The following is a 57,671-nucleotide window of genomic DNA, read 5'->3' as shown; positions in this document are numbered from 1 at the left end:
CAGAAGCGCGCGCCGTAGCGATGCAGCAGCAGGTTGCTGGGCATCTCGAACAGGAAATAGCCCCAGAAGAAGATGCTGGCGCCGAGCGCATAGACGCCGTCGCTCAGGCTCAGGTCGTCGAGCATCTGCAGCTTCGCGAAGCCCACGTTGACGCGGTCCAGATACGCGACGACGTAGCACAGCAGCAGCAAGGGCAGGATGCGCCGCATCACCCTGCGATAGACGGCGTCTTCGGACAAGTCGGCCGCGGCCGGCGCAGCCGCGGTCTGTGTGATGGTTGGCATCCGTTCGTCTCCTGATTGTGTAGGTCTTCTTCGCATCGGCACGCTCGCCGGGCCGGCGATGTTACCGATAACATCCTGCGGCAAAAAAATCCGCCGACGGGGCGACGGATGCCACCGGCGCTCTGATACCGGTAACGCCCAGCAACGTAGCACGCCGGGACGGGCCAGTTCAAGCGCCGGCCGCCGAGTGGTTTCCCTAGTACGCGCGCGGCGGCAACGGGCGCGCGGGCGCCGCTCGGCACGCGATCCGGCACCGGTATGATGTAGCCTTCGCATGCTTCTTTTGACAGCAATTCCGATGCCCAGTCCCACCGCCGTCCGGCCCGCCGGGCCGCCCCGCATGTCCGACGTAGCGCGCCTGGCCGGCGTATCGAAGATGACCGTGTCGCGCGTGCTCGCCGGCCACAGCGTGGCCGCCGACACGCGCGAACGGGTGTGCCGCGCCATCGACCAGCTCGGCTACGTCGCCGATGCCGCGGCCGGCGCGCTATCGTCGGGCCGTTCGGAATTCGTCGCGGTGCTGGTACCGTCGCTGTCGAGCTCCAACTTCTCGGACACCGTGCGCGGCCTCACCGATGCGCTCGAACCGCACGGGCTGCAACTGCTGCTCGGCGATACCGACTACGACCTCGAACGCGAAGAACGGCTGGTGCGCTCGATGCTGCGCCACCAGCCGCGCTGCGTCGCGCTGACCGGCGCGCAGCACACCGACGCGACGCGCAAGCTGCTGGCGCGCTCGGCTATTCCGGTGGTCGAGATGTGGGATCTGCCCACGCGCCCGATCGACACCGCGGTCGGGTTCTCGAACGTGCGCGCGGCGCGCGCGATGGTGCGGCATCTGGCCGAGCGTGGCTATCGGCGCATCGGCTTTCTCGGCGGCGCGAGCGAACTGGACCGCCGCGGCCTGGACCGGCTCAAGGGCTATCAGGCCGAAATCAAGGCGCTCGCACTGGGCGAACCGCGCGTCGTGCGGCTCGGCGATTCGCCGATCACGATGAGCCACGGCGGCCCCGCGATGGCCGCGCTGCTGGACAAATGGCCGGACACCGATGCGGTGATGTGCGTGAGCGACATGTCGGCGTTCGGCGCGATCATGGAGTGTCACCGGCGCGGGCTGGCCGTGCCGGCCGACATCGCCGTGGCCGGCTTCGGCAACTTCGAAGTGGCGACCTGCTGCCATCCGACCATCACGACGGTGTCGGTCGATGCGTACGGCATCGGCCTGCACACGGGCGAGGCGCTGCTGGCCGCGCTGCACGCGCGCGACGGCGGCGAGCCGCTCGAATCGCGCAGCATCCGGATCGACTACACGATCGTCGCGCGCGAAAGCGCGTGACGCGCTGACCGCCGCGGCGCGCCGGCAGCCCGCCGCCCGGCCGCCGTCGGTCGACACGAGCGCGCCGCCGGCCCGCTCCGCCGCGCGCGAACGCGCGACGCCCTGCCACGAACGCCCCGCCGCCTTCCGCGCAAATTCCCTTCCGCAACGCAAAACCACCGTGCTAACATCCGCTCGATGTTACCGGTAACTATCCGGCACGCACAACGCACGACTGTCCCGCACGACAGTCCTATTCGGAGACAGCCTCGCCATGGCAAACACCCCACGCCGCCTGCGCAGCCAGGAGTGGTTCGACGATCCCGCGCATGCGGACATGACGGCGCTCTATGTCGAGCGCTTCATGAACTACGGGTTGACGCGCGACGAGCTGCAGTCGGGTCGCCCGATCATCGGCATCGCGCAGACCGGCAGCGACCTCGCACCGTGCAACCGCCACCATCTCGAACTGGCCGAGCGCGTGCGCGCCGGCATTCGCGACGCGGGCGGCATTCCGATGGAGTTCCCGGTGCACCCGCTCGCCGAGCAGAGCCGCCGGCCCACCGCCGCGCTCGACCGCAACCTCGCGTACCTGGGGCTGGTGGAAGTGCTGCACGGCTTTCCGCTGGACGGCGTGGTGCTGACCACCGGCTGCGACAAGACCACGCCGGCCTGCCTGATGGCCGCGGCCACCGTCGACATGCCGGCCATCGTGCTGTCGGGCGGGCCGATGCTCGACGGCTGGCACGACGGCAAGCGCGTCGGCTCGGGCACGGTGATCTGGCACGCGCGCAACCTGCTCGCGGCAGGCGAGATCGACTACGAAGGATTCATGGCGCTGACCACCGCGGCGTCGCCGTCGATCGGGCACTGCAACACGATGGGCACCGCGCTGTCGATGAACAGTCTCGCCGAGGCGCTCGGCATGTCGCTGCCGGGCTGCGCGAGCATTCCGGCCGCCTACCGCGAGCGCGGCCAGATGGCCTACGCGACCGGCAAGCGCGCGGTCGAGCTGGTGCGCGACGACGTGCGTCCGTCGCAGATCATGACGCGCGCTGCGTTCGAGAACGCGATCGTCGTCGCGTCCGCGCTCGGTGCGTCGACCAACTGCCCGCCGCACCTGATCGCGATCGCGCGCCACATGGGCGTCGAGCTGAGCCTCGACGACTGGCAGCGCTTCGGCGAAGCCGTGCCGCTGCTCGTCAACTGCATGCCGGCCGGCGAATATCTCGGCGAGAGCTTCCATCGCGCCGGCGGCGTGCCCGCGGTGCTGCGCCAGCTCGATGCGGCCGGCCTGCTGCGGCGCGATTGCATGACGGTGTCCGGCCGGCCGATCGGCGCGATCGCCGATGCCGCGCCGCCCGCCGATCGCGACGTGATCCGCACGCCCGATGCGCCGCTCAAGCACGGCGCGGGCTTCATCGTGCTGTCGGGCAACTTCTTCGACAGCGCGATCATGAAGATGTCGGTGGTGGGCGACGCGTTCCGTCAGACCTACCTCGCCGAGCCGGGTGCCGAGAACACCTTCGACGCACGCGCGATCGTGTTCGACGGCCCCGAGGACTACCGCGCGCGCATCGACGATCCGCAGCTGAACATCGACGAGCGCTGCATCCTGGTGATCCGCGGCTGCGGCACGGTCGGCTACCCGGGCAGCGCGGAGGTCGTCAACATGGCGCCGCCCGCGGCGCTGGTGAAGCGCGGCGTGACGTCGCTGCCGTGCATGGGCGACGGACGCCAGAGCGGCACGTCGGCCAGCCCGTCGATCCTGAACATGTCGCCGGAAGCGGCGGTGGGCGGCGGCCTCGCGCTGCTGCGCACCGACGACCGCATCCGCGTCGACCTGAACCGCCGGACCGTCGACGTGCTCGTCGACGAAGCGGAACTCGCGCGGCGCCGCGAAACCGCGACGTTCGCCGCGCCGCCAGCGCAAACGCCGTGGCAGGAGCTGTATCGCCGCTTCGTGGGCCAGCTGTCCACCGGCGGCTGCCTCGAGCCGGCCACGCTGTATCTGAAGGTGATCGAACGGCACGGCAATCCGCGCCATTCGCATTGATCCAACGTCCCACGACTCCAGCCGAGCTCATCATGCGTACTCTTTCCGTCTCCGACTGCCTGCCGCACGATCTCGCGCAGGCGCTGCTGATCGGCCGCGTATGGCGGCACGACGGCGCCCACGCGGGCCCGAGCGTCGTCGCCGTGCGCGGCGGCGAACTGATCGACATCACGCGCACCGTGCCGACCACCGCGGACCTGTTCGACCGCGCCGACGCCGTCGACCTCGCGCGCAGCGCGCCGGGCGAATCGCTCGGCCGCGTCGAGCCGCTGCTGCAGGCCGCGCTCGACGGCACGCCTGGCGCGTCCGGCGCGGCGCAGCTGCTCGCGCCGTGCGACGTGCAGGCCATCAAGGCCTGCGGCGTCACGTTCGCCGTCAGCCTGATCGAGCGCGTGATCGAGGAACAGGCCGGCGGCGATCCGGCGCGCGCGCGCGAGGTGCGCGAAGCGATCACCGCGACGCTCGGCACCGATCTGTCGAAAATCGTGCCCGGCTCGGACGCCGCGCTGCGCCTGAAGGCGGAACTCGAGCGGCGCGGCGCGTGGTCGCAATACATGGAGGTCGGCATCGGCCCCGACGCCGAGGTGTTCTCCAAGGCGCAGCCGATGTCGGCGGTCGGTTTCGGCGCGGACGTCGGCTTGCTGCCGGCATCGGTATGGAACAACCCGGAACCGGAGATCGTGCTGGCCGTCGCCAGCGACGGCCGGCCGGTCGGCGCGACGCTCGGCAACGACGTCAACCTGCGCGACATCGAAGGCCGCTCGGCGCTGCTGCTCGGCAAATGCAAGGACAACAACGGCTCGTGCGCGATCGGCCCGTTCGTGCGGCTGTTCGCCGACGGCTTCACGCTCGACGGCGTGCGGCAGGCCAGCGTGTCGCTGCGCGTCGAAGGCGCCGATGACGGTTTCGTGCTCGACGGCATCAGCCACATGCGCGAGATCAGCCGCGACCCGACCGATCTCGTCGCCCAGACCTGCGGCGCGCATCACCAGTACCCGGACGGCTTCATGCTGTTCCTCGGCACGATGTTCTCGCCGATCCAGGATCGCGACGCGCCGGGCGCCGGCTTTACGCACCACCTCGGCGACCGCGTGACGATCGCGACGCCCGCGCTCGGCGCGCTCGTGAACACCGTGCGGCTGTGCACGGAGATCGCGCCATGGAGCTTCGGCGTGCGCGCGCTGTATGCGAACCTCGCGGCGCGCGGCCTGCTCGGCAAGTGAGGCTGCCTGCCGCGCAGCGTCATGCCGCGGCTACGCTGCGCGCTCGCCGCTCACGCGCGGCGACCGCAGTGTGCGCGGCACCAGGTTCGTCACCAGCAGCGCGCCGAGCATCAGCAGCATCGCAACCACCGCCAGCCCCGCATACGGCGCGCCGGTGCGCGTGAACAGCACGCCGACGAGCCACGAACTGAACGCGCCGCCGAGCGAGCCGAGCATGCTGATCGCCGCGATGCCCGCCGCCGCGGCGCGGCCGGTGAGCTGCGCCGCCGGAATCGTCCAGAACACGATCGGCACGGTGAACGCGCACAGCTGCGCGACGGCCAGCAGCGTCACGGTCATCCAGACGTGCCCGGCCGCGAACCGCAGGAGCAGCAGGCTGCACGCGGTGACGAGCATGCACGCGACCGTATGCCAGCGCCGCTCGCCGTGCCGGTCCGAACTCCACGCGATCGCGACGTTGCCGATCATCGTGAAGACCGAAATCAGCCCGGACAGCCAGCCGACGCCGGACACGGTCGCCACCCCGGACGCCTTCAACACCGACGGCGACCAGAACGTCACCGCGCCCATCCCGACGTATACGCAGAAATAGATCGCCGCGAGCCCGAGCACGCGGCCGTTGCGGAGAACGTCGAGCACGCCGGCCCCGTCATGCCCGACGACGGCAGCGGCCCGCTCGGCCTGCAGGTCGCGCAACAGCGCGTGCCGGTCCGCGGCCGACAGCCACGCCGCCTGTTCCGGCCGGTCGCTCAGCATCAGCGGCGCGATCAGGCCCAGCGCGATGGCCGGCAGACCTTCGATCAGAAACAGCCACTGCCAGCCGCGCAACCCGAGCGCGTCCTGCAGGTGCGCCATGATCCAGCCGGACAGCGGCCCGCCGATCATCCCGGCCACCGGCACGGCGAGCAGCAGCACGCTGTTCACGCGCGCGCGCACGGCATCCGGAAACCAGTACGACAGATACAGGATGAGGCCCGGAAAGAAGCCGGCCTCGGCCGCGCCGAGCAGAAAGCGCACGACGTACAGCGACACGCTGCCCGTCACGAACATCTGCGCGATCGTGCACAGCCCCCACAGCACCATGATGCGCATCAGCGTCCGGCTCGCGCCGATCCGCGCCAGCACCAGATTGCTCGGCACCTCGAACGCCGCGTAACTGATGAAAAAGATGGCCGTCGCGGCCCCGAACGCGGCCTCGCTCAGGCCGAGGTCCTGCAGGAACTGCAGCTTGGCGAAGCCGATGTTCACGCGGTCGATGAAGTTGACCACGTAGCAGACGAACAGAAACGGAATCACGCGCAGCGCGACCCGGCGGTACAGGAACGCAGAGGATGACTCGGACATCGACGGCTCCCGGAAGATGAACGTCGCTCGCGGCAGCCGCTCGCCGCCGCATGGCAGGGGGCGAGGCCGTCGTCCTGGCGTCCGGACGGCTGCCCCGATGAAGCCGCGCCCCGGCATGCCGAAACGCGTCGAGCGAACGGGCACCAATGCCAGGCCGCATGAACGGATTATATGAATCCCGTAATTTGGTACTAATAGGTGGTTTACATGAGATTCAATCCGCACCTCATTCATCAATGTCCCGGAATCGGGAATCTGGCTTCAGTCATCAACCAAGCCGGCGAGACGAGCAGCTTGCTTCACGCCGCCTACGGCCCGCGCGCGGCGGCGGAGCACGGGCGACGCGAGATTCGGGCCGGCGGCGCTCTGCCCGGCGCCCGGTAACGGTTGTGGCCCCGAGGCGGTCGGCGCGGAGAACGGCGCGATTTGCCGTCCGCGCGCGTCTACCCCCACTCGAAGGCGACGCCTTCCGCCCTGTCTTCGATCCGCGCTCTCGCCCGTCGCGGCGGCGCCAGAACCACCCGGCGACACCATGCGTAAACCCGCTCTCGACATTAAATTGAATCCCCTATAATGGGATTCACCGACACGACGTGGACGATTGCGGCAGCCAGCACCCGCGGTCGGTCCCGTTTCCAGCGGTCGCTTCACTTCATTACGGTCCCCGCAGACCGCGTCACCCCGCGGTTTTTTTCTGGATATGATCGTCTGCACGACCGGTCCCGTGACCGGCCGCCTTCAGCGCAACGCCGCGGCGGGCCGCGCATTGCGCGATTCCCGTGACCCGCGACGGGCAGCATGAGCCGGCTTCGGCCGGCATTGAATTTGAGATGGGGCGCCTCAGCGACACCATGAACCTGCATGCCGAATCCCGCTGCTTCTCGGACGTCTTCCTCCATTCGCAGGCCATCGTGAACTGGTCGCAGCACTACGACCAGATCAGTCCGGGCATCGCCACGACGACGCTGCGCCAGGTCGCCGGCCAGCGCTTTCACGTGTTCCGCGAACGGATCAACCAGCGTGTCATGCAGCACGGCCTCGCGCCGCGCGGCCGCCTCTGCTTCGCGCTGCCGATCGCGAACACGGCCGCACCGATCGTGCAGGGGCGCACCGTCGAGCGTCCGAGCCTGCTGACGCTGCGCGGCGGCGAAGAGTTCGTCGCGCATCTTCCGTGCGACACCGAAGTGCTCGCCTTCACGATCGACCGCACGCTCACGGCCGATCACGCGCTCGACGAACTGGCGAACCTGCCGGCGCGCGTCCTCCGGCAACCGGTGCTGCCGATCTCGCCGGTGCGCTACCGCACGGCGCTGGACGGCCTCGAGCGCGTGCTCTGCCAGGCGCTCGACCACGGTTCGCTCACGGCCCGCGACGCGTTCGACGAACGCGTGCTCGCCCATAACGTGGTCGGCATCCTGCTCGACCTCGTACAGTCGGACGAAGCGGATGCGGGCGCGCTGCCGTCGGCGTCGACGCAAAGCTACATCGTGCGGCGCAGCCAAGAAATCGCACTGGAATGCGACGACGTGCCGACGGTGATCGATCTCTGCCATCACCTCCGAATCAGCCGCCGCACGCTGCAATACAGCTTTCAGAACGTCGTCGGCACCACGCCGACCGCCTACCTGCGCTCGATCCGGCTCAACGCGGTGCGCCGCTTCCTGATGACGACACCCGAGACGATGCGGATCGGCGACGCGGCGGCGCAATTCGGCTTTTGTCATTTCGGGCGCTTCTCCGCGTACTACCAGCAACATTTCCACGAGCTGCCGTCGCACACGCCGCGCCTGAGCTGAACCGTCGCGCCGCCGCGCGCCGTATCCGGGTAATTCCCTGCCGCACGGCGCGCGCGGATTGCCGATAGCGGACAACGTCCCGGATTTCGGCACCCTAAATTCTGGCGTCGGCCCGTTCGCACGCATGCACCAGATGCGTGACCGGGCGGCCGTCGAAGCACACACCTGTGTCGTCGCCGCACGGCAGCTCCCGTTGCCGGATCGTCAGGATGGTCCCGCGGCGCACGGACATTGATCAGGCATGCCGTGGTCGCTTCCTGACGGACGATCCGGCCAGCGGGACTACTCATGAACGAATCGTCATCCCGGTCCGACGCGGGGCTCAGCAGGAACGCGGTCGGACTCTCACACATCGTCTTCTTCGTCGTCGCCGCGGCCGCGCCGCTCACCGCGATGGTCGGCGCGACACCGGCGGCGTTCTCGCTCGGCAACGGCCCCGGCGTGCCCGGCGTCTTCGTGCTGGCCGGCGTGATGTACCTGATCTTCAGCATCGGATACGCGGCGATGAGCCGGCATATCTCCAACGCGGGCGCCTTCTATGCGTACATCGCGAACGGGCTCGGGCGGCCCGTCGGCGTGGGCGGCGCATTCGTCGCGATCGTCGCGTACAACGCGGTGCAGATCGCGATCTACAGCATGTTCGGCTTCTTTCTCAACAACGCCGTCCAGCAGCATTACGGCGTCGACGTGCCGTGGTGGGCGTTCGCGCTGGCCTGCGTCGCCGCCGTGCATCTCTGCGGCGCGCGACACATCGAGTTCAGCGGACGGCTGCTCGGCCTGCTGATGCTCGGCGAGATCGCGATCGTGATGCTGCTCGACGTCGCGATCGTCGCGCACGGCGCGACTGCCGGCGGCTTCAGCGCGAGGCCGTTCATGCCCGCGGCGGTGTTCGTGCCGGGCCTCGGCACCGCGCTCGTGTTCGTCCTCGGCTCGTACATGGGCTTCGAGGCCACGGCCATCTTCTCCGAGGAAGCGCGCGACCCGAAGCGCACGATCCCGCGCGCGACGTACCTGGCCGTGATCCTCATCATGGTGTTCTACGCGCTGTCGTCATGGGCGATCGTCGAGGCGTGGGGCGAAGGCCACATCGCCGCGCAAGCGGCCCGCGATCCGGCCAATCTGTGGTTCGCCGTCAGCAGCCGGCTGCTCGGCAACATCGCCACCGATGCGATGAACGTGCTGCTCGTCACGAGCCTGTTCGCGGCCATCCTGTCGTTCCACAACACGATCACGCGCTATTTCTACGCGATGGGGCGGGAACGCGTGCTGTGGCGCAAGCTCGGCCATACGTGCCCCGTGCATCGCTGCCCCGACGTCGCGGGCAAGGTGCAGACGGTGATCGCGCTCGCGGCGATCGTCGGCTCGGCCGCGTTCCGGCTCGACCCGTTCGCCATCGTGTTCTCGTGGATGAGCGCGCTCGCGACGATCGGCATCATCGCCGTGCAGATCCTCGTGGCGACGTCGGTGATCGCCTTCTTCGCGCGCGACCATCGGGACGCCTCGATCGTGCACCGCCTGATCGCGCCGCTCGTCAGCGTGGTCGCGCTCGGCGCATGTCTCGTGCTGGTGGTGCGCAACCTGTCGGTGCTGAGCGGATCGGACTCCGCGTTCGTCGCGATGTTTCCGTATTTCCTGCTCGCCATCGGCGCGCTCGGCATTCGCGCCGCATTGCGATTGAAGCGCAGCGATCCCGACCTGTACCGCGAACTCGGGCGCGCCGCCCAGTAAGCGCGGCCCGGCGCGCGCAGCGCTGCCGCCGCGCCGCAATCCCACCGCAATCCCACCGCATTCCCACCGCATTCCCACCGCAATCCCGCCGCGGGCGCGTCTATGCGTCTATGCATAGACGCGTCGCGCCGCCGTCGGCACGGGTATTCCCTGACCGGTACGCGCGGCAGCGATTGCCGATAGCGGACAACGCGCGCCGTTTCATCGACATACAGTGAATCCGACGTTGGACCGCGGCCGTGGCAGCCGTCATCGCCCCGCCCGATCGGCCCGACGCTTCGTACCTGTGACACACGGACACCATGATGAAAATCCAGAACCTGATCGGCGGCCGGCATTGCGATGCCTCCACCGGCCGCACCTTCGACAAGCTGGCGCCCGCGACCGGAGACTGCATCTGCACCGTTCCCGCCTCGAGCGCCGACGACGTCGATCGCGCCGTGCGCGCCGCCCACGACGCATTGCACGACGACGCATGGGCCCGCGCCGGCGGCGCGGCCCGCGCCCGCTGGCTGTATCGGCTGGCGGACCTCGTCGAGCGCGAAAGCGAAGCGCTGGAGAGCCTCCTCGCCGTCGAACAAGGGCGGCCGCCGGCCGAGATGCGCATGATGGACCTGCCGATGACCATCGACACGCTGCGCTATTTCGCCGGATGGGCCGACAAGCTCGAGGGCCGGACGATCCCGACCGACGGCTTCATGGGCCGCCCGACGCTCAGTTACACGCGGCGCGCGCCGGTCGGCGTGGCCGGCCAGATCGTGCCGTGGAACGCGCCGCTGATGATCGCCGTATGGAAGCTCGCACCGGCGCTCGCGGCCGGCTGCCCGGTGGTGATCAAGCCGTCCGAGGATGCGCCGCTCGCCGTGGCGCGGCTCGGCAAGCTCGCGTGCGAAGCCGGCCTGCCGGCCGGCGTCGTCAACATCGTGCACGGCATGGGCGCCGAGGTCGGCGCTGCGCTCGTCGCGCATCCGCTCGTCAGCAAGATCAGTTTCACCGGCAGTACCGAAGTCGGCCGCACGATCGCCTGCGATGCGGCGCGCACCTTCAAGCGCGTCACGCTCGAGCTCGGCGGCAAGGCCGCGCAGATCGTCTTCGCGGATGCCGATCTCGACCGCGCGATCCCGTCGCTGGTGGCCGGCATGTTCGCGAACCAGGGGCAGACGTGTGCGGCCGGCTCGCGCGTGCTCGCGCACCGGTCGATCGCGGACGCACTCGAAGCGCGGCTCGCCGACGCGGCACGCACCATCCGCGTCGGGCCGCCGACCGAGGCCGGCGTGCAGATGGGCGCGCTCATCAACCCGCGGCATCTCGCACGCGTGCGGGCGCACGTCGCGGCGGCGCTGGCCGAAGGCGCGGTCATGCTCGCCGGCGACGAACAGGTGCCGCCGCGCGGCTGCTTCATGCGCCCGACGATACTCGGCGGCGTGCATCCGGGCATGCGCATCGCGCGCGAAGAAGTGTTCGGCCCGGTCGGCATGGTGATGCCGTTCGAGACCGAGGACGATGCGATCCGGATCGCCAACGACACGCCGTTCGGCCTGTCCGCCTCGGTCTGGACGCAGGATGTCGGCACCGCGCACCGCGTCGCCGAACGGCTCGACGTCGGCGCGGTCGCCATCAACGCATGGAGCCCGATCGATGCGCGCCTGCCGTGGGGCGGCACCCGGCAAAGCGGAATCGGGCGTGACCTGTCGAAGGCCGCGCTCGATTCGTACCTCGAGGAAAAGATCGTCACGGCCGCGCTGTGATGTCGCGGCGCACGCCGCGCCGCACCGTGTTCACGCACTTGAAGAGAGATACCTCATGGACTACCAAAAGCGACAAAAGCGATTCTGGCACCCGATGAGCTCGGCCGCGGCCGGGCATACGACCCCGACGGTCATCATCGCCCGCGGCGACGGCAACTACGTGTACGACGTCGAAGGCCACCGCATGCTCGACGGCGTCGGCGGCCTGTGGAACGTCAACGTCGGCCACAACCGGCCGGAAGTGAAGGCCGCGATCGCGCGCCAGATGGACGAGCTGTCCTACTATCAGACCTTCGACGGCGTGGCCCACCCGCGCGTCTACGATCTGGCCGACCGCCTGTGCGCGATGTTCGAGCAGGAGGACATGCAGCGCGTCATGTTCGGCAGCGGCGGCTCCGACGCGATCGAGACCGCGCTGAAGATGGCGCGCCAGTACTGGGTCGCCGCGGGCGAGCCGTCGCGCACGAAGTTCCTGTCGCTGCGCAACGGCTATCACGGCGTGCACATGGGCGGCACGTCGATCGGCGGCAACGGCGTCTACCACTACAATCACGGTCCGTTGCTGCCCGGCTGCGTGCTGCTGGATACCCCGTGGCTGTATCGCAATCCGTGGAACTGCGATGATCCGGACCAGCTGGTCGAACACTGCATCCGGCAACTGGAGGACACGATCGCCTTTCATGGCCAGCAGACCATCGCGGCGTTCGTCGCGGAGCCGGTGCAGGGCGCCGGCGGCCTGATCGTCCCGCCGGCCAGCTACTGGGCGCGCGTGCGGAACGTATGCGACCGGCACGGCATCCTGCTGATCGCCGACGAAGTGGTGACCGGCTTCGGTCGCACCGGCAGCATGCTCGGCAGCCGCGGCTGGGGCGTCGCCGCCGACATCCTGTGCGTCGCCAAGGGCATTTCGGCCGGCTACGTGCCGCTCGGCGCGACGCTGTACAACGGCCGGATCGCGCAAACGATCGAGCACGGCGCGGGCTTCTCGCACGTCGTCATGCACGGCTATACGTACAGCGGCCATCCGCTCGCCTGCGCCGCGTCGCTCGCCGTACTCGACATCGTCGAAGCCGAGGATCTGCCGGGCAACGCGGCGCGCATGGGCCAACGCCTGCTCGAGCAGCTGCTGCCGTTGACGCGCGACTTCGAAACGGTCGGCGACGTGCGCGGCAAGGGGCTGATGCTGGCGCTCGATCTCGTGACCGACAAGGCGAGCCGCACGCCGCTCGATCCCGGCAAGGGGTTCGCGGCGCGCGTGGCGGATGCCGCACGCAAGCGCGGCGTGCTGGTCCGGGCGATCGCCAACAAGATCGTGATGTCGCCGCCGTTGACGCTGCAGCCGAAGGAGACCGACCTCATCGCGCATGCGCTGCGCGACGCGCTGCAGGAATGCTGCGCGGACGCGCGAGCGATCGCCTGACGACGCGGCGCATCGGCCGCACGCGCGTCGTCTCGACGGCGCGTGCGCCGCGCGGCGGTCGGGGGCATCGGCCCGGCGCGAGTTGCCCCATACGGCGCGGAATGTCGACGCCGGCGTTCGACATCCCGCCCTTCGCAGTTGTGCCTACACGAGAGACCATCCAGATGAACGACCAGGCTATTGCAATTCCAGCGCACAAGTATCCGCTCACGCTTCGGCTGCTTCATTGGCTCAGGGCGATCCTGATCGGTGCGCAGCTGTGGACCGGATGGACGATGGTCCGGCTCGACGACAACCTGCCCGCCAAATTCGACTGGTACTACCCGACCCACAAGGAATTCGGCGTGCTCACGCTGCTGGTGGTCCTGACCCAACTGGCGATCCGCTCGATGCAGACGTTGCCGCCGCTGCCGGCGAGCCTGCCGAAACTCGACCGCAAGCTCGCCAAGCTCGCCCATTACCTGCTGTACGCGCTGGCCGTCGTCGTGCCGTTGATGGGCTATTCGATGTCGAGCACCTATACGCAGAGCGACGGCGTGCCGTTCTTCGGTCTGCGCGTGCCCGAGCTGCTGGCGAAGAACGACCACTGGTTCGTCGCGTTCCAGTGGCTGCACAGGACGCTCGCCTACACGCTGCTCGCGCTCGTCGTGCTGCACGTGCTCGCCGCGCTGAAGCACCGCTTCTTCGATCCGAACCGCGAGAACGACGTGTTGCGACGCATGCTGTAACGCCGTCGCCGCGCGCCTGCGCGCACCACCCGACGCTTCACCACCGGGCCGCTCGTCGCGGCCCGGCTCGTTCCACGTCACGTCTTTCGTCTTACTAACCGATGGCAGATCCTGATCCGGCGGGAGGCGCGTGCGTGCCCGTCGCGACGCGGGCTGCCATTCCTGCGTCACCCGGAGATCGACAATGAAAAAGAGGATTGCGGCCGTAGCGGCCGTCACGGCGGCCTGCGCGATGGGGTTCAACCTGGGCGCTCACGCGCAGAGCAGCGTGACGCTTTACGGATCGATCGACCAAGGCATCAATTTCACGAGCAACGCGGCCGGAAGCCGCGCCTACCAGATGGTCAGCGGCGACACCGTCGGCAGCAACTGGGGGCTGAAGGGGACGGAAGATCTCGGTGGCGGGCTGCGGGCGATCTTCCAGCTCGAGAATGGTTTCAACGCAAGCACCGGCGCGCTCGGCGTCGCGTCGCGGATGTTCGGCCGGCAGGCCTACGTCGGGCTCGATTCCGATCGCTTCGGCACACTCACGCTGGGCCGTCAGTACGACCCCACGCTCGACATGTGGAGCCCGTTCGCGGCCGCCGGCAACTGGCTCGGCGACTTCGGCGCCCACCCGTACGACAACGACAACGCCGACTGGGACTACCGCATCCAGAACAGCGTCAAGTACGTGTCGCCGACGTACGGCGGCTTCAAGGGCGAAGTGCTCTACGGGCTCTCGAATCAGGCGGGCGGCTTCGCCCGCAACCGCGTCTACAGCGCCGCGATGCAGTACCAGGCCGGTGCGTTCTCCGCCGCCGTCGCGTATCTGAAGGCCAACAACGGCGGCGCGACGGCGGCCGGCGCGTTGTCGAGCGACGATACGGTTTTCAGCGGCCGTTCGCAGCAGAACATCGATGTCGGCGCGTCGTACAAGTTCAATGACAAGCTGACGCTGTCCGCCGCCTATTCGCACGTCGACGTCTACGGCCCCGAGGCGAACGTCTACTTCACGAACCAGCCTGCGACGGGCTCGCAGAACGCGTGGAAGTTCGACAATTTCGAGGTCAACGGCCAGTATTTCCTCCTGCCCGACGTGTGGTTCGGCGCCGCCTACACCTATACGCACGCGCGCGTCGCGACGGCGGCGGGCGACGCCTCGCCGAGCTGGCACCAGCTGTCGATGATGCTCGACTACGACCTCAGCAAGCGGACCTCCACGTACATCCAGGGTGCGTACCAGCATGCGACCGGCAACACCGGCACCGACTTCGACCATGCGCACGTGCTCGGCACCGCCGGACAGTCGTCGGGCCGCAACCAGCTCGCGTTGCGCATCGGGATGATGCATCGCTTCTGACATGCGCGCGGCGCGACGGCGGCCGCGCGTTGCGCGTGCCGGCCGTCGCGCGCCGCACCGTCAGAACTGGTGGCGCAGGCCCACGCGGACCGCGCTCTGGGTCGACCCCGACGCCGCGCCGCCGAGCGCGGCCTCGACCTGTGCGCCGTACGCGCTGTCGTGCCCGCGCGCGAATACCGCATACAGGCCGGTCCGTTTCGACAGCGAATAGTCGGCCGTCAGCGTGAGCTGGTTGGCCGAGCCCGTATCGCCGCCGCGTTGCTGGAACTGGAAGCCGCCGCCGAGTTGCAGCGACGGCGTCACTGCATAGGTCAGCCCGGCATCGTAGGTCGTGGCCCGCAGCGGTGCGGCCGCGCTGATCCGCACGTCCGACACCATGCCGAACACACGCAGCCGGCCGACGTCGTAGCCGGCGCCGCCCGAGAAGTTGCGGAGATTGCCGCCGGAGGTCACGTCGTGCTGGCCGAAATACACGAGCGCGGCGCTGAACGCGCCTTGCGTGTACGACACCATCGCGCTCTGCACGCTGCTGCGCGCGACCGTGCCCGGTACGTTGCCGAACCCCCACATGCCGCCGAACGACACGCCGCCGAAGGTCGGACTCACGTACTTCACCGCGTTGTTCACCTGCACGCCCCAGACGCGGTTGTCGAGCGCGCCGCCGGCCGACGCATTCGCCGGCAAGCCCCATGCAAGCAGGCCGGCCGGCGTATTCGCGCCGATCGCGAAGGCCGGCATCAGATCGCCGACGAAATCGAACTGGCGGCCGAGCGTCACGGTTCCCCAGTCCCCGCCGAGCCCGACGTACGCTTGCGAACTGAACGCGGCGCCCGGCACGGTGAGCGTGCCGTCGGAGGTCTGGAACTGGCTTTCGAGCCGGAAAACCGCAAAGTTCGCGCCGCCGAGATCCTCCCGGCCCGTCAGCCCCCACACGTCGTTGCGCGCCACGCCGGCCTGCAACGCGAGCTGGCGGCCGCCGCGCGGCGCCGACGCGACATTGCTCGTATAGGTGACGCCGGTGTCCAGCGAACCATAGAGCGTCACGCTCGATTGCGCGAACGCCGGCACGGCGCTGCCGCATCCGTAGATTGCCAGCACGCGGATCCACGTCTTCATCTTCACTCTCCTCTTCATGTAGGGATGCCTATCGAAATCCGTCGTTGCTGGTCGGTGCTGCGCGCCCTGCGGTCGGGCGCCGCGCGACCGACTTCAGTTAGACTACGGCCCTGTCGCCGGCGCAGCGGCAGCGTGGCCGGCCCGCTTGCGCTGCAACGCCGTCGCGCCGCTCGTTCGGTTGCCGCAACCCGTCTGAACCCGGATCACGTCATGTCGAGCCTGACCAAAATGCTGTCCATCCTTGACGTCTTCTCGTCGTCCGCGACGTCGATGACCGCCGAGGAGATCGCCGAACACATGGGCTTCTCGCGCACCACGTGCTACCGCTACGTGAAGGAACTGGCGTCCGTCGGCCTGCTCGTCGGCAGCAATGGTCGCTATACGCTCGGGCCGCGCATCATCCATCTCGACTACAACATGCGGCAGTCCGACCCGACGCTGAATGCCGCGAAACCGGTGATTCAGCATCTGGTCCAGGTCACCGGCGGCGACGCGCTCGTGTCGACGCTGTTCGACGAGCAGATCATCAACGTGATGCACGAGTCCGGCGCCGAAAACCTGCAGCTGGGCTTCGGGCGCGGCCGCATCATGCCGCTGTTCGTCGGCGCCTCGTCGAAGGTGATCGTCGCCGCGATGTCGCGCGCGCGCCTGAAGCGCCTGCACGAACGACACAACGCGGAGCTCGGCGAATTCGCGACCGACTGGACCGCGTTCTGGCGCCACTGCCAGCAGATCGTCGAGTCCGGCTACTGGATTTCGCGCGGCGAACTCGACGCGGGTTTCGTCGGTATCGCCGCACCGATCCGCACGGCCAGCAGCGGCGAAATCAACAGCAGCCTGTCGCTCGTGTTCCGCGCCGAGCACTTCGCGCTGTTCGACGAGCAGGTGCTCGGCAAACTGCTGATCGACGCCACCGCGCAGATCGGCGCAGCCACCTGAACACGCGCCGCGCCGCGCACGATCGGCGGCAGGCGTCCGTCGGTCAATTCATCTGCGTGACGAATTTCGTGACGAGATAGCCGTCGAACGCTTCCATGCCGCCTTCGCTGCCGAAGCCGCTGTCCTTCACGCCGCCGAACGGGATTTCCGCCGGCCCCATGCCGAAGTGATTGATGTTGACCATGCCGGCCTCGAGCGCGCGGCTGATCCGGTGCGCGTTGCGCGCCGACGTCGTGAATGCGTACGACGCGAGCCCGAACGGCAGGCGGTTGGCTTCGGCGAGCGCATCGTCGAGATCGTCGAACGGCACGATGCCCACGATCGGGCCGAACGGCTCGTCGTTCATCAGCCGCGTATCGCGCGCCGGGCCGAGCACGACCGTCGGCGCGAAATAGTGGCCGGGCCCCGGCAGGCGCATGCCGCCCGTGGCGATCTGCGCGCCTTTGGCCGTTGCGTCGGCCACGAAGGCGTCGATCTCGTCCACGCGCCGCGCATGCGCGAGCGGCCCCATCGTCACGCCCGCGTCCAGCCCGTAGCCGACGCGGATCGTGCCCACCGCGTCGAGATAGGCGCAGACGAACCGGTCGAACGCCGCGCGCTGCACGAAGAACCGCGTCGGCGATACGCACACCTGCCCGGCGTTGCGAAACTTGTACGCGGCCAGCATCGCCGCGGCGCGCTCGACGTCGGCGTCCGCGCAGACGAGCACCGGCGCATGACCGCCCAGCTCCATCGTCATGCGCTTCATCAGCGACGCGGCGAGCGCCGCCAGTTGCTTGCCGACGGGCACCGATCCGGTGAACGAAATCTTGCGCACCAGCGGCGCTTCGATCAGCTGCTTCGATACGTCGCCCGGCACGCCCCAGACGATGTTCAGGCAGCCGGGCGGCAAGCCGGCATCGTGAAACAGCTGCGCGAGCGCGACGATCGCGCTCGGCGATTCCTCCGGCCCTTTCAGCACCAGCGTGCATCCCGACGCCAGCGCGGCCGCGATCTTGTGCATCGCCTGGCTGAACGGAAAGTTCCACGGCGAGAACGCCGCGCATACGCCGATCGGCTCGCGCAGCACCGTCTGCATGACGTCCGGGGAACGGGCCGGCACGACCCGCCCGTAGGTGCGGCGTCCCTCCTCCGCATGCCATTCGAGCTGCTCGGCCGCCGACACGACCTCGGCGATCGCCTCGCGAAGCGGCTTGCCCTGGTCCATCGTGATGTGCCGGCCGATGGTCTCGGCGCGCTCGCGCGCGAGCGCGGCGGCGCGACGCAGGATGTCGGAACGCACGAGCGGCGACTCGTGCCGCCACGTGACGAATGCGCGATGCGCGGCCTGCACCGCGGCGTCGATGTCGTGCGCCGTCGCATGCGGCAGCTCGCCGAGCACGCGTGTGGTCCCGGGATCGACGACCGGTTGCGTGCGCCGGCCGTCGGCATCGTGGAACCTGCCGTCGATGTACAGCCGAAGCGGCGCGTAGTCGTGTCGGACGCCGGAGCTCATCCGGGAAGTCAGCGGAGTAAACGGAATCAACGCGGGTGCCTCACGTGGAATTGCATGAAGGGCGCCGGCACGGCGCATGGCCGCCCGCCGGCACGACGACCGGCATGTCACGCCGCCGGTTGCGGTCGGGCGAGCAAACCGCCGATTTCCTGCCGGAGAATCCGGTTCTCCTGCCGGACCAGCAGATGCCGCACCTTGCCGCGGAACACGCCGAACGCCGGATCGGCCATCAGCGCCGCGCGACGCCGTGCGCGCTCGTCGAGCGAATCGAAGGCCCACAGATACACGAGCTGGTTCAGCGGCCCGACTTCGGTCGTGAAGCAGCCGACCATCGTGCCGAGCGCCTGCTCCTGCGGCGCGCGACCGCACTCCGCATAGAGCCGCAGATACTCGGCGACGCCGCCGGGCACCAGCGTATAGATGCGTTGCTCAACAAACATGCGCGGCCTCCGCTTGCTGCTGCGGCGCGAATGCGCGGAACGCGGCCGTCACGCCGGCGATGCCGACCGCGTCGGTCTGCGCGGCGACGTACCGGTCCGGACGGATGACGACCAGCGGCCCCGCATGCCGGTCGAACCAGTCGGCCATCGCGTTGTCGACGTCTTCGACGCACTCGCTGCCGTGCGCGCTCGCGATGCGCTGCTCGCGGCACGTGCCGCTGCGCGACCGGACGATCTGCACGAACTTCGCGCCCAGCGCGGTCCAGAACGCGCGATCGTCGTCGCTCAGGCTCGCTTGCGGATCGCATTGCCAGCCGATGATCGAAAACCACGGGCCGAGCACGTCGTCGAGCTTGCGGCGCACACCGTCGGCCGTTTCGACGTCGGGCTGGACGATCATCCGGCCGATCGCGCCCGACGCATCCGATGCGCCCGTCACCACGACCCCGCGCGTATAGCTCGGCATCGGCTTGAAACGCATTTGCAGCACGTAGTCCTTCAGGCCCGGCGCAAACCGCGCGGCCGCGAGCAGCCGATCGCGCAGGAATGCGACCGGACGGCTGGTCGGCATCAGCATCGCGCCGAACGTGTCGGCGAGGTCGATCATCGCCTTCGCATGGGCGCGGCGCTCCGATTCGTAGGTCGCGAGCACGCCGGGGTTCAACCTACCGTGGACGATCCCGGCCAGCTTCCACGCGAGGTTGCCCACGTCGCGCAGGCCCGCATTCAGCCCTTGCCCGATCCACGGCGGGCTCAGGTGCGCGGCATCGCCGACGAGCGCTATGCGGCCCGCGACGAAGCGCTCCGCCACGCGCGAGTGATGCGTGTAGGTGCGCGCCCGGACGATCTCCAGCCGCTCGACGTCTTCGACGTACGGTGCGATCAATGCGCGTATCGAGTCCGGTTGCGCGATCGCCTGTTCGTCCTCGTGCGGAAACACGAGAAACTCCCAGCGCCGGTAGTTGAACGGCAGATAGATGCACACGTTCGGGCGGCGCGGGTCGCAGTTCAGCGCGGTGCAGGGCTGGTCGAGGCCGGCGTTCTTCACGTCGACCACGACCCACTTCATCGGATGCGTCGTGCCGGCGAGCGGGATGCCGAGCATCTCGCGCAGCGGACTGCGCCCGCCGTCGGCCGCCACCACGTAATCGGCGTCGAGCGCATAGTGCTGCCCGTCGGCGCCCTGCACCCGCAGCGTCACGTGCGCGTCGTCCTGCTCCAGCCCGACGACTTCCTCGCCGGTGCGCAGCGACACGTGCGGATAGCGCGCCAGCGCATCGCGCAACGTGCGCTCAGCCAGGTGCTGCATGAAGATGTTGCGCCGCCACCAGCCGAACTCGCGGACCGACGGACGCACGTCGGCGAAGCATTCGCCGCGCGCATTGAACATCCGCAACGGCACGTTCTGGATGATGTCGCGACTCAGCTCGTCGGCCACGCCGGCAGTCTGGAACAGCCGCAGCGCTTCGTCGTCGATGCCGACCGCGCGCGGGAAGTCGACGATCTGCGGCGCCCGCTCGACCACGACCGTATCGACGCCATACAGGCCGAGCAGGTTCGCCAGCGCCGCGCCGTTCGGCCCCGCGCCGACGATCGCGACCGAGGTCCGGTTCCGGTTGTCCGCTTTCATGCGCCCCGCTCCCCCGCGCGCCATGCCGGATCGTCGAGACGGTCGAGCCATTCGCGCAATGCGCCGTTGAACGCCGCGGGCCGATCGTCATGCACGTAGTGCGTCGCGCCCGCGATATCGACCCGCTCGATCACGGCGTTGGCCGCGCTCATGTCGGCCGCGACCTGCGCAGACAGGAAGTCGGAGTCGCCGCCGCGCAGCAGCAGCGTCGGCACCCGCAGGCTCCGTATCAGCGGCCACAGGTCGACCAGTTGCTCGGGTGTCGCGGCGAGCCGCGCGGCCGCGATTCCCGCGGCGTCGTGCCGCCAGACGATGCGTCCGGGCGCGTGCTCCCGCAGCGAATGCGCGACGCGGGAATCGAGCGCCGCCTCCGGCAGGTTCGGCCGCTGGCGGCGCCAGAACGCGCGCGCGTCGGCCCACGTCGCGAACCCGTCGGGCGTTTCCAGCAGCTCGCGCTTGATGCGCGCCGATCCTTGCGAGCCGACGGACGCACCGGGGCCCATGTCTTCGATCACGAGGCCGGCGAGCCGCTCCGGATCGCGGCCCGCATAGACGAACGCGTTGGCGCCGCCCATCGAATGGCCCACGAGCACGAAGCGCCGCAGGCCGAGCGCCCGTACCAGCGCGTCGAGATCGCGCACATAGGCCGCCGCGTAATATTCGCGCCGCGGGTCCCAGTCGCTCGCGCCGCGCCCGCGCTGATCGAGCGCGACGACGCGGTAGCGGTCGGTCAGCGCATGCGCCACGTCGGCCCACGTCTGCGCGTAGCTGCGCAGGCCATGCAGCATCACCACGGCCGGCGCATCGTCGCGCCCCCAGCTGACGTAGTGCAGCCGCAAGCCGTCGCTGACGATCCATCCATCGGTTCCGGATGCCCGGTTCATCGTTCGCCCTCCGCGCCGCGCCAGCATTCAGACCAGACCGTCGCGGCCGACGATCTCGCTCGCCTTCAGCCCGCCGAGCCGCGCATGCAGGCGGCCGCGCGTCGCGAACGCGAAGATCACCAGCACTTCGTCGTCGTTCGGCGCATCGGGGAACAGGCAGGTGACGGTGTCGTAGTGCGAGCGCACGTACAGCGCGTCCTTGTGCGCGAGCGGCACGTCGATCACCGTGTTGATCGGGCCGCGCTTGCCGCTCGACGGCACCCACGCCTTGCCGCCGCCGAGCGCCGCGCGGATCGGTTCGGCGAAGATCGACGTGAGGAACGCGTTGCCGTGCTCGTACTCGCCCGCCGAGCCGACGAGACACGCCTTGCCGTAGCTCTCGATCGCGCGCCCCGCCGCGAGCGCTTCGATGCGTCGCGCGAACTCGCGGCCGAGCGCGGGCGACGGACGCACGAGGTCGTCGAGGTTCTCGCTGAAACGCCCGGCGTACGGATTGTGGACGGCCGCCGCGATCACGATCTTGCGCAGCGGTTCGCCGTCGGCCAGCTGGCCGGTCTCGTTCGCGAGCGAATCCTCGATCTGCGTGTACCACTTGCGGATATGAAAGCCTTCGAAATTGGCGGTCTTGCTCATCGGGATTCCCTGGTCAATGGTGTGGAGGTGCGGTGGTTCGGAGCGGCAACGGCGGCGGCGACGCTAGTCGAACAGCGGTTCGAGCTGCATCGGATCGCTGGGCGCGTGGTAGCGGTTGAGCACGCGCTTGCCTTCCTCGTCGTCGGTGACGGTCTCGCAGAAGAACTCGAGGCGGTTGCCGTCCGGATCGTTGAAGTACACGCCGATGCCCACCTTGTGATCGGTGATCTTGACGATCGGCACGTGGCGGCGGATCAGCATGCCGTACAGGCGGCGCAGCTCGGTCAGCCCGCCCGCGATTTCGAGGCCGTAGTGCTGCAGCCCGATCGTGCCGAGCTCCGCATCGGACGCCGCGCGGATCAGCGCGATGTCGTGATGCTTCTGTCCGAACGACATGAACACCCACTGATCGCCGCGCGCGGTTTCCTTCATGCCGAGCACGTCGGCGTACCAGGTGCTCGAGCGCACCGGATCGCGCACGAACAGCGACAGGTGGGTGCGCTGAATGTGCGGCGTCGGCATCGGCCGGCCGCTCGCGTTCGCGCGTTCGGCCTGCTGCCGGAAGTCGGATGACGTCATCGCGGGCTCCGGTCAGTGCGTGGATTGCGCATGGGCCACGAGCGGCGCTTCGAACGGCGTCCATGCGACCGCCGTGATCTCGCTGAAATCGCGCCATTCCTTGGTCCAGTTCCGGCCGCCGTCGCGCGAGCGGAACAAGTGGCCGTACTTGGTGCCCGCATAGACGAGCTCCGGGCGCGCGCCGTGGACGCCGAACGCCCAGAACGTCGAGTTCGGCGGCGTCTGCAGGTCCGTCTCGCGCCAGGCGCGGCCGCGGTCGGTCGAGCGGTAGATGCGGCTTTGCGTGCCCGGCGTGCCGTCGCCGATCGCCATCAGCAGTGCGCCGTCGGGCGTCGCCAGCGGCACGACCGTGCGGGTGTAGTACAGCCCGTCGAAACGCTCGCGCGACAGCTCGCCGTCCCACGTCCGTCCGTCGTCATCGCTCACGTACACGGCATTCACCGTCAGCAGCAGCGTGGTCTTCGCGGTATCGGCCGTCGCGGGCAACACGGCGATCGCGTGAATGTCGCTGTTGCGGATCGCGGTGCCGGGGCCGTCCACCCGCGCCCAGGTCGCGCCGCCGTCGCGGCTGCGCCATGCACCGCCTTCCTCGACGCCGTACCACACGTTGCGGCTGTCGCTCGGGTCGACGCAGATCGTCAGCAGGCGCGGCCGGTTGACGCCGGAGCAGAACTCGGGGAATACGGGCGCCGTCGGCGTCCAGCTCATGCCGGCGTCGGTCGACTTGTAAAGCGCGGCCCGCGACGGCGCGCCGGTGCCCGCGTAGAGCACCGCCGGGTTCGCCGGATCGATCGCGATGGACCAGACGGTCTGCCCGTTCAGCGCGTTCGCGGGGCGATACCAGTGCGCGCCGCCGTCGTCGCTGATGCACAGCCCCGCATCGGCGCCGGCATACACGCGCGACGGCGTGGCCGGGTCCACGGCGAGCGCGCGCACGATGCCGTCGAATTCGATCGGCTCGGTCAGGCCGAGGCGATGCCAGGTCTTGCCGTCGTCGTTCGAGCGCAGGATGCCTTGTCCGGCCGTGGCGACCAGTACGGTTGCGGTCATGGGAAGCTCCTTGTGTCGGGGAAGTCGGGGAAATCAGAGGAAGATGCCGCGGGTGAGCCCGCCGTCGCAGCCGATCGACTCGCCGGTGATCGAGCCGGCTTTCGGCGACGCGAGAAACGCGACGATCCAGCCCATCTCCTCGGGCTGCAGCACGCGCCGGATCGGCGTCGCCTTGACGTAGTTGGCCTCGACCTCGGCGGCCGTCAGCCCCTGCTTGTGCGCTTCCTTCTCGTAGAGTTCGTGGATGTGCGGCGTCTCGACCACGCCCGGATGAATCGTGTTCACCGTGATGCCGAACGGCCCGAGCTGATCGGACAGCGTCTTGGTCAGATGCACGATCGCCACGTTGCGCATGCCGGACAGCTGCTTGCTGCCGCGGCCCGTCAGGCCGCCGACGTTCACGATCCGGCCGAAGCCGTTGCGGCGCATGTACGGCGCGGCCGCCTTCGCGCAGCGCAGGTAGCCGATCACCTTGATGTCGATGTCCTGCAGCAGGCCCTGCGGGTCCGCATGCTCCAGCTCCGCGCGCACCAGGCCGCCCGGATGCGCGGCGCCGTTGAGCAGGACGTCGAGGCGTCCGAAGCGTTCGACGCTGGCCGCCATCGCCGCTTCGATGGAGCGCATGTCGGTCGTGTCGAGCGTGACCGGCAGGATCGCGCCCGCGGCGCTGCCGAGCGGTTCGAGCGCCGTGCGAAGCTCGGCGGCGGCGGCCTCCAGGTGTTCCATGCGCCGCGCCGCGATCGTGACGTTGACGCCTTCGCGGGCCAGCTCCAGCGCAACGGCCTTGCCGATGCCCATGCTGCCGCCGGTGATGAACGCGGCCTTTCCGTTGAGTTGCAGATCCATGGCGAGAAATGATGAGAGTCGGGATTGATGGAGCGGGCAAGCGCCCGCTTAGGCGAGGCACATCTCGATGAGGCGCGGCCCGTCGGTGTGCGCGAGCGCGTCGTCCAGCGCGCGCGACAGCGCCTGCGTCGTGCTCACGCGCTCGGCCGGCACGCCGTAGCCGGCCGACAGCGCGAGCCAGTCGATCGGCGGATCGTCCAGCAGCGTCAGCCGGCTCGCGTGCGGCGTGTCGGCCGGCTGGCCGTTGCGCGCGAGTTCCGTCTGCAGGATCGCGTAGCGCCGGTTCGATGCGATCAGCATCACGATCGGCAGACGCTCGCGCGCCATCGTCCACAGCGCCTGGATCGTGTACTGCGCGCTGCCGTCGGATTGCAGCGCGAACACGCGGCGCGCCGGGCATGCGACGGCGGCGCCGAGCGCGACCGGCAGCCCCTGGCCGATCGCCCCGCCGGTGTTCGTGAGGATCGTGTGCCGGCGCGCGCGCGCCGACGCCGTCACGAACGGATAGCCGCAGGTGCCGCCTTCGATCGACACGATCGCGTCGTCCGGCAGCGCGTCGGCCAGCACGCGCCCGGCCGTCTGCGGCGTCAGCGGGCCGGCTTCGACGTTCCAGCGTGCGACGCGCACGCCGTCGACGTCGGCCGTCGCGCCGACGGCTTCGGCGAGCGCTTCCAGCGCCGCGTCGGCCGCCTCGCCAGGATCGGCCAGCGTGACGAGGTCCTCGGGCGGCGCGAGCTCGCCCGGGATGCCTTCGTATGCGAAGTACGTGACGGGCGCGAGCGCGCCGGCGAGCACGACCTTGCGCCCGGCGAGGGCCGCGCGCGCCGGCTCGGGAAAGTACGGCAGCCGGTCGATGTCCGGCAGGCCGCCGCCGCGCTCCGCGCGGGCGGGAAAGGTTTCGCCGAAACAGGCCGCGCCGGTGGCCGCCGCAACCCGCGCCGCCGCCTTCTGGCCGCGCGCGGACAGCGCGCGGGCGCCCAGCAGCAGCACCGCGGGCACGCCAGTGCGCAACAGGTCCGCGACCCGCGCGAGCCGGGCCGCGTCGAATGCGGGCACGGCCGGTGCGGCCTGCGCACGCGGCTGCGATGCGGTTTCGTTCACGGCCGCCGACTGCAGATCGACCGGCAGCACCAGCGTCGCAACGCCCGAGGCCGCCGCGGTCGCTGCCGCGATCGCGGCGGCGGTGTCGCGCGCCAGATCGTCGGCATGCGCGACGCTGCGATACCAGACCGACACCGGCCGCGCGAGCGATTCGATGTCGGAGGTGAGCGGCGCGTCGTATTTCAGATGCGCGCGCGCGTGATCGCCGACGATGTTCAGGATCGGCGTGCGGGCACGGCGGGCGTTGTGAAGGTTGGCGATGCCGTTCGCGTGGCCCGGCCCGAGGTGCAGCAGCGTCATCGCGGGCTTGCCGGCCATCCGGCCGTAACCGTCCGCGGCGCCCGTGCAGACGCCCTCGAACAGCCCCAGGATCGGACGCACGCCCGCCACGCGATCGAGCGCGACGACGAACGGCATTTCCGTCGTGCCGGGATTCGCGAAACAGACGTCGACGCCGCGCTCGCGCGCCGTTTCGAGCACGATGCTCGCGCCATCGCGGGTTCGGGCATCGGTGTCCAGGTGTGGGATTTCCATTCGGCGGCTCTGGGTAAGTGACGAAGTGTAATTCACTTTAATCCCGAAATACGGGATTTGTCAAACTATCGCTATTGACAACGGCGGCTGAACGGATTCGCGTTTACCCGGTGAAATCGCGAACCTCTGCTGTTCAGGTTGCTGTCCGGCCGTCGCCCGCCACGCTGCGACACATCGCGAATTCCCGTATTTCGGTATTTATGGAAACGGCGTCGCGTTCGACGCGGCGCCGCTTGCCGGCGTGTTCGCTCGCGCGCTGAGGAGGCTCATTGATGGACGGACGCGCGGGCCGCGCCAGGGGTAAAGACGAATCGCGACCGATCGAACGATGGAGAGAGGGAAGCCCGCACTCGCATCAGCGTGCGCGAGAAGGGCAATGTGAGCGGCGCCGAGCACTCGGCACTCGCCGAGCCGGTCAACGCGTTACGCCGAACGTTCGGCTTGTTGACGGCAACGGCAACGGCTACGGCGTGCGGCCGACGCCGTCGCTTGCGCCGGCCGCACGCGCGACGGTGGACGACTCGCAATCTCTGAGGCGAAGTCATCGACCCGTCGCATCGGTGTTCGCCGTTCGCGGTCTTGGTTCAATGCGCGCGGTACGCCTGCGGTGCCCGTGCCGCTCGTTGTATTGGGGCGGGCGCGGCTTGTCGATCGGCGACCATCTCGCGGCCGCGTTCGGCGCGGGCGCAACTCGAACGCGCCGCCCGGTGGGCGGCTCGCGTTGCGCCTGTCAGCGTGCCGACATCGGCGTCGCGAACGTCGCGATAGCACGCGTCGCGCCGAGCGCGCGACGGTGCACCGGCTGACCGTCGAGCAGCACGAGACACATGGCCATCGCCTTGCGGACGACCCGGCCATTCCGACGCGGCGACGCGTTGCTATCCGAACCCGCCCGCGTTCATCGCGAAAGCGTGATCGTCCCCGCCGCGTGTACAAACCACGCCCGCAAGCCGACGCCACGCACCCGCCACGAATCGAACCGCTACTCGACGTTATCCGCCACGTCGGTCATCCGAATCATGTGCGGCCTGACGCCGTCGTCGTCCGCCGGTGCGGCTTCCTTCGGATGGATCAGCGCGTCGAGCCGCGCCTTCGTCGCGACGAACTCCGGCGTATTGACCTGCGAGCCGTCGCGCGGCCGCGGCACCGGCACCTCGATCAACTCGTGCACCGAGCCCGGATTCGCCTTCAGCACGAGAATCCGGTCGGCCAGCAGGATCGCCTCGTCGAGATCGTGCGTGATGAACAGAATCGTCACGTCGATGTTGCGCCAGATGTCGAGCAGATGCGCCTGCATCTTCGCGCGCGTCTGCGCGTCGAGCGCGCCGAACGGCTCGTCCATCAGCAGGATGCGCGGGCGGTTCGCGAGCGAGCGCGCGATCGCGACGCGCTGCTTCATCCCGCCCGACAGCTGGTGCGGATACACGTCGGCGAAGCGCGTGAGCCCGACCAGATCGAGCCACTGCAGCGCCTCGCGCTCGGCCTCGCCGCTGCTGCTGCCGTTCATCCGCAGGCCGAACATCACGTTCTTCTTCACGGTGAGCCACGGAAACAGCGTGTAGCCCTGAAACACCATCCCGCGATCGGCGCCCGGCCCCTGCACCGGCTTGCCGTCGAGCAGCACCTCACCGCTCGTCTGCGTGTCGAGCCCGGCCAGGATGCGGATCAACGTCGACTTGCCGCAGCCCGACGGGCCGATCACGCAGACGAACTCGCGCCGGTGCGTGCGGAAGCTGATGTCGTCGAGCGCGACGCACTCGCCCTGCGGCGTCGCGAAACGCTTGCCGACGTGCCGCACGTCGAGGATCACGTCGCGGGCCTTGAGCCGCGCGAAGCGCTCGCGCACCGCGTCGGATTGAATCAGGTAATCGGGAACGGCTTGCGGGTTCTGCATGATGGCCTCTGCAACGATCGGTCGATGGTTATGCGCGAGCGGGCGTCACGCTTTGAGCGTGCGGTCCCACGGAAACAGCCGGCGGCCGAGCGCGCCGAGCACGAGGTCGGTGCCGACGCCGATGATCCCGATCATCAGGATCGCCGCGTAGACGTTGTCGAAATGCTGGTAGCGCGCCTGCTGGCTGATGTACCAGGTGATGCCCGAGCTGGTGCCGACGAGCTCCGCGACGATCAGATAGGTCCACGCCCAGCCGAGCAGGATGCGCTGGTCGCGATACAGGTCGGGCAGCACGCCCGGAATCACGACGTGCGTGAGCAGCTTCAGCTTGTTGGTGCCGAGCGTCATCGCGGCCTCGAACAGCCCGTATTCGAGCTTGCGCGTGGTGTTCGCGACGATCAGCACCTGCTGGAACAGCGTACCGATCACGATGATGGCGATCTTCGGCGCGTCGTAGATGCCGAGGATCGCGACCATCAGCGCGCCGAACGCCGGGGCCGGCAGGTAGCGGAAGAATTCGAGGAACGGCTCCTGCAGCCGCGCGAGCGCGCTGAACGTGCCGCACACGATGCCGAGCGGCACGCCGATCGCCGACGAGATCACGAAGCCCCAGAAGATGATCCGGATGCTGTGCCACAGGCTCTCGTGCAGCCACACGCCGTCGCGCGACGCGGGCGGCGTCGTGAACGCGGTATAGAACGCGCGCAGCACCTGATGCGGCGCCGGCAGGTACACCGGATTCGCGCGCACGCCCTCCGGCACGGCCGCGTGCGTGGCGCGCGCATGCGCGAGCTCGTCGTCGAACACGTCGCGGTCGATCTGCATGCCGGTCTGGAAATAGTCGACGCTGCCGGGATTCGTGATGCGCATTTGCGGATGCCAAATGAACGGCACGTAGCTGACCAGGCACCAGACGGCGAACGGCAGCAGGAAGGACGCGATGCCGAGCGTCCACTTGCCGCGCGTCGTCAGTTCGCGGCGCACGGCGAGCCATCCGGTCGTATTGCGGGTCGTTGACATGGAAATCTCCGTATCGTTTGGGTGCCGGTCGCGCGCAGGCCGCAGCCCCGCGCGACCGGACGTTCATTGCAGCGCGCGGCTCGCGGCCTGCGCGCGATACGCGCGCCAGCCGCCGAAGCGCGTGATGTCCTGCGCATCGTCGAGCGCCGCGCTTTCGCAGACGAAGCCCTGCACCGTCGCGCCGTCCGCGAGCGTCAGCGTGCCGATGCCGAGCGGCGCCGCGATGCCGGCGACGAAGCTGCCGTACGCGTCGACCGGCATCTCCCAGACCTCCACCGCGATCGGCGCGCCGCCGGCCGGCACGCGCACGAGGCCCGGTTTCGCGACGCCGCCGCTGGTCGCGGCGGACAGCGCGTACAGGCGATAGGCGGGCGCGGTCGTGGTCTCGGCGACGAAGCGTGCGCCGCGCTGCGTGAGCTCGCCGTTCAGCGGCTCGCCGCGCAGATGCGCACCGACGACGGCCACGCGCACGAAGCCGGCGCAGGCGCGATTTGCGGCCATCGACGCAGCCGCCGACGCCGCAGCGACCGCACCGTCGGCGTGACCGACGCCGTCGCCCCACGCCTGCGCGAGATCGAGCAGGCGCGCGTCGTCGTGCGCGCGGCCGACGAACGTGATCCCGAACGGCAGGCCCGCATGCGGCCCGGTCTCGCAGGTGCCGGCAGGCACCGCGATCGCCGACAGATCGAGCAGGTTCACGAAGTTCGTGTAGTAGCCGAAGCGCGAGTTGATCGCGATCGGATCGGCTTCGAGCGCGTCGACGGTCGCGGTCGTCGGCGAGGTCGGCATCGCGATCGCGTCGAGCCCTTCCCACGCGGCAGCCGCGTCGACGCGCAGCGTCGCGAGCTGGTCGAACGCCGCGAACGCATCGGCCGCGCTGAAGCGCGAGGCGCCGCCGAGGATTTCGCGGATCACCGGATGCAGCGCATCGGGCTGTCGCGCGGCAAACGCGCCGATCGCGGCGACGCGTTCGGCCACCCACGGGCCGCCGTACAGCAGCCGCGCGGCGGACAGAAACGGGCCGAAGTCGATCTCGACGACCCGCGCGCCGGTCGCGCGCAATCGTGCGAGCGCTGCGTCCCAGGCGGCGCGATACGATGCGTCGCCGTAGAACTCGAGCTGATCGGCGCGCGGCACGCCGAAGCGCAGTTGCCCGAGCGGCGGCGCCGGCCGCGCGCACACGCCATGCGTGTCGAGCAGCGGCTGCCATGCGCGCCCATACGGATCGCGCTCGGCGACGCCCTGCGCGACGTCGAACACCGCGCGCGCATCGGCCGGCGAACGGGCGAACACCGATACGCAATCGAGCGAGCGGCAGGCAGGCACGACGCCGAGCGTGCTCAACACGCCGCGCGTCGGCTTGAGCCCGACGAGCCCGTGGAACGCGGCCGGCACGCGGCCCGAGCCGGCCGTGTCGGTGCCGAGCGAGAACGTTGCGACGCCGAGCGCGACGGCCACCGCCGAGCCGGAGCTCGAGCCGCCCGACGCGTAGCGCGGGTCGAGCGCATTGCGGCACGCGCCGTAAGGCGAGCGCTGCCCCGACAACCCCGTCGCGAACTGGTCGAGATTGGTCTTGCCGATCGGAATCGCGCCGGCCGCGATCAGCCGCGCGACGACCGGCGCGCTGCGTTCGGGCGTATACGCATAGGCCGGACAGCCGGCCGTGGTCGGGATGCCGGCGAGGTCGATGTTGTCCTTGATCGCGAACGGCACGCCGTAAAGCGGCAACGATGCGGGCTCGCGCGCGGCGAGCGCATGCGCATACTCGCTCATCTCCGCGAGCGTGAGCGGCCTGATCCACGCATGGTGCGGATCGCCCGCGTCGAAATGCGCGGCGATCGCCTCGACGAGCGCATGCGGCGTCAGCTCGCCCGCCGCATAGCGCGCGCGCAGCTCGGCGATCGAATGCAGCCCCGGCAGAATCGAACGTTGCGTCGTGCTCATGCGACCTCCTCGGCGGCGCCCGCCTTCATCACCATCAGCCGCTGCCCGGCCACCACCGCCGCGCCCGGCGCGCAATCGATCGTCTCGATCGTGCCGCTTTCCGTTGCCGTCACCGCCACCTCCATCTTCATCGACTCGACGATCGCGACGACCTGACCTTCGATCACGCGCTCGCCGGCTTCGACCAGCACCTTCCAGACGCTGCCCGACACGTCCGCCGCAATCGCGCGCTGCGTGGCGTCGAGCGCGCCCGCGGCGCGCGCCGTTTGCGCGTCGCCCGGCTCGGCGTCGCCGACGTATTCCGCATGCCCGGCCGCGCGCCAGCGCTCGCGCTCCGCGTCGAACGCAGCCTGCTGCGAGGCCTTGAACGCGGCGATCGAATCGGCCTCGTCGCGCAGGAAGCCGTTGTATGCGCGCAGGTCGAATACCGATTCCTCGATCTTCAGCGCCGCGCGGCCCGCGATGAAATCCGCGCGCAGCGCACTCAGCTCCGCTTCGCTCACTTCGTAGAAGCGAATCTCGTCGAAGAAGCGCAGCAGCCACGGCTTGCCGGCCTCGAATTCGCGCGTGGTCCGATGGCGGTTCCACATCTGCACCGTGCGGCCGACGAACTGGTAGCCGCCCGGCCCTTCCATCCCGTACACGCACAGGTACGCGCCGCCGATGCCGACCGCATTCTCGGGCGTCCACGTGCGTGCGGGGTTGTATTTGGTGGTCACGAGCCGGTGCCGCGGGTCGATCGGCGTCGCGACGGGCGCGCCGAGATAGACGTCGCCGAGCCCCATCACCAGATAGCGCGCGTCGAACACGATGCGCTTCACGTCGTCGATGTGGGCGAGGCCGTTGATGCGCCGGATGAACTCGATATTGCTCGGGCACCACGGCGCATCGGGCCGCACCGATTGCATGTAGCGCTCGATCGCGATGCGGGTCGACGGATCGTCCCACGACAGCGGCAGATGCACGATGCGGTTCGGCACGCGCATGTCGGTCACGTCGGGCAGTTCGCGCTCGGCGGCCTGCAGATGCGCGAGCAGCGCATCGAGCGGCAGCGTGCGCGGGTCGAACTGCACCTGCAGCGAACGGATGCCCGGCGTCAGGTCGAGCATGCCGGGCAGACGATGCGCGTCGAGCCAGCACATCAGCGCATGCACGCGAAAACGCAGGTTCAGGTCGAGCACGAGCGGCCCGTATTCGACGAGCACGTTGCGATCGCCGGAGCGCCGGTAGACGACGCCGATGCCGCCGCCGGCCGATGCGTCGCGCGCCAGTATGCAGTCGCCGGGCTCGCTGGGCTCGGCGGTCGAGCCGGTTACGACGGCCGGCGCGGCGGGCGCGAGCGCGGCGGCCGGGGCCGTGGCGGGGGGGTGCGTCGCACTACTCGCGGCCGCATCTTTTTCGGCTGTATTCGAGGCTGTAGCGCCGTCGGCCGCCCCACCCGGCAACGCCGGCACCACGCCCGCCGCCACGCGCACGAACTGCACGGTATCGCCCGGCCGCAGCTGGCCGAGCTTCCACAGCTCGTCGCGCACGACCGTGACCGGACACACGAAGCCGCCGAGGCTCGGCCCGTCCGGGCCGAGGATCACCGGCATGTCGCCGGTGAAATCGACGGCGCCGATCGCGTATGCGTTGTCGTGGATGTTCGACGGATGCAGGCCGGCCTCGCCGCCGTCGGCCCGCGCCCATTGCGGCTTCGGGCCGATCAGCCGCACGCCGGTGCGGCTAGAGTTGTAGTGAACCGTCCATTGCGTGCCGTAGAGCATCGCGATGTCGTCCGGCGTGAAGAAGTCCGGCGCACCGTGCGGACCGTCGAGCACGCCGAGCGTCCACGCATGCGTGAGCGCGGGAATCTCGGCGGCGGGCAGCGTCGCACCGGCGTCGCCGCGCGCGGCGTCGGCGTGCAGGTGCAGCACGTCGCCGCGGCGCAGCGCGCGCCCCGCGTGGCCGCCGAACTGGCCGAGCGTGAAGGTCGCCTTGCTGCCGAGATAGTCGGGCACCTGCAGCCCGCCTTTCACCGCGAGGCATGCGCGCACGCCCGCGCCGGTCACGCCGCCGAGCTTCAGCACCGCGCCCGGCCGTGCGCGCAACACCTGCCAGAACGGCGCAGGCTCGCCGTCGAGGGTCGCTTCGAGCGGCGCGCCGCCGAGCACGAACAGCGTCGCCGTGTTGAAGCGCAGCGTCGCGCCGACCATCGTGAATTCGAGCCCGGCGGCGTCGCGCGGGTTGCCGAGCAGCGCGTTCGCGAGGTCGAACGCGCGATCGTCCATCGGCCCCGACGGCGGCACGCCGACGCTCCAGTAGCCGACGCGCCCCGGCGCCTGCTGCACGGTGGTCTGCACGCCGCCGTCGAGCACGTCGATCGTATGCGGCGCGAACGCGAAGCGCTGCAGGAACGCGGTCGTCGGCGCGCCGCGCGCGAACGTGTCCGAGCCGGCGATCGCGCGCAGGTAGTCGAGGTTGGTCTCGATCCCGTACAGCTCGGTGCGCGCCAGCGCGGCCTGCAGCGCGGCCAGCGCATCGCGGCGCGTGTCGCCGCGCACGATCAGTTTCGCGAGCAGCGGATCGTAATGCGCGCTGATCTCCGTGCCCGCCTCGATCCAGCCGTCGACGCGCACGTCGTCGGGAAACGCGACGTGCGTGAGCAGCCCCGCGCTCGGCTGGAACTGCTTGTTCGGGTCCTCCGCGTAGAGCCGCACCTGGATGCTCGCGCCGCGCGGCGCGACGGCGAGCGTGTCGAGCGGCGGCAGGTCGCCTTCGGCCTGCAGGATCATCCATTCGACGAGATCGATGCCCATCACCGCTTCGGTCACGCAATGCTCGACCTGCAAGCGCGTGTTGACCTCGAGAAAATAGAAGCGCCGCGCGTTCGCGTCGAACACGAACTCGACCGTGCCGGCCGACGCGTAGCCGACCGCGCGCGCGAGCCGCACCGCGCTCGCGTGCAGCGCGTCGCGTTCGGCGGCGGTCAGGTCGGGCGCGGGCGTTTCCTCGATCACCTTCTGGTTGCGCCGCTGCACCGAGCAATCGCGCTCGCCGAGCGCGATCGCGCCGCCGCGGCCGTCGCCGAAAATCTGCACTTCGATGTGCCGCGCATGCTCGACGAACTTCTCCAGATAGACGCCCGCATGCGCGAAGTTCGCGTTGCCGAGCCTCACGACGGAGTCGAACGCGGCGTCGAGCTGCGCCGCATCGCGGCACAGCGACATGCCGATCCCGCCGCCGCCGGCCGTGCTCTTGAGCATCACCGGATAGCCGATCGCGTCGGCTGCGGCGAGCGCCGCCGCGATGTCGCCGAGCAGCCCCGTGCCGGGCAGCAGCGCGACGCCGTGCGCGGCGGCAAGCTCGCGCGCGGTGTGCTTGAGGCCGAACGCGCGCATGTGCTCGCCGCGCGGGCCGATGAAACGCAGGCCGGCCGCCTCGCACGCATCGGCGAAGCCCGCATGCTCGGACAGGAAGCCGTAGCCGGGATGCACGGCCTGCGCGCCGGTTGCCTGCGCGGCCGCGAGGATCGCCGCGACGTTCAGATAGCTGTCGGCGGCCGGCGCGGGGCCGACGCGTACCGCTTCGTCGGCGAGCGCCACGTGGCGCGCGTCGCGATCGGCATCGGAATAGATCGCGACGGACGCGATGCCGAGGCGCTTCAGCGTCCGGATCACGCGGCACGCGATTTCGCCGCGGTTCGCGACGAGGACTTTGGCGAATCTCATGTTGCCTCCCGCGCGGCGGCGCCGATGAGCGTAGCGCGACATGCGCCGCGCATCGCTGCGCGCGCGATTGCCGGGCCGGCGTCGCAAAGCCAGCCGCGGTCAGCAGCCGCCCGCTCGGCGCGCGGCGAACGATCGTAAGCGTGCAGGCCGTTCATCGGGCCTCCCAGACGAGCAGGCGCACCGGCGTCGGGTTGTAGCCGTTGCACGGATTGTTCAGTTGCGGGCAATTCGAGATCAGCACCGTGACGTCCATCTCCGCGCGCATCTCGACGTACTTGCCGGGCGCCGAGATGCCGTCCTCGAACGTGAGCCCGCCGCTCGGCGTGACGGGCACGTTCATGAAGAAGTTGACGTTGCCGACGAGGTCGCGCTTCGTGAGCCTTGCGCCGGCACCGCACGCGCAGTGCGTGATCGCGTTGAGGAAGCTGTCGCGGCAGTTGTGCATGTAGCGCTTGTCGAGCGCGTAGCGCACGCTGTTGCTCTCCGCCGCGCACGCGCCGCCGAGCGTGTCGTGGCGCCCGCAGGTGTCGGCGACGATCGTCGCCATCGGGTTGCCGCGGCTCGACAGCAGCACGCTGCCGGCGCTCAGGTACAGGTTGCGCTGCGCGCGGATCGTGTCCTGCGCGCTATAGCGCTCGTCGGTGTCGTCGGTGCGGTAGAACAGCGTGTCGACGGCCTGGTTGCCTTCGAGGTCGAGGATCCGGAAGATCTGGCCGCGCTTCAGGTCGTGCAGCCACGGTTCGCCCGCGGGCAGCGTGGTGTCGTGGATCGCGTCGCGCGGGTCGAGACGGCTTTCGATGATCGGCATGGCGGCGCTCCTTAGGCGAACAGACGGTCGGTGTTGGCGAAGCCGCGCGTGTTTTCCGCGCAGGCGCACCGGCACGGGTCGTCGTCGGGCGCCGCGCCGTCGGCCGGATACGCGCGGTAGGCGATCAGCTTCACGGGCTTCGGCGCATAGTCGGCGCGCGGGTCGAGCGGATGCGGCGCGGTCGAGAACGCCGCGAGCGTGTTCATCTCGAAGCGCAGGTCGAGCGTGCTGCCGGCCGGCGAATGTCCGACGACGAAATCGAGCGCGCCGTCGTCGCCGGTGTCGAGCCTGCTGAAGAAGTTGACGTTCGCGGCGAGGTCGCGCGCCGACAAGCCGTATTTCGCGAGCTCGAGCACGAGGCTGTCGCGGCCGTTGCGGACCATCGCGTTGCGCGCGGCCTGATACGACGTCGTGCCGTACTTGCTCGCAAAGAGCCGCGCGTCGCCGACGCCGCCGAGCGGGTCGTGCCAGCCCAGCGTGTCGGCCGTGATCGACGCGATCACGCGTCCCATGTCCGTGTACAGCGCATGACCGCGCGTCAGATGCGCGGTGTGCTGCGCCTTCAGCGTATCGGCCATGTTGTAGCGTTCGAGCAGATCTTCCTGGCGATGAAAGACGGCGGACAGGTTCGCGCCGCCTTCGATATCGACGATGCGCAGCGCGAGGCCGCGGCGCAGGATGCCGGACCAGTGGGTTCCGGCGGGAATCAAGGCTTCCCACGCGATGTGTGGCGGCGGGGCGAGAACGGCTTGGGGGCTCGGCGACATGACGGCTCCGGGGTCGGTTGGACAAAGGGCGTGAGAGGGCGACCGAACGACATCGCGACCTCCCGGGCTTTTATCCCTCCGTGGAGCCTCGCCGTTTCCTCTCGTCGAGGCGAAGGCAAGACCGGATTGCTCTCGGACCAGACATCGCGCGGCGCGCCTGCGCCACACGACCGGAACCCTAGCGATCCTGAAGATGATGCAAATTGCTTCGCACCTCTCGGGTGTCGATGAAGCGAGTTGCGTGCCAGCCGATGCATGAGGACCGCCCGGCGCCCGCACCGCAGCCTGCGACGGCGCGACGACGTGGCGGCATGCTCGAGCAGCCCGGCAAACGCTTGCCCTCGCGGCGGGCGTGCGGCGCACCATGCGCACGCGCCGGCGCACCGGCTCAGTGCGCCCCGCCTGCGCTTCACGTGCGCGGGCCGCGCGATGCCCAATGGCATGGGCATTGCTGAAAATCGCAGCGACGCCACTCGCCATCCACTCCTTCATGAACAAGCTCGACCTGCTCCGGCGCGCCCTGAGCGCGCTGTTCGCCGCGCGCTTCATCGAACTTCAGCGCAGCGTGCGACGCCGTTGAGTCGCACGGCCGAGTGCCACCGCGCGCGACCGACACCGATCGGCATCGATTGGCACGCTTCTCGCTCGACATGACGCCGAGAGGTGCGGCGGTGTCGCATCTTAGGGTCGCTAGGGTTCCGGTTCATCGAACGTCTGGTCCGAGAGCAGCCCGGCGCGCGGGCGTCCGATCACGAAAGCGGACGCCCTCGCGCTACACGGCGGGACAAAAGCCCGGGAGATTGGCGATGGCAACGGCCGTCGCGCCTCTCCGTGGCCGCCCGTCCGTTCCGCATCCGCAGGAACCGGTCACGCAGCCGGACCGTGTGCTCGCACACGATCCGTATCGACGATCCCGATCCCGGTCTCCTGGAGAACAACGATGACCCGTCCCGCCTCGGCGTTGCGCCGCCTGCCGTCCTTCCGTCTCATCCGTCATGCCTTGGGGGCCGCCGCCGCGGCCGCCGCGCTGTGGGCCGCGCCCGCCGCGCACGCGGCCGCGCCGCTGAAGATCGGCTACAGCGACTGGCCGGGCTGGGTCGCCTTCCAGGTCGCGCTCGACAAGGGCTGGTTCAAGGAAGCCGGCGTCGACGTCGATTTCGAATGGTTCGATTATTCGGCGTCGCTCGATGCGTTCTCCGCGGGCAAGCTCGACGCGGTCGCCGCGACCAACGGCGACGCGCTCGTGACCGGCGCGTCCGGCGCGAAGAACGTGATGGTCCTGCTGACCGACTATTCGGCCGGCAACGACATGATCGTCGCGAAGCCGCCGGTGCGCACCGTCGAGGCGCTGAAAGGCAAGAAGGTCGGCGTCGAGCTGGGCCTCGTCGATCATCTGCTGCTCGAAACCGCGCTGCAGAAGCACGGGCTCAAGGACGGCGACGTCACGCTCGTGAACGCGAAGACCAACGAACTGCCGCAGGTGCTCGGTTCGTCGTCCGACATCGCCGCGGTGGCCGCATGGCAGCCGAACGCCGGCGAGGCGTTGAAGCGCGCACCGGGCGCGCGGGCGATCTTCACGTCGGCCGATGCGCCGGGGCTGATCTACGATGCGATCACGGTCGCGCCGGCGAGCCTCGCCGCGCGTCGCGCCGACTGGGCGAAGGTCGTCAAGGTCTGGTATCGCTGCGTCGCCTACATCAACGATCCGAAGACGCAGGCCGATGCGGTCAGGATCATGTCGGCGCGTGTCGGCCTCAAGCCGGAGCAATATCTGCCGCTGCTGAAGGGCACGCACCTGCTCGACGAGGCGGCCGCGAAGCGCGCGTTCCGCAAGGGCGACGGGCTCGATTCGATCTACGGCTCGACGCGTAACGCGAACGCGTTCAACGTGCGCAACGCCGTGTACAAGCAAGCGCAGGACGTCGACACGTATATCGATCCGCGCTTGGTCGACGCGCACTGACCGTCGCGCGCTGCGCGCGTGGCGAAGTGACGAGGCCGCCACGCCGCGCGCGCGGCAAGCCGATCGCTACATCGTCCCGGCGAGGTGAAACCGCGACGCCGGATGCCACAGCGTGACCGACGTGGCGACGTGCTCGCCGACCCACGTGCGGCGCTTCAACAGCAGGCACGGTTCGCCGATTTCCATGACGAGATGGCGACGCACCTGCGCGTTCGGCTTCTCCGCGTAGATGCGGAACTCGGCGCGCTGGATCGGCGCGAGCCGCACCATGTAGTGATTCGGCGTGTCGACCGTGAAGTCCTGAATACCGCTGCTCCCGTTGCGCTGTCGGTCAAGAACATCCACAAGTCGTTCGGCGATCACCACGTGCTGAAGGGTATTTCGCTCGACGCGCACGAAGGCGACGTCATCACGGTTCATTTAACTTTCCGTGAGGACTTCGACACCACCCGCTGCCTACTCTGTGCGCATGTTTCCCGCACCTGCTTCCAGGAGCCCGTCATGCCCACTCGCAGACATCTGCTGTTCGCCGGCGCCACCGGCGTCGCCGCGCTCGCGGCGCTGTCGTCGGCAGGCCACCGCATGCTGGTCGGCCGCGCATTCGCCGCGCCGCCCGGCGCACGCGGCGCCACCGCGTCGTTCGACGTTACCCGCAGCGAAGCCGAATGGCGCCGCCGCCTCACGCCGGCCCAATACACGGTGCTGCGCGATGCCGGCACCGAGCCGCCGTACAGCAGCCCGCTGAACGGCGAGCACCGCCGCGGCACGTTCGCATGCGCCGGTTGCGACCTCGCGCTGTTTCCGTCGAGCACGAAGTTCGACAGCCATACCGGCTGGCCGAGCTTCTGGAAGCCGCTCGACCACGCGGTCGCGACCGAAGCCGACGCGTCGTACGGGATGGCGCGCACCGAAGTGCACTGCCGCCGCTGCGGCGGCCATCTCGGCCACGTGTTCGACGACGGCCCGCCGCCCACCGGCCTGCGCTACTGCATGAACGGGCTCGCGCTCGCCTTCCACCCGGCCGCCGCCTGAACGGCCGCGGCTTCCCCGAACGACCGGAGACTGCTCCATGTTGCTCATCGTCCTCGCCTATCTCGGCGGCGTGCTCACGATCCTGAGCCCGTGCATCCTGCCCGTGCTGCCGTTCGTGTTCGCGCGCGCCGACCAGCCGTTCGTGCGCACCGGCCTGCCGCTGCTGATCGGCATGGCGCTCACGTTCGCCGTCGTCGCGACGCTGGCCGCGGTCGGCGGCGGCTGGGTCGCACAGGCCAACCAGGCCGGCCGCTGGCTCGCGATCGTGCTGCTCGCGCTGTTCGGCCTGACGCTGCTGCTGCCGCGCTTCGCCGAACACCTGACGCGCCCGCTCGTCGCGGCCGGCAACCGGCTCACCGGCCTCGCGCAGCGCGACGGCCGCGCGGCCGGCCCCGCGTCGTCGTTGCTGCTCGGCGTCGCGACCGGCCTGCTGTGGGCGCCGTGCGCAGGCCCGATCCTCGGGCTCGTGCTGACCGGCGCCGCGCTGCGCGGCGCGAGCGTCGGCACGACGCTGCTGCTGGTCGCGTATGCGGCCGGCGCGGCGACGTCGCTCGCCGTCGCGCTCGTGATCGGCGGCAAGGTGTTCGCCGCGATGAAGCGCTCGCTCGGCGCCGGCGAATGGATCCGGCGCGGGATCGGCGTCGCGCTGCTGGCCGGCGTCGGCGCGATCGCGCTCGGCGCCGATACGGGCGCGCTCGCGCAACTGTCGACCGTCACGACCGGCAGCCTCGAAACGAAGCTGGTCGCGCGCCTCGGCGGCCACTCGAACGGCGCACCGCCGGCCCAGCCGGGCGCGGACGACGGCCGCGACGCACTCGCCGGCCGCAGCGGCGCGATGATGGCCGCAACGTCGGCGCCCACGCCGGACGCGCGCGGCGCGATGATGCGCGCGGCCGATCCCGCGCCCGCAATGCACGCGGCTGCGGCACTGCCCGTCGAAGGCACGCTGCCGTCGCTCGACGGCGCCGTGCAGTGGCTGAACTCGCCGCCGCTGACGGCGGCCGGCCTGCGCGGCAAGGTCGTGCTCGTCGACTTCTGGACCTACTCGTGCATCAACTGTCTGCGCACGCTGCCGTACACCAGCGCGTGGGCGCACAAATATGCGCGCTACGGGCTCGTCGTGATCGGCGTGCATGCACCGGAATTCGCATTCGAGCGCAATGTCGGCAACGTGAAGAAGGCCGTGCACGACCTCGGCATCGACTATCCGGTCGCGATCGACAACGGCTATGCGATCTGGCGTGCGTTCGACAACGAATACTGGCCGGCCCACTACTTCGTCGATGCGCAGGGGCGCATCCGCCATCACCATTTCGGCGAAGGCGAATACGCGCAATCGGAACGCACGATCCAGGCGCTGCTCGCCGATGCCGGCCACCCGGAAGCGCTGAACGTGCCGCTCGGGCTCACCGGCGCACCGGCACAAGGCGCGCTCGCGCCGGCCGACGGTCCGGAGGTCCACTCGCCCGAAACCTACGTCGGCTATGCACGCGCGCAGGCGTTCGCGTCGCCGGGCGGCGTCGTGCGCGACGCGGCCCACCGCTACGATGCACCGTCCCGCCTCGACCTGAACGACTGGGGCGTGGCCGGCACGTGGCAGGTCGGCGGCGAGCGCGCGACGCTCGCGGCGCCGGGCGGCCGGATCGTCTATCGCTTCCACGCGCGCGACCTGCACCTCGTGCTCGGTCCCGGCGCGCACGGCAAACCGGTGCGCTTTCGCGTGACGCTCGACGGCGCGGCGCCCGGCGCCGCCCATGGCGCGGACGTCGACGCGCAAGGCTACGGCACCGTCAGCGGCCAGCGGCTGTACCAGCTCGTCCGGCAGCCGGGTGTGATCGTCGATCGCACGTTCTCGATCGAGTTTCTCGATCCCGGCGTCGATGCGTATGCATTCACGTTCGGTTGAGCGTCGCATTCGCGCCGCCGCCGTTGCGAACGCAACGCGCGCGCCGTTCTCGTCATTCCACACAGCATCTCGAAGGAGCAATCGATGATCCCGACATCCACGCGTATTTCCGTGGCACCGCGGCGCGCGGCGCTGCTGCGCCGCCTCGCTGCGCTCGCGCTGGCGGCCGCCGCCGTCTTCGGCTATCAGCGCGTCGTGCGCGCCGCTGAGCCGATCCGCAACGCACCCGCGCCGGCGCTCGACGAAACGCCCGGTGCATCGCACGACGAAACGGCCGTCCTTGCCGGCGGCTGCTTCTGGGGCGTGCAGGGCGTGTTCGAGCACGTGAAGGGCGTGAAGCAGGTCACGGCCGGCTACGCAGGCGGCGCATCCGAAGCCGCGCACTACGCGCTGGTCGGCTCGGGCCTCACGGGCCATGCCGAGTCGGTGCGCATCGTCTACGATCCGGCGCAGGTCAGCTACGGCCGCCTGCTGCAACTGTTCTTCTCGGTGGCGCACGATCCTACCGAACTGAATCGCCAGGGCCCCGACGAAGGACCGCAGTACCGGTCCGCGATCTTTCCGACCAACGCGCAGCAGCGCGCGGTCGCGACCGCGTACATCGCGCAGCTCGGCGCCGCACACACGTTCGCGGCGCCCGTCGTCACGCGCGTCGAGCCGTACCAGGGCTTCTATCCGGCCGAGGACTATCACCAGAACTACCTCGAGCTGCATCCCGACGCACCGTACATCGCGTTCAACGATCTGCCGAAGGTCGCCGCGCTGAAGCAGCGCTTCCCCGCGTTGTATCGCGCCGATGCGGTGCTGTGGCACGACGCGCGACGCTGACACGCCGCGCGCCACGTGGCGCGCACCGCGGCCCGGATTGCGCTGCATCAACGAAACGCCTGGCGCGCCGGCCGGACAAACCCGCATCGGTTCAGCTTCGCGCGTCAACTTCGCGTAGACTTCTCCGTTACAGATCGCCGCCGCAACCTGCGGCGCCCGAAATGCAACAGCCAGCCAGGAGGCGTCACGCATGCGCGCAGTGCCTTTGTCTGACAGCAGCACCCTCGAACAACCGGCCACCGAAGCGGTCGTGCGCGACCTGCGCCGTGTGCCGATCCATCCCGATCACTGGTATCCGCTCGCATGGTCGCGCGAGCTCAAACGCGGCAAGACGCTCGGCGTGCGCTTCGCCGGCGATCCGATCGTGCTCGTACGCACCGAGTCCGGCGCCGTGTATGCACTCGAAGATCGTTGCGCGCACCGCCAGGTGCCGCTGCACGCGGGCGTCGTCGACGGCGAAACGCTGCGCTGCTGTTACCACGGCTGGACCTACGCGTGCGACAGCGGCCGCTGCGTCGACGTGCCGTATCTCGGCCGCGAACGCCTGCCCAACGGCGTGCGCGCGTATCCATGCCGCGAGACGCACGGCGTGATCTTCGTATTCCCCGGCGATACGACGCTGGCGGACGAACGCCCGGTGCCCGCGCTCGAATCGGCCGACAATCCCGCATACAAGACGCGCCGCTTCGGCCGCGAGGTCAAGTGCCACTACTCGTTCATGCACGAGAACCTGATGGACATGAACCATCAGTTCCTGCATCGCAAGCAGATGGGCCAGATGCGCGCACGCTCGGTCGGCCGCCGTCGCGGCGACGACTGGGTCGAGGTCGACTACACGTTCGCGCGGATGGAAGGCAAACAGCCGGTCGGCGAGGCGCTCGTGTTCGGCTCGAGCAAGAAGCCCGGCGATCAGGCCGACAAGAGCGTGATGACGGTGCGCACCGGCTACCCGTATCAGACGCTGCAGATCCGTTCGAGCGAAGGCACGCTCGTGATGGACCTGTGGATCGTCTACGTGCCGCTCGATGCCGAGCAACGCACCAATCGCACGTTCGGGTTGCTGTCGATCCACAAGCCGGGCATTCCGTTCGCGCTCGATCTCGCATGGCCGCTGCTCGTGTGGTTCACCGAACGGATCTTCCGCGAGGATCGCTGGATCGTCGAGCGCGAGCAGGAAGCGCACGACCGCCAGGGCGCCGACTGGAACCACGAGGTGTTTCCGGTCATCAACGAACTGCGCGACCTGCTGCGCCAGTGCGGCGCGCGCACGGTGATCCCGATCCGCGACGCGAGCACGAGCGACGCTCGCTGAGCGTCGCCGCCGAGGTTCGCCCTCGGCCTCCCACGTGCTTATCGGCTGCGCTCGACCGGATGCGGTTCGCGCAGCCGGTTGGCGATGCGCGTGGCCTCGTAATACGAGGCCGCGGGCGGCCGCTTCAGATAACGCCCCGCACCGCGCTGCGCGCGCAGGTCGCCGTCGGCCCAGGCGAGCGCGCCGCGCGTGAGCGTGTGCGTCGCCACGCCTTGCACGGTCATGCCCTCGAACACGTTGAAGTCGACCTGCTGGTGATGGGTCTTCACCGAGATCGTCTTCGTCGCGGCCGGATCCCATACGACCAGATCGGCGTCGGCGCCCACCTGCACCGCGCCCTTGCGCGGGTGCAGGTTGAAGATCTGCGCGGCGTTGGTCGACGTGATCCGCACGAATTCGTTCGGCGTGATGCGCCCGCGGTTCACACCGTGATGCCACAGCACCGACATGCGGTCCTCGACGCCGCCGCAGCCGTTCGGGATCTTCGTGAAGTCGTCGCGGCCCATCGCCTTCTGCGACGCGCAGAACACGCAATGGTCGGTCGCCGTCGTATGCAGCTGCCCGGCCTGCAGCCCGCGCCACAGCGCCTCGCGATGCTCGGCCGAGCGAAACGGCGGGCTCATCACGTGGGCGGCCGCGCGCGTCCAGTCCGGGTCGCGATAGACGGCCTCGTCGATCACCAGATGGCCCGGCAGCACTTCGCCGAACACGCGCAGCCCTTCGCTGCGCGCCCGCGCGATCGCATCGACCGCATCCTTCGCCGACACATGGACGATGTACACCGGCACGCCCAGCACCTGCGCGATGCGGATCGCGCGGTTCGCGGCCTCGCCCTCCACTTCCGGCGGCCGCGACAACGGATGCGCCTCCGGCCCCGTCATCCCGCGCGCGAGCAGCGCCTGCTGCAGCCGGAACACGAGCTCGCCGTTCTCCGCGTGCACGGTCGGCAGCGCGCCCAGCTCGAGCGAACGCGAGAAGCTGTTCACGAGGATCTCGTCGTCGGCCATGATCGCGTTCTTGTACGCCATGAAGTGCTTGAAGCTCGACACGCCGTGCTCGTTCACGAGCGTGCCCATGTCGCGATGCACGGATTCGTCCCACCACGTGACGGCCACGTGGAAGCCGTAATCGGCCGCCGCCTTCTCGGCCCAGCCGCGCCATTGGTGAAACGCGTCCATCAGCGGCTGCCTCGGGCTCGGGATCACGAAGTCGATGATGCTCGTCGTGCCGCCCGCCAGCCCGGCGGCCGTGCCCGAGTAGAAATCGTCGCTGGCCGTCGTGCCCATGAACGGCAGCTCCATGTGCGTATGCGGATCGATGCCGCCCGGCATCACGTACTGGTCGTGTGCGTCGACGACCGCCGCACCCGCCGGCGCGTCGATCTTCTCCGCGATCTGCAGGATCGTGCCGCCGTCCTGCGGGTCGGCGCACAGCACGTCCGCGCGATAGGTGCGCTCCGCATCCACCACCGTGCCGCCGCGAATCAGGATTGCCATTTCGATGCCTCCTCGTTGACTGTCTCGACTGTCGGGTTCGGTCCGCGTGCGCGCGTCACGCGCTCGCGACCTGCGCGCGCTGCGCCGCACGCCGCTTCATCAACGTGCCGTACACGGCGGACGCCAGCACGAGCCCGACGAACCACGCATATGTGTAAAGCGTGTTCAAGAACGCCGGCACGTTCGCGAACGATGCCGGGAACGCCGTGTGCAGAAAGCCGGGCAGGTTCGGCAGCACGCCGATCGCGAGCGCCGCCAGCGCGGCCGGGTTCCAGCCGCGCGTATAGCTGAAGTCGCCGCGCTCGTCGAACAACGCGCGCGTGTCGAGCCGCGTGCCGCGAATCATGAAATAGTCGACCATCAGGATGCCTGCGACCGGCCCGAGCAGCGCCGAATAACCGACGAGCCAGGTGAAGATGTAGCCGTCCGTCGTCGCGAGGATCTTCCACGGCATCATCACGATCGCGATCGTCGCGGTGATCAGCCCGCCGGTGCGGTAGGAAATCGCCTTCGGCCACAGGCTGGAAAAATCGTACGCGGGGCCGACCAGGTTCGCCGCGAGATTGCAGCACATCGTGTCGAGCGTCAGGATCACGAGCGCGATGCCGACGCCGATGCCCGTCATGCGGCTCGTCAGGTCGATCGGGTCCCAGATCGCGTTGCCGTAGATCACGACGGTGGCCGACGTGACGACCACCGACACCACCGACAGCAACGCCATCGGCAGCGGCAGCCCGAGCGACTGCCCGATCATCTGATCGCGCTGCGAATGCGCGAAGCGCGTGAAGTCGGGGATGTTCAACGCGAGCGTCGCCCAGAAGCCGACCATCGCGGTCAGCCCCGGCCAGAACGTCGCCCAGAACAGCCCGGCCTTCTTGCCGCCCGCGACGAACTGCGACGGCGCCGACAGCATCGAGCCGACGCCGCCCGCCCGCGACGTCGACCACCACACGAGCGCGACGCACATCACGACCTTGATCGGCGCGGACCAGCTCTCGAGCCAGCGGATCGAATCGGTGCCGTGCAGGATGAAGTACAGCTGCAGCGCCCAGAACGCGAGAAAGCATGCGAGCTGGCCGAACGAGATGCCGACCACCGGCAGCGCCGCGCCGTGCAACGCGTTGCCGGTCAGGATGTTCAGCAGCGTATAGATCGCGCTGCCGCCGAGCCAGGTCTGGATGCCGTACCAGCCGCACGCGACGATCGCGCGCAACAGCGCGGGCAGCTTCGCGCCCTGCGTGCCGAACGACGCGCGCACGAGCACCGCATACGGAATCCCGTGCTTCGCGCCCGCATGGCCGATCAGCAGCATCGGCACCAGCACGATCAGGTTGCCGAGCAGCACGGTGAGCACCGCCTGCCACGGCGACATGCCCTCCTGGATCAGCCCGGCCGCGAGCATGTACGACGCGATGTTCATCACCATGCCGACCCACAACGCCGCGAAGTGATACCAGCGCCACGTGCGCTGCGCGGCGGAGGTCGGCGCGAGGTCGTCGTTGTACAGGCTGCCGGCCGGCGCCGCTGCGGCGTCCGGTTCGGCGGGAATCGCTGCTGGTTTCATCGAACGCTCCACGTAAACGTCGGCGCCGGCATCGCGCGATGCCGGCCGAACAGGGGAAAGGCCGCAGCGCCGCGCATCGCGCGCCGCCGGCCGCCGGTCATGCTGCCTTCGCGGGTTCCGCGGGCTGCGCCGGGCTCGCGCCCGCGTCGGCCCGCGCCGGGTTGTTCGGATGCGTGGTCCAGTTCGCATAGTCGCCCGCATCGACCCGCTCCATCGCGATGCACTGCTCGACCGGGCACACATGCATGCAAAGATTGCACCCGACGCACTGCGCATCCACCACTTCGAAATGCCGTACGCCGTCCTTCGTCGCGGTGATCGCCTGGTGCGACGTGTCCTCGCATGCGATATGGCACAGCCCGCACTGGATGCAGCGGTCCTGGTCGATGCGCGCCTTGATGTCGTACTTGAGGTTCAGGTATTTCCAGTCGGTCACGTTCGGCACCGCGCGGCCGCGCACGTCGTCGAGCGTCGCGTAGCCCTTGTCGTCCATCCAGTTCGACAGACCGTCGACGAGGTCCGACACGATCCGGAATCCGTAATGCATCGCCGCAGTGCACACCTGCACACTGCCGGCGCCCAGCACGATGAACTCCGCCGCGTCGCGCCACGACGAGATCCCGCCGATGCCGGAGATCGGCAAGTTCGGCGTCTGCGGATCGCGGGCGATCTCGGCGACCATGTTCAGCGCGATCGGCTTCACGGCCGGGCCGCAATAGCCGCCGTGCGTCCCCTTGCCGTCGACGGTCGGCATCGGCGCCATCTGGTCGAGGTCGACCGCGACGATCGAGTTGATCGTGTTGATCAGCGACACGCCGTCCGCGCCGCCCTTGTATGCCGCGCGCGAGCCCATCCGGATGTCGCTGATGTTCGGCGTGAGCTTCACGAGGCACGGCAGCTTCGTGCCCTCCTTGACCCAGCGCGTGACCATCTCGACGTATTCGGGCACCTGGCCGACGGCCGCGCCCATTCCGCGTTCGCTCATCCCGTGCGGACAGCCGAAGTTCAGCTCGACCGCGTCGGCGCCCGTATCCTCAACGAGCGGCAGAATCCATTTCCAGTCACACTCGTTGCACGGCACCATCAACGAGACGATCAGCGCGCGGTCCGGCCAGTCGCGCTTCACCTGCGCGATCTCCGCGAGGTTCACGTCGAGCGGGCGATCGGTGATCAGCTCGATGTTGTTCAGCCCGGCGATGCGCTGGCCGTTCCACTGCACCGCGCCGTAGCGCGAGCTGACGTTGACGACGTGCGGGTCGAGCCCGAGCGTCTTCCACACGACGCCGCCCCAGCCGGCCTCGAATGCGCGGTTGACGTTGTACGCCTTGTCGGTCGGCGGAGCGGACGCCAGCCAGAAAGGATTCGGTGAAGTGATGCCTGCGATCGTGCAGCGAAGGTCGGCCATGGTCGGCTCCGTGAATGAGGGACGTTGATCGTGATCCGCGTGGTGGGGTGCGACGCCAGCGATGCCTGCGGTGCGCCCGATGCGCCCGATGCGCTCGCGCAGGCCGCGCTCACGCCGCCTTGGCGTCGCGCTGCGCGAGCGCCGCGTCGATCGCGGCGGCCGCGCGCTTGCCGTCCTGCACGGCCTGCACCGTGAGGTCGATGCCGTCGGTTGCCGCGCAATCGCCGCCGGCCCAGACGTCGGGCAACACGGTGCGGCCGTGCGCATCCACGGCGATGCGCGTGCCGTCCGCGGTCAGCAGCGCGGCGTCGATCCCGGCCGGCACCAACGTCTGGCCGATCGCCTTCAACACCATGTCGGCTTCGATATCGAAGCGTTCGCCCGACGCCGACTCGAACTCGACGCGCGTCACGTGGCCGCCCTCGCCGACGATGCGCACCGGTTTCGCGTGCGTGACGAGCGTGACGCCGCTCGTCTGCGCGAACTCGCGTTCGGCCCAGGTCGCGCTCATCGCGTCCACGCCGCGCCGGTACACCATCGTCACGCGCTGCGCGCCGAGCTTGCGGCTCTGCACCGCGGCGTCGATTGCCGTATTGCCGCCGCCGATCACGACCACGCGCCGCCCGACCGGCACGTTCTCCAGCGCATCGGCCTGCCGCACCTGTTCGATGAAGTCGACCGCGTTCATCACGCCCGACAGTTGCTCGCCGTCGATCGCGAGCGTGCGCACGCCGGTCAGGCCCGTCGCGACGAACACCGCATCGTGCCGCTCGCGCAGCGCGTCGAGCGTCACGTCGCGGCCGAGCGCGACGCCCGTCTGCAACGCGATGCCGCCGACCGACAGCAGCCACTCGACTTCACGCTGCGCGAAATCGTCGACCGTCTTGTAGGCCGCGATCCCGTATTCGTTCAGGCCGCCCGCCTTCGGTCGCGCGTCGAACACCGTGACGCGATGGCCGGCCAGCGCGAGCCGGTGCGCGCACGCGAGCCCGGCCGGCCCCGCGCCGACCACCGCGACGTGCCGCCCCGTATCCGGCGCGCGCGTGAAGCGCACCGCGCCGGTCGCCATCGCCCAGTCGGTCGCGTGCCGCTGCAGCGCGCCGATCGCGACCGGCTGCGCATCCTGATGGTTGCGCACGCACGCACCTTCGCACAGGATCTCGGTCGGGCATACGCGCGCGCACATCCCGCCGAGCGGGTTCGCACCGAGGATGTCCATCGCCGCGCCTTTCAGATTGCCGTTGCCGATCTTGCGGATGAAGCTCGGAATGTCGATCTGCGTCGGGCACGCCTGCACGCACGGCGCGTCGTAGCAGTAGTGGCAGCGGCTCGCGGCGGCGGCCGCCGCGGTCGGATCGAGCAGCGGCGCGATATCGGCGAATTCGCACGAGAGTTGCGTGGACGACAGGCGATGCGCGGCGATATCGCCAATTGGCTTGGTGGTCATGCGCGTTCCTTCGACTGGGTGGAGACGAAGCCGTCCCTGCCGGCTGCGCGTGGCGCAGTCAGGGCGGTCATGTTCTGGATGGCCGGGGCCGGGCGGATCGGCGGCCGGCCGCGCTACGCTCGGGCGGTCATGAAACCGGCTCGCACGCACGCGACAGCATCGCGTGCAGCAGCACGTTCGCGCCGGCCTCGATCCACGCAGGCGTCGCGTCCTCGATCTCGTTGTGACTGATGCCGTCGATGCACGGCACGAACACCATCGACGTCGGCGCGACCTGCGCGAGATAGCACGCGTCGTGACCGGCACCCGACACGATGTCGCGATGCGAGTAGCCGAAGCGGTCGGCCGCCGCGCGCACCGCGGCCACGCACGCGGAGTCGAACGCAATGGGCGCGTAGTAGAAAATCTGCTCGAGCGCGGTGTCGAGCCCGATGTCGGCGGCGATGCACGCCACACCGTCGCGCAGCGCCGCGTCCATCTTCGCGAGCACCGCGTCGTCCGGATGGCGGAAATCGACGGTGAAGAACACGCGGCCCGGAATCACGTTGCGCGAGTTCGGATGCACCTGCATCATCCCGACCGTCGCGCAGCCGTACGGCGCATGATCGAGGCCGATCCGGTTCACGAGATCGACCACGCGCGATGCACCGAGCAGCGCGTCGCGGCGCCGCGGCATCGGCGTCGGCCCTGCGTGCGCCTCCTGGCCGGTGAACGTGATCTCGTACCAGCGCTGCCCCTGCGCATCGGTCACGACGCCGATCGTCTTGCACTCCGCCTCGAGTATCGGCCCCTGCTCGATGTGCAGCTCGAACGCCGCGTGCAGCTTGCGGCCGCCGCACGGCGCGTCGCCCGCATAGCCGATCCGCGCGAGTTCCTCGCCGATCGTCTTGCCGTCGACGTCCTTGCGCGACAGCCCGTACTCGAGCGGAAACACACCCGCGAACACGCCCGACGCGACCATGGCCGGCGCGAAGCGCGAGCCTTCCTCGTTGGTCCAGATCACGACCTCGACCGGGTGCTCGGTCTCGATCCCGTGGTCGTTCAGACTCCGAATCACCTCGAGGCCGCCGAGCACGCCGTAGATGCCGTCGAAACGGCCGCCGGTCGGTTGCGAATCCGCGTGCGAGCCGGTCACGACCGGCGCCGCGTCGGCCACGCGGCCCGCACGCCGCATGAACACGTTGCCCATCGTATCGACCGTCACCGTGCAGCCGGCTGCCTTCGCCCAACCGACGATCAGGTCGCGTGCGGCCTTGTCGAGATCGGTCAGCGCGAGACGGCACACGCCGCCCTTCGGCGTCGCGCCGATCTTCGCGACCTCCATCAGGCTGTCCCACAACCGCCTGCCGTCGACCTTGATCGACGTGTCCAATGCTGCCCGCTTCGCTGTTTCCGATACCGCGTCCATTCGTATCGCTCCTGTGGGGTCGGTCATGTCGTCAGCCGGACGAGGCCGGTGCGCACGTTGCTGCCGTCGGGCGCGAACGCGCACCTGCGAGGTGCAGGCGCGCATCGTTCGCGCGATTCGTGCGGCGATTCGTGCAGCGAGTTGCGGCACGTTCGGCACCGCGTTCCGTCGCCGTCAAATCCTGTCCGATTGGACAGGTTTTAGACGATCAAAAAGGCCGACGCAATGTCTTTCTTGTGCGAGCGCGCCGAGCGAGAAGCGTGCCACCGCAACGCAGCACGCGTCCCGAGCACGCGACGCGTGCACGTGCGACGGAACCGGACCTGCGGCTAGAATGAAGCCCGACGCGGCACGCATGCCGCGCGAGGGTGACGATGAGACACGACGAAACGGCCGCCGACGCGGCCGATGGGGACGAAGCGGTCGCGCCTTTGCGGCGACGCAAGGCGCACATCCGCGCGTCCAACGAAGCGCATCTGCTGGCGTGCGCCGAAGCCGTATTCGCGGAGCGCGGGCTCGACGGCGCGAGCACCGCGATGATCGCCGAGCGCGCGGGCCTGCCGAAGGCGAACCTGCATTACTACTTCCCGACGAAGCTGGCGCTGTACCGCCGCGTGCTCGACGACCTGTTCGAAGACTGGCACCGCGCGGCCGGCTCGTTCGAGGCCGGCGACGATCCGGTGGAAGCGATCGGCGGCTACGTGCGCGCGAAGATGGACCTGTCGCGACGCCGGCCGCTCGGCTCGAAGGTGTGGGCCAACGAGATCATTCACGGAGCCGCGCACATGCAGGACATCCTGTCGGAGCGCGTGAAGCCGTGGTTCGAGACGCGTGTGAAGGTGATCGAAGGCTGGATCGCACGCGGGCTGCTCGCGCCGATCGATGCACCGGCGCTGCTGTACCTGATCTGGGCGACGACGCAGCACTACGCGGATTTCGATGCGCAGATTCGCGCGCTCAGCGGCAAGCGTGCCTTCACGCAGAAGGCGTTCGCCGAACGGACGGAGCAGGTCGTGCAGCTCGTGATTCGCGCGTGCGGCGCGGTGTCGCCGAACGCTTAGCGGGGTCGCGCGTGCAGCGTCCCGCGTAAAGCAAAGCGGGCGACGGGTGCGAAACCCGTCGCCCGCTTTGCGTCGCGGCATGCGCCAGCTGCGCGCATGACGCATGCGCCTCGATTATGCGATGCGTTCGATCGCGAGCGCGGTCGCCTCGCCGCCGCCGATGCACAGCGACGCGACGCCCCGCTTCAGCCCATACGTTTCGAGCGCAGCGAGCAGCGTCACCACCACGCGCGCGCCCGAGGCGCCGATCGGATGGCCGAGCGCACATGCGCCGCCGTGCACGTTGACCTTGTCGTGCGGCAAGTCGAGATCGCGCATCGCGGCCATCGCGACCACCGCGAACGCCTCGTTGATCTCGAACAGATCGACGTCGCGCAGGTTCCAGCCGGTCTTCTCCGACAGCTTGCGGATCGCGCCGATCGGCGCGGTCGCGAACAGGCCGGGCTTGTTCGCGTACGTCGAGTGCCCGACGATCACGGCCTTCGGCGTGACACCGAGCCGCTCCGCTTGCGAGCGGCGCATCATCACGAGCGCGGCCGCGCCGTCCGAAATCGACGACGAATTGGCGGCCGTCACGGTGCCGCCTTCGCGGAACGCCGGCTTCAGCGTCGGGATCTTGTCGAGCTTCGCATTGCCCGGCTGCTCGTCGATCGACACGACGGCTTCCGTCTTGCCGGCCTTCACGGTCACCGGCGCGATCTCCGACGTGAAGCGTCCTTCCGCGATCGCGCGTTGCGCGCGCGTGAGCGACGCGATCGCGAAGTCGTCCTGCGCCTCGCGCGAAAACGCGTAGGCCTGCGCGCAGTCTTCCGCGAACGTGCCCATCAGGCGGCCCTTGTCGTATGCGTCCTCAAGGCCGTCGAGGAACATGTGGTCGAGCACCTGACCGTGGCCCATGCGCATTCCCGCGCGCGCCTTCGGCAACAGATACGGCGCATTCGTCATGCTCTCCATCCCGCCCGCGACGGCCACGTCGGCCGAGCCGGCGAACAGCAGGTCATGCGCGAACATCGCGGCCTTCATCCCGGAGCCGCACATCTTGTTGACGGTCGTCGCGCCGGCCCCCAGCGGCAAGCCGGCCTTCAACGCGGCCTGCCGCGCCGGCGCCTGGCCCTGTCCGGCCGGCAGCACGCAGCCGAACACGATTTCGTCGATACGCTCGGCCGGCACGTTCGCGCGTTCGAGTGCCGCGCGAATCGCCACTGCGCCGAGTTCGCTTGCGCTGGCCGCGGCCAGCGCGCCCTGAAAACCGCCCATCGGCGTGCGTGCCGCGCCGACGATTACGATCGGGTCCTGTGTCGTCATGATCGAGTTCCTCCAGTTCAGTGTCAGCGCGCTGCCATGCGCAGCGCGCCATCGAGACGGATGACTTCGCCGTTGAGCATCATGTTCTCGGCGATGTGGCGCACCAGCGCCGCGAATTCGTCCGGCCGGCCGAGGCGCGGCGGGAACGGCACGCTCTTGCCGAGCGCGTCCTGCACGTCCTGCGGCATGCCGGCCATCATCGGCGTCGCGAAGATGCCCGGCGCGATCGTCACCACGCGGATGCCGAAGCGCGCCAGCTCGCGCGCGATCGGCAGCGTCATGCCGACCACGCCGCTCTTCGACGCCGCATACGCGGCCTGCCCGATCTGCCCGTCGAACGCCGCCACCGACGCGGTGTTGACGATCACGCCGCGCTCGCCGTGTTCGTCGGCGTCCTGCTTCGACATTGCATCGGCCGCGAGGCGGATCATGTTGAACGTGCCGACCAGGTTGATCGACACGGCGCGCGCGAAGCGCTCCAGCGAATGCGGACCTTCGCGGCCGACCACTTTCTCGCCCGGTGCAACGCCCGCGCAGTTCACGAGCGCATCGATGCGGCCGAACGCGTGTTGCGCAGCGGCGACCGCCGCCTGCCCGTCCGCTTCGCTCGTCACGTCGGTCTTCACGAAGCGCGCGGCGGCGCCGAGCTCGCGTGCGAGGCTCGCGCCGGCCTCGACATTGACGTCGAGCAGCACGGCCTTGCCGCCTTGCTCGACCACCATGCGCGCGACTGCGGCGCCGAGGCCGGAGCCTGCGCCCGTAATCATGAAAACACGGTGCTTGATGTTCATTCGTCGTCCGATTCAGGGTGAGATATGCAGCGGTCAAGCCGCCTTTTCGGCTTCCATCTTGCGCAGTACGAAGCGCTGGATCTTGCCGCTCGGGGTTTTCGGCAGCGCGTCGACGAAGTCGATCGCGCGGGGATATGCGTGGGCGGACAAACGTCGCTTCACGTGCTGGCTCAACTCGTCGGCCAGCGCCGGCGTGCCTTCGAAGCCTTTCGACAGCACGACGAAGGCCTTCACGATCTCGGTGCGCTCCGGGTCCGGCACGCCGATCACCGCCGCTTCGCTCACGGCCGGGTGCTCGATCAGCGCGCTTTCGACGTCGAACGGGCCGATCCGGTAGCCGGACGATGTGATCACGTCGTCCGCGCGTCCGATGAAGCTCACGGTGCCGTCCGGCTCGAGCTCGACGTTGTCGCCGGTCCGGTAGTAGCCGCCCGCGATCGCCGGCGTCGCCTGCTGCCAGTAGCCGTCGAACCACAGCAGCGGCGAGCGCGCGATATCGATCGCGAGATTGCCGGGCTCGCCGGGGCCGAGCTCGCGGCCGGCTTCGTCGAGCACCGCGACGCGATAGCCGGGCATCGCCAGCCCGGCCGACCCGGTATGAACCACGTGCGCGAGCCCGTGATGATTGTTCACGACCATCCCGAGTTCGGTCTGCCCGTAGTGGTCGTAGATCGGCGCGTCGAGCACGGCGTCGAACCAGCGCACGACTTCCGGGTTCAGCGGTTCGCCCGCGCTGCTCACGACGCGCAGCTTGCCCTTCACGCGTGTTGCAGCTTCGGGGCCGGCCGCCATCAGCATCCGGTATGCGGTCGGCGAACCGGCGAGGCTCGTGATGCCGAGCCGCTCGATCACGTCGTACGTGCTGTCGACCGTGAAGCCGCCTTCGTACAACGTCGTCGCGTGACCGAGCAGCAGCGGGCCGGTGATCGCGTAGTAGAGGCCGTAGGCCCAGCCCGGATCGGCGATGTTCCAGAAGCGATCGCCGGCGCGCAGGTCGATCGCGTCGCGCATGTACGCGCCGAACGCGAGCAGCGCGCGCAGCGGAACGGGCACGCCCTTCGGCAGGCCCGTCGTGCCCGACGTCGACATCATCATGAACAGATCGGTGCCCTTGCGCGGCACCGGCTCGAACGCGTCGGGCTGAGCGTCGAGCGCGGCTCGGAAGTCGATGTCGCCGGCCGGGAGCGCCTCGCCCGGCTCGCGCACGGTCGCGATTCGCGGGCAATCCGCGACCTCGTCGAGCTTGCTGCGATTCGCGACGTTGGTGACGACGACGCGTGCGTGGCTCATGCGCAGCCGATGCTCGATCGCCTTCGGTCCGAACGCGGTGAAAAGCGGCTGATAGACGGCGCCGGCGCGCCACGTGCCGAGGATCGTCGCGACCAGTTCGGGCGTACGCGGCAACATGCCAGCCACCACGTCGCCGGGCTGCACGCCCTGCTCGACCAGCAGGTTCGCGACGCGCGCCGACAGCGCGAGCATCTGCGCGAACGTATAGCTGCGGTGTCGGCCGCCGGCATCGATCCAGTCGAGCGCAATGGCGTCGGGGTTGGCCGCGGCATGGCGGTCGCAACATTCGACGCAGGCGTTCAGGCCCTGCTCGAGGTCGCCGTGCAGCTGCGCGGCGGCCGTCTCGATACGGAAGCCGGCAACGGCGTCGGCGTAGGCCGGCGCCGCCCGGGCGGTTGCTCCATTGCGCATGCTTGTCTCCTGTTTCGTTATGACCGCCGGCGAACCGCGGCTATGTCGATGATGGTAGACAGCGGCCACATTGCAATCAATGACAAAGCGAATCTAGAATCGTGATCGCTTTTGCCATGTCCGGAGGAGATCAAGAGTATGGCGCCGCAGATGATTTCGCCCGGTTTCGTCGAGGATGCGCTCGAATGCCTGCACCGGCAACGCATCGCGGCCGAGCCGGTGCTGCGGGCAGCCGGACTCCCCGTTGCGGTGCGCGAACCCGTCACGCCGCAGCAGTACGGACGGCTGTGGCTCGCGATCGCCAGCGCAATCGACGACGAATTCTTCGGGCTTGCGGCTCGACCGATGCGGCGCGGCAGCTTCACGTTGCTGTGTCACGCCGTGCTGGATGCCGGCACGCTGGAGAAGGCGCTACGGCGCGCGCTGCAGTTTCTGCGCGTGGTACTCGACGAGCCGCGCGGCGAGCTCGTCGTCGCCGACGGTCAGGCGCAGATCGTCCTCACGCAAGCAGGCACGCCCTATTCTGCGTTCGCTTACCGGACGTTCTGGCTGATACTGCTCGGGGTGGCGTGCTGGCTGATCGGGCGGCGGATTCCGCTGCAACGCATCGATTTTGCGTGCCCGAGCCCGGACCAGCGCAGCGATTACCATCAATTCTTCGGTGTACCGGTGCATTTCGATCGCCCCGACAGCAGGCTTGCGTTCAATGCCGCGTATCTGTCGTTGCCGACGATCCGCTCCGCACAATCGCTGAAGACATTTTTGCGCGGCGCACCGGGGAACTTGCTGGTCCGTTACCGGCACGATAGCGGCTGGGTCGCGAAGACACGTGCGCACCTGAAAGCGTTACCGGCCGCCGAGTGGCCGGACTTCGACACGCTGGCCGTGCGTCTCGGCACGACACCGGCGACGCTGCGTCGGCGCTTGCGCAGCGAGGGTCAGAGTTTTGCGGCGATCAAGGACGAGTTGCGCAGTGCGCTGGCACAGGCGCTGCTGCGCGGACATAAGCTCAGTGTCGCGGAGATCGCAGCCGAACTCGGGTTCACCGAGCCGAGTGCGTTTCATCGCGCGTTCCGCAAATGGACGGGGACGAGTCCGGGGGCTTTCCGGCGCGATGTCAATGCGGCGCAGTTGGAGCGTGGAGGGGGTTGAGCCGATACGGTTGCGGCGCGGGCGTGTATTGTGGTTTGGCGCGTCAACGCTCGCTGCGCGGGACCGGCGGCGGATTTGGGAACGATTCTGGAATGGCGGTGTACTGTTGATTGGCGCCGGTGGTTCTTGTGGCGTGATGCTGCGCGGCGGATCGATGCTGTGCTGTGAGCGCGGCAAGCAGCTGACATATTCAATGTCGCGGTCGCGTCTCTCTTTTGGGGCGGCACCTCACATCGACCGCCGTGTGGCCGACGATGATGACAACGCTTTCAACGAAGGCCGAATGACGTTGGCCGCGTAGCCGAGCTTCCGTAGCGCCTTATGGACGATGCAGCAAACCCCAACTTTTCAAGCTGATGCGAGGCCCGGACATGAATTCAGCTCGTGAAATCATTGAACCGTATGAAATCGCGCTCCGCGCGGCGATGCTGAGCAACGACGTCGACGCATTGGACACGCTGCTTGATGATGACCTGATTTTCACCATTCCGACGGGGCAGATCATTTCGAAACACGACGACCTGGCCGCGCATCGCGCGAAGCTGTTGCGCGTGGACACGCTGGATCTCGTGGAGATGCGGGTACAGGCAATCGGCGAGATGATCGTCACCGCGACAACGGTCGTGCTTGCCGGTGATTTCGATGGCACGGCGTTCAGCGGCAGGTTCGCCTACACGCGGCTGTGGCGCCCAGTAGGAGATCGTTGGCGCGTGGCCGCCGGACATGCATCGCAGATATCGCCAGCTTGATGCATCGCGCGTTCCGGCGATGAGCAGTTCCGCGGCAGCGTGACGATCAGGGGATATGGGCCGACTCGTCGTGAACCTGGTGAGCAGCGTGGCTTCTAGCGAGTCGGTCCTGGGCACATCACCGAGCTATCGCAAACCGACCGGGTTCGTTCGATCCTGCCGACTCGAGCCGATGCA

The 57,671-nt window shown here is 69.2% G+C and carries 45 protein-coding genes and 2 riboswitches (1 of these 47 running past the window's edge); of the genes, 18 read left to right on the top strand and 27 right to left on the bottom strand.

All coding sequences use genetic code 11. The features are described 5' to 3' along the window. Positions 1-284 carry the beginning of an MFS transporter gene (locus EX20_RS18840; RefSeq protein WP_011879752.1) on the bottom strand. It extends 1,063 nt beyond the left edge of the window, so 284 of the gene's 1,347 nt are visible here — the first part of the coding sequence; the start codon lies at positions 282-284; the stop codon falls past the left edge of the window. Positions 285-582: 298 nt separating this feature from the next. Between EX20_RS18840 and EX20_RS18835 the strand changes: the two genes are divergently transcribed. From EX20_RS18835 to EX20_RS18825, 3 genes are all read left to right on the top strand, one after another. Continuing rightward, positions 583-1,620 carry a LacI family DNA-binding transcriptional regulator gene (locus EX20_RS18835; protein ID WP_043292734.1) on the top strand — a complete coding sequence of 346 codons (1,038 nt, stop codon included), beginning with the start codon at positions 583-585 and terminating at the stop codon, positions 1,618-1,620. 253 nt (positions 1,621-1,873) lie between these two features. After that, complete coding sequence (locus tag EX20_RS18830; protein ID WP_011879750.1) at positions 1,874-3,655, top strand: IlvD/Edd family dehydratase; 1,782 nt, start codon at positions 1,874-1,876, stop codon at positions 3,653-3,655. A 32-nt stretch (positions 3,656-3,687) separates the two neighbouring features. After that, positions 3,688-4,878 carry a fumarylacetoacetate hydrolase family protein gene (locus tag EX20_RS18825; protein ID WP_034194351.1) on the top strand — a complete coding sequence of 397 codons (1,191 nt, stop codon included), beginning with the start codon at positions 3,688-3,690 and terminating at the stop codon, positions 4,876-4,878. 30 nt (positions 4,879-4,908) lie between these two features. On the opposite strand, the gene EX20_RS18820 is transcribed toward EX20_RS18825, so the two are convergent. After that, a complete protein-coding gene (locus EX20_RS18820) occupies positions 4,909-6,222 on the bottom strand; it encodes an MFS transporter (RefSeq protein WP_034194350.1) in 1,314 nt (437 codons plus the stop codon). Positions 6,223-7,073: 851 nt separating this feature from the next. Between EX20_RS18820 and EX20_RS18815 the strand changes: the two genes are divergently transcribed. From EX20_RS18815 to EX20_RS18790, 6 genes are all read left to right on the top strand, one after another. After that, positions 7,074-8,018, top strand: a complete 945-nt coding sequence (locus tag EX20_RS18815; RefSeq protein WP_034194382.1) for a helix-turn-helix domain-containing protein — start codon at positions 7,074-7,076, stop codon at positions 8,016-8,018. A gap of 288 nt (positions 8,019-8,306) precedes the next feature. Then, positions 8,307-9,746, top strand: coding sequence for an APC family permease (locus EX20_RS18810; RefSeq protein ID WP_011879746.1), 1,440 nt, complete (start codon positions 8,307-8,309; stop codon positions 9,744-9,746). Positions 9,747-10,048: 302 nt separating this feature from the next. Continuing rightward, positions 10,049-11,494, top strand: coding sequence for an aldehyde dehydrogenase family protein (locus tag EX20_RS18805; protein ID WP_014725554.1), 1,446 nt, complete (start codon positions 10,049-10,051; stop codon positions 11,492-11,494). A 55-nt stretch (positions 11,495-11,549) separates the two neighbouring features. Beyond that, positions 11,550-12,914, top strand: a complete 1,365-nt coding sequence (locus tag EX20_RS18800) for an aspartate aminotransferase family protein (RefSeq protein ID WP_034194349.1) — start codon at positions 11,550-11,552, stop codon at positions 12,912-12,914. A 164-nt stretch (positions 12,915-13,078) separates the two neighbouring features. Beyond that, positions 13,079-13,642 carry a cytochrome b gene (locus EX20_RS18795; RefSeq protein WP_014725553.1) on the top strand — a complete coding sequence of 188 codons (564 nt, stop codon included), beginning with the start codon at positions 13,079-13,081 and terminating at the stop codon, positions 13,640-13,642. A 184-nt stretch (positions 13,643-13,826) separates the two neighbouring features. Continuing rightward, entirely contained in the window at positions 13,827-14,984 is a 1,158-nt protein-coding gene (locus EX20_RS18790) for a porin (protein ID WP_034194348.1), read from the top strand. 60 nt (positions 14,985-15,044) lie between these two features. On the opposite strand, the gene EX20_RS18785 is transcribed toward EX20_RS18790, so the two are convergent. Further along, entirely contained in the window at positions 15,045-16,100 is a 1,056-nt protein-coding gene (locus tag EX20_RS18785; RefSeq protein ID WP_014725551.1) for a porin, read from the bottom strand. Between the two features lie 210 nt (positions 16,101-16,310). On the opposite strand from EX20_RS18785, the gene EX20_RS18780 reads away from it, so the two are divergent. Beyond that, entirely contained in the window at positions 16,311-17,039 is a 729-nt protein-coding gene (locus EX20_RS18780; RefSeq protein WP_011879740.1) for an IclR family transcriptional regulator, read from the top strand. 43 nt (positions 17,040-17,082) lie between these two features. Here EX20_RS18780 and EX20_RS18775 read toward each other — a convergent pair whose 3' ends face one another. From EX20_RS18775 to EX20_RS18705, 15 genes are all read right to left on the bottom strand, one after another. Then, positions 17,083-18,534 carry an NAD-dependent succinate-semialdehyde dehydrogenase gene (locus EX20_RS18775; protein ID WP_034194347.1) on the bottom strand — a complete coding sequence of 484 codons (1,452 nt, stop codon included), beginning with the start codon at positions 18,532-18,534 and terminating at the stop codon, positions 17,083-17,085. 107 nt (positions 18,535-18,641) lie between these two features. Next, positions 18,642-18,974, bottom strand: a complete 333-nt coding sequence (locus EX20_RS18770; protein ID WP_011879738.1) for an NIPSNAP family protein — start codon at positions 18,972-18,974, stop codon at positions 18,642-18,644. Then, on the bottom strand, positions 18,964-20,604 hold the full coding sequence (locus EX20_RS18765) for a bifunctional 3-(3-hydroxy-phenyl)propionate/3-hydroxycinnamic acid hydroxylase (protein ID WP_034194381.1): 1,641 nt from the start codon (positions 20,602-20,604) through the stop codon (positions 18,964-18,966). The genes EX20_RS18770 and EX20_RS18765 overlap by 11 nt, the downstream gene beginning before the upstream one ends. Then, positions 20,601-21,488 (bottom strand): alpha/beta fold hydrolase, encoded by an 888-nt coding sequence (locus tag EX20_RS18760; protein WP_014725546.1) that lies wholly within the window; start codon positions 21,486-21,488, stop codon positions 20,601-20,603. The genes EX20_RS18765 and EX20_RS18760 overlap by 4 nt, the downstream gene beginning before the upstream one ends. A 27-nt stretch (positions 21,489-21,515) precedes the next feature. After that, positions 21,516-22,121, bottom strand: a complete 606-nt coding sequence (locus tag EX20_RS18755; protein ID WP_011879735.1) for an amino acid synthesis family protein — start codon at positions 22,119-22,121, stop codon at positions 21,516-21,518. A gap of 63 nt (positions 22,122-22,184) precedes the next feature. Further along, on the bottom strand, positions 22,185-22,700 hold the full coding sequence (locus tag EX20_RS18750) for a VOC family protein (protein ID WP_034194346.1): 516 nt from the start codon (positions 22,698-22,700) through the stop codon (positions 22,185-22,187). Between the two features lie 12 nt (positions 22,701-22,712). After that, a complete protein-coding gene (locus EX20_RS18745) occupies positions 22,713-23,750 on the bottom strand; it encodes a sialidase family protein (RefSeq protein WP_034194345.1) in 1,038 nt (345 codons plus the stop codon). A 33-nt stretch (positions 23,751-23,783) separates the two neighbouring features. After that, entirely contained in the window at positions 23,784-24,596 is an 813-nt protein-coding gene (locus EX20_RS18740) for an SDR family NAD(P)-dependent oxidoreductase (protein WP_011879732.1), read from the bottom strand. Positions 24,597-24,644: 48 nt separating this feature from the next. Beyond that, complete coding sequence (locus EX20_RS18735) at positions 24,645-26,231, bottom strand: acetolactate synthase large subunit (protein ID WP_034194344.1); 1,587 nt, start codon at positions 26,229-26,231, stop codon at positions 24,645-24,647. A 982-nt stretch (positions 26,232-27,213) separates the two neighbouring features. Next, positions 27,214-28,125, bottom strand: coding sequence for an ABC transporter ATP-binding protein (locus EX20_RS18730; protein ID WP_034194343.1), 912 nt, complete (start codon positions 28,123-28,125; stop codon positions 27,214-27,216). Between the two features lie 45 nt (positions 28,126-28,170). Beyond that, positions 28,171-29,145 (bottom strand): ABC transporter permease, encoded by a 975-nt coding sequence (locus EX20_RS18725; RefSeq protein ID WP_034194342.1) that lies wholly within the window; start codon positions 29,143-29,145, stop codon positions 28,171-28,173. A gap of 63 nt (positions 29,146-29,208) precedes the next feature. Further along, positions 29,209-31,089 carry an allophanate hydrolase gene (gene atzF, locus EX20_RS18720; protein WP_034194341.1) on the bottom strand — a complete coding sequence of 627 codons (1,881 nt, stop codon included), beginning with the start codon at positions 31,087-31,089 and terminating at the stop codon, positions 29,209-29,211. Then, positions 31,086-34,799 carry an urea carboxylase gene (gene uca / locus EX20_RS18715; RefSeq protein WP_034194380.1) on the bottom strand — a complete coding sequence of 1,238 codons (3,714 nt, stop codon included), beginning with the start codon at positions 34,797-34,799 and terminating at the stop codon, positions 31,086-31,088. Before uca ends, atzF begins: the two co-directional genes overlap by 4 nt. A 151-nt stretch (positions 34,800-34,950) precedes the next feature. Then, positions 34,951-35,607: an urea amidolyase associated protein UAAP2 gene (locus EX20_RS18710; protein WP_014725538.1), complete on the bottom strand. Its 657-nt coding sequence runs from the start codon at positions 35,605-35,607 to the stop codon at positions 34,951-34,953. Between the two features lie 11 nt (positions 35,608-35,618). After that, positions 35,619-36,374, bottom strand: a complete 756-nt coding sequence (locus EX20_RS18705) for an urea amidolyase associated protein UAAP1 (RefSeq protein WP_014725537.1) — start codon at positions 36,372-36,374, stop codon at positions 35,619-35,621. 57 nt (positions 36,375-36,431) lie between these two features. After that, a riboswitch (guanidine-I (ykkC/yxkD leader) is annotated at positions 36,432-36,567 on the bottom strand. Between the two features lie 486 nt (positions 36,568-37,053). After that, positions 37,054-37,175, top strand: a riboswitch (guanidine-I (ykkC/yxkD leader). A 139-nt stretch (positions 37,176-37,314) separates the two neighbouring features. On the opposite strand from EX20_RS18705, the gene EX20_RS18700 reads away from it, so the two are divergent. Then, complete coding sequence (locus EX20_RS18700) at positions 37,315-38,337, top strand: ABC transporter substrate-binding protein (protein ID WP_014725535.1); 1,023 nt, start codon at positions 37,315-37,317, stop codon at positions 38,335-38,337. Between the two features lie 66 nt (positions 38,338-38,403). Here the strand turns inward: EX20_RS18700 and EX20_RS18695 are convergent, their stop codons facing one another. Continuing rightward, entirely contained in the window at positions 38,404-38,757 is a 354-nt protein-coding gene (locus EX20_RS18695; protein ID WP_014725534.1) for a UTRA domain-containing protein, read from the bottom strand. Positions 38,758-38,838: 81 nt separating this feature from the next. On the opposite strand from EX20_RS18695, the gene msrB reads away from it, so the two are divergent. From msrB to EX20_RS18675, 4 genes are all read left to right on the top strand, one after another. Then, positions 38,839-39,369: a peptide-methionine (R)-S-oxide reductase MsrB gene (msrB, locus tag EX20_RS18690; RefSeq protein WP_034194340.1), complete on the top strand. Its 531-nt coding sequence runs from the start codon at positions 38,839-38,841 to the stop codon at positions 39,367-39,369. A 37-nt stretch (positions 39,370-39,406) separates the two neighbouring features. Then, positions 39,407-41,275 carry a cytochrome c biogenesis protein DipZ gene (locus EX20_RS18685; RefSeq protein ID WP_034194339.1) on the top strand — a complete coding sequence of 623 codons (1,869 nt, stop codon included), beginning with the start codon at positions 39,407-39,409 and terminating at the stop codon, positions 41,273-41,275. A gap of 84 nt (positions 41,276-41,359) precedes the next feature. After that, entirely contained in the window at positions 41,360-42,103 is a 744-nt protein-coding gene (gene msrA / locus EX20_RS18680; protein WP_034194338.1) for a peptide-methionine (S)-S-oxide reductase MsrA, read from the top strand. A 190-nt stretch (positions 42,104-42,293) separates the two neighbouring features. After that, positions 42,294-43,415, top strand: a complete 1,122-nt coding sequence (locus EX20_RS18675) for an aromatic ring-hydroxylating oxygenase subunit alpha (protein WP_034194337.1) — start codon at positions 42,294-42,296, stop codon at positions 43,413-43,415. Between the two features lie 38 nt (positions 43,416-43,453). On the opposite strand, the gene hydA is transcribed toward EX20_RS18675, so the two are convergent. The 5 genes from hydA to EX20_RS18650 form a co-directional block, all read right to left on the bottom strand. Continuing rightward, positions 43,454-44,911: a dihydropyrimidinase gene (gene hydA, locus EX20_RS18670; protein ID WP_034194336.1), complete on the bottom strand. Its 1,458-nt coding sequence runs from the start codon at positions 44,909-44,911 to the stop codon at positions 43,454-43,456. 55 nt (positions 44,912-44,966) lie between these two features. Further along, entirely contained in the window at positions 44,967-46,475 is a 1,509-nt protein-coding gene (locus EX20_RS18665) for an NCS1 family nucleobase:cation symporter-1 (protein WP_034194335.1), read from the bottom strand. Positions 46,476-46,572: 97 nt separating this feature from the next. Further along, positions 46,573-47,880, bottom strand: a complete 1,308-nt coding sequence (gene preA / locus EX20_RS18660; RefSeq protein ID WP_034194334.1) for an NAD-dependent dihydropyrimidine dehydrogenase subunit PreA — start codon at positions 47,878-47,880, stop codon at positions 46,573-46,575. 109 nt (positions 47,881-47,989) lie between these two features. Further along, the gene (locus tag EX20_RS18655) at positions 47,990-49,327 is read right to left on the bottom strand and encodes an NAD(P)-dependent oxidoreductase (protein ID WP_014725527.1); all 1,338 of its coding nucleotides are present in this window, start codon (positions 49,325-49,327) and stop codon (positions 47,990-47,992) included. Positions 49,328-49,454: 127 nt separating this feature from the next. Next, positions 49,455-50,735, bottom strand: a complete 1,281-nt coding sequence (locus EX20_RS18650; protein WP_034194333.1) for a Zn-dependent hydrolase — start codon at positions 50,733-50,735, stop codon at positions 49,455-49,457. 374 nt (positions 50,736-51,109) lie between these two features. Between EX20_RS18650 and EX20_RS18645 the strand changes: the two genes are divergently transcribed. Next, positions 51,110-51,796, top strand: coding sequence for a TetR/AcrR family transcriptional regulator (locus tag EX20_RS18645; RefSeq protein ID WP_034194379.1), 687 nt, complete (start codon positions 51,110-51,112; stop codon positions 51,794-51,796). 114 nt (positions 51,797-51,910) lie between these two features. Here EX20_RS18645 and EX20_RS18640 read toward each other — a convergent pair whose 3' ends face one another. From EX20_RS18640 to EX20_RS18630, 3 genes are read right to left on the bottom strand one after another with little or no spacing between them, the layout of a single operon-like run. Continuing rightward, on the bottom strand, positions 51,911-53,101 hold the full coding sequence (locus EX20_RS18640; protein WP_014725523.1) for an acetyl-CoA C-acetyltransferase: 1,191 nt from the start codon (positions 53,099-53,101) through the stop codon (positions 51,911-51,913). A 23-nt stretch (positions 53,102-53,124) separates the two neighbouring features. After that, positions 53,125-53,892, bottom strand: a complete 768-nt coding sequence (locus EX20_RS18635; protein ID WP_034194332.1) for a 3-hydroxyacyl-CoA dehydrogenase — start codon at positions 53,890-53,892, stop codon at positions 53,125-53,127. Positions 53,893-53,925: 33 nt separating this feature from the next. Continuing rightward, on the bottom strand, positions 53,926-55,593 hold the full coding sequence (locus EX20_RS18630; RefSeq protein WP_034194331.1) for an acyl-CoA synthetase: 1,668 nt from the start codon (positions 55,591-55,593) through the stop codon (positions 53,926-53,928). Between the two features lie 138 nt (positions 55,594-55,731). Between EX20_RS18630 and EX20_RS18625 the strand changes: the two genes are divergently transcribed. Together EX20_RS18625 and EX20_RS18620 are read left to right on the top strand one after the other, a co-directional pair. Beyond that, positions 55,732-56,745: an AraC family transcriptional regulator gene (locus EX20_RS18625; RefSeq protein ID WP_034194330.1), complete on the top strand. Its 1,014-nt coding sequence runs from the start codon at positions 55,732-55,734 to the stop codon at positions 56,743-56,745. A gap of 371 nt (positions 56,746-57,116) precedes the next feature. After that, a complete protein-coding gene (locus EX20_RS18620; RefSeq protein WP_034194378.1) occupies positions 57,117-57,494 on the top strand; it encodes a nuclear transport factor 2 family protein in 378 nt (125 codons plus the stop codon). Positions 57,495-57,671: the final 177 nt, after the last annotated feature.

Source organism: Burkholderia sp. WP42, assembly GCF_000745665.1.
Taxonomy (GTDB): Bacteria; Pseudomonadota; Gammaproteobacteria; order Burkholderiales; family Burkholderiaceae; genus Burkholderia; species Burkholderia vietnamiensis.
The sequence above is the reverse complement of the archived record's forward strand: the minus strand, read 5'-3'. Positions and strand labels throughout refer to the sequence as shown.

Excerpts from the sequence above, each read along its gene's own strand:
- EX20_RS18835 (WP_043292734.1), top strand. The coding sequence starts at position 583 with ATGCCCAGTCCCACCGCCGTCCGGCCCGCCGGGCCGCCCCGCATGTCC.
- EX20_RS18730 (WP_034194343.1), bottom strand. The coding sequence starts at position 28,125 with ATGCAGAACCCGCAAGCCGTTCCCGATTACCTGATTCAATCCGACGCG.
- EX20_RS18705 (WP_014725537.1), bottom strand. The coding sequence starts at position 36,374 with ATGTCGCCGAGCCCCCAAGCCGTTCTCGCCCCGCCGCCACACATCGCG.
- atzF (WP_034194341.1), bottom strand. The coding sequence starts at position 31,089 with ATGAGCACGACGCAACGTTCGATTCTGCCGGGGCTGCATTCGATCGCC.
- EX20_RS18620 (WP_034194378.1), top strand. The coding sequence starts at position 57,117 with ATGAATTCAGCTCGTGAAATCATTGAACCGTATGAAATCGCGCTCCGC.
- EX20_RS18710 (WP_014725538.1), bottom strand. The coding sequence starts at position 35,607 with ATGCCGATCATCGAAAGCCGTCTCGACCCGCGCGACGCGATCCACGAC.
- preA (WP_034194334.1), bottom strand. The coding sequence starts at position 47,880 with ATGGCCGACCTTCGCTGCACGATCGCAGGCATCACTTCACCGAATCCT.
- EX20_RS18800 (WP_034194349.1), top strand. The coding sequence starts at position 11,550 with ATGGACTACCAAAAGCGACAAAAGCGATTCTGGCACCCGATGAGCTCG.
- EX20_RS18760 (WP_014725546.1), bottom strand. The coding sequence starts at position 21,488 with ATGAACCGGGCATCCGGAACCGATGGATGGATCGTCAGCGACGGCTTG.
- EX20_RS18765 (WP_034194381.1), bottom strand. The coding sequence starts at position 20,604 with ATGAAAGCGGACAACCGGAACCGGACCTCGGTCGCGATCGTCGGCGCG.
- EX20_RS18640 (WP_014725523.1), bottom strand. The coding sequence starts at position 53,101 with ATGACGACACAGGACCCGATCGTAATCGTCGGCGCGGCACGCACGCCG.
- EX20_RS18735 (WP_034194344.1), bottom strand. The coding sequence starts at position 26,231 with ATGGAAATCCCACACCTGGACACCGATGCCCGAACCCGCGATGGCGCG.
- msrB (WP_034194340.1), top strand. The coding sequence starts at position 38,839 with ATGCCCACTCGCAGACATCTGCTGTTCGCCGGCGCCACCGGCGTCGCC.
- uca (WP_034194380.1), bottom strand. The coding sequence starts at position 34,799 with ATGAGATTCGCCAAAGTCCTCGTCGCGAACCGCGGCGAAATCGCGTGC.
- EX20_RS18745 (WP_034194345.1), bottom strand. The coding sequence starts at position 23,750 with ATGACCGCAACCGTACTGGTCGCCACGGCCGGACAAGGCATCCTGCGC.
- EX20_RS18650 (WP_034194333.1), bottom strand. The coding sequence starts at position 50,735 with ATGGACGCGGTATCGGAAACAGCGAAGCGGGCAGCATTGGACACGTCG.
- EX20_RS18810 (WP_011879746.1), top strand. The coding sequence starts at position 8,307 with ATGAACGAATCGTCATCCCGGTCCGACGCGGGGCTCAGCAGGAACGCG.
- EX20_RS18625 (WP_034194330.1), top strand. The coding sequence starts at position 55,732 with ATGGCGCCGCAGATGATTTCGCCCGGTTTCGTCGAGGATGCGCTCGAA.
- EX20_RS18750 (WP_034194346.1), bottom strand. The coding sequence starts at position 22,700 with ATGACGTCATCCGACTTCCGGCAGCAGGCCGAACGCGCGAACGCGAGC.
- EX20_RS18790 (WP_034194348.1), top strand. The coding sequence starts at position 13,827 with ATGAAAAAGAGGATTGCGGCCGTAGCGGCCGTCACGGCGGCCTGCGCG.
- EX20_RS18795 (WP_014725553.1), top strand. The coding sequence starts at position 13,079 with ATGAACGACCAGGCTATTGCAATTCCAGCGCACAAGTATCCGCTCACG.
- hydA (WP_034194336.1), bottom strand. The coding sequence starts at position 44,911 with ATGGCAATCCTGATTCGCGGCGGCACGGTGGTGGATGCGGAGCGCACC.
- EX20_RS18770 (WP_011879738.1), bottom strand. The coding sequence starts at position 18,974 with ATGTTTGTTGAGCAACGCATCTATACGCTGGTGCCCGGCGGCGTCGCC.
- EX20_RS18785 (WP_014725551.1), bottom strand. The coding sequence starts at position 16,100 with ATGAAGACGTGGATCCGCGTGCTGGCAATCTACGGATGCGGCAGCGCC.
- msrA (WP_034194338.1), top strand. The coding sequence starts at position 41,360 with ATGATCCCGACATCCACGCGTATTTCCGTGGCACCGCGGCGCGCGGCG.
- EX20_RS18665 (WP_034194335.1), bottom strand. The coding sequence starts at position 46,475 with ATGAAACCAGCAGCGATTCCCGCCGAACCGGACGCCGCAGCGGCGCCG.
- EX20_RS18740 (WP_011879732.1), bottom strand. The coding sequence starts at position 24,596 with ATGGATCTGCAACTCAACGGAAAGGCCGCGTTCATCACCGGCGGCAGC.
- EX20_RS18815 (WP_034194382.1), top strand. The coding sequence starts at position 7,074 with ATGAACCTGCATGCCGAATCCCGCTGCTTCTCGGACGTCTTCCTCCAT.
- EX20_RS18825 (WP_034194351.1), top strand. The coding sequence starts at position 3,688 with ATGCGTACTCTTTCCGTCTCCGACTGCCTGCCGCACGATCTCGCGCAG.
- EX20_RS18695 (WP_014725534.1), bottom strand. The coding sequence starts at position 38,757 with ATGAACCGTGATGACGTCGCCTTCGTGCGCGTCGAGCGAAATACCCTT.
- EX20_RS18675 (WP_034194337.1), top strand. The coding sequence starts at position 42,294 with ATGCGCGCAGTGCCTTTGTCTGACAGCAGCACCCTCGAACAACCGGCC.
- EX20_RS18645 (WP_034194379.1), top strand. The coding sequence starts at position 51,110 with ATGAGACACGACGAAACGGCCGCCGACGCGGCCGATGGGGACGAAGCG.
- EX20_RS18725 (WP_034194342.1), bottom strand. The coding sequence starts at position 29,145 with ATGTCAACGACCCGCAATACGACCGGATGGCTCGCCGTGCGCCGCGAA.
- EX20_RS18820 (WP_034194350.1), bottom strand. The coding sequence starts at position 6,222 with ATGTCCGAGTCATCCTCTGCGTTCCTGTACCGCCGGGTCGCGCTGCGC.
- EX20_RS18655 (WP_014725527.1), bottom strand. The coding sequence starts at position 49,327 with ATGACCACCAAGCCAATTGGCGATATCGCCGCGCATCGCCTGTCGTCC.
- EX20_RS18630 (WP_034194331.1), bottom strand. The coding sequence starts at position 55,593 with ATGCGCAATGGAGCAACCGCCCGGGCGGCGCCGGCCTACGCCGACGCC.
- EX20_RS18700 (WP_014725535.1), top strand. The coding sequence starts at position 37,315 with ATGACCCGTCCCGCCTCGGCGTTGCGCCGCCTGCCGTCCTTCCGTCTC.
- EX20_RS18780 (WP_011879740.1), top strand. The coding sequence starts at position 16,311 with ATGTCGAGCCTGACCAAAATGCTGTCCATCCTTGACGTCTTCTCGTCG.
- EX20_RS18775 (WP_034194347.1), bottom strand. The coding sequence starts at position 18,534 with ATGAGCTCCGGCGTCCGACACGACTACGCGCCGCTTCGGCTGTACATC.
- EX20_RS18805 (WP_014725554.1), top strand. The coding sequence starts at position 10,049 with ATGATGAAAATCCAGAACCTGATCGGCGGCCGGCATTGCGATGCCTCC.
- EX20_RS18635 (WP_034194332.1), bottom strand. The coding sequence starts at position 53,892 with ATGAACATCAAGCACCGTGTTTTCATGATTACGGGCGCAGGCTCCGGC.
- EX20_RS18685 (WP_034194339.1), top strand. The coding sequence starts at position 39,407 with ATGTTGCTCATCGTCCTCGCCTATCTCGGCGGCGTGCTCACGATCCTG.
- EX20_RS18830 (WP_011879750.1), top strand. The coding sequence starts at position 1,874 with ATGGCAAACACCCCACGCCGCCTGCGCAGCCAGGAGTGGTTCGACGAT.
- EX20_RS18755 (WP_011879735.1), bottom strand. The coding sequence starts at position 22,121 with ATGAGCAAGACCGCCAATTTCGAAGGCTTTCATATCCGCAAGTGGTAC.